Source organism: Paenibacillus sp. FSL R5-192, from assembly GCF_000517845.1.
Classification (GTDB): Bacteria; Bacillota; Bacilli; order Paenibacillales; family Paenibacillaceae; genus Paenibacillus; species Paenibacillus amylolyticus.
Map to the genome: position 1 here is coordinate 1 of NZ_ASPR01000021.1, position 57,671 is coordinate 57,671.

Below are 57,671 nucleotides of genomic sequence, written 5' to 3' on the forward strand. Positions count from 1 at the left end.
CTCAGCGGCGTGGGCCGCGGCGGGTAGCGCTGCCGCAAGGCGAGCCGCCGCTCGGGCGTTGCGCCCGCCGGGCTGCTTGTGGCCCAGCGCCCACAGCGCCAGGGCCGCCTCTGGCCCGCGCTGCGCATGCGCCGCCCAGGGCTGCAAAGCCGCCCGAGCTGCGGCGTCCTCGCCCAGCTGGGCCAGCGCAAGCCCGGCGGCCAGCGGCTGTGCCCGCAGCGGGCCAGCAAGCGCCGCCGTATGGCGCAGCAGCCACTCCGGCCGATGCGCGGCAAGCGCGGCCGGGATCAACGCTTGCCATGCCGCAGGTGGCAAGCTTACCCGAGCGGCTACGCTAGCGATGGCATGCGGCCGCCCTGTGGCTGCGGCCAGCAACAACAGCCGCTGCCATGCAGCCATGCTGCCGGGTTGCATGCTCAGCGCCGCCGTGTATGCGGTTTCTGCCTCTGCCCAACGGCCAGCCCGCTCATATGCCATGCCTTCCAGCGTCAGGCTACGATAGGTCCCAGCACCAGAGACTGATGTATACCTGCTGGCTGTGGAAGCAGCTGATTTAGCCTGTTTTAACCAATTCAAGGCCACGTCCTCTCTCCCTTGATCCAGTTCAAGTACAGCACCAAACTCCAACAAATCCGGAAAATCCTCATACACGGGCGCCCATGCTTTCACTACAGCAAGCGCCCGTTCCGGGCTGCCAATCTCTCGCCAGGCGTAAGCCGTTTTCAGCACCAGATCCGAGTGATATCCACACTCCGGCTTAAGCTGTGCCAATAATGGCTGTAACAAACGGAGTGCTTCATCATACTTCGCTTGCTGAAACCATTCTGCGGCCAGAGCATATAACAACTCCGGTTGATCGCCCTCCTGATTCAACGCGAAACGAATCAACTGCATGTTCCGTGCGCCTTTATTTTTGTCGGTAATCACCTGCTCCAGATATCCGTAATGAATGACTTCAAGTCCAGCATGAAGCACACCTTGCGGAGCCAGTGCCATGATGGAAGAAGCAATCTCTTCATGAATTCTGCCCTGAAAGGCAATTCGGGGATCATTTCGGAACAAACGACACACCGCATCTGTCACACGCTCTTCACCAGACATACCCAACAGACTCGTGACCTGTATCCAGTACCCCCATACGTTGTCCTTGCTTGCCGCTAACAACTGCACGAGTTCAGTCTTCATCTGAGGGGTCTGTACCCATACCTCATCCGCATCAAGCACCAGAATCCACGGTTTCGTAGCAGCGGTCAGCGACAGATTACGGGCTTCACTGAAATCTCCGTTCCATTCCGTTCGGATTACAACGGCACCATGAAGGCGGGCAATTTCAGTTGTATCATCTACCGATCCTGTGTCTACAACGATGATCTCATCCACAACATCCCTGACTGCATTCAAACACCGCTGGAGTGAACCGGCTTCATCCTTCACGATCATACACAAACTAATCCCTATACCCATATTCATCACCACCCCTCACCAACGGAGTTCAGCCCCACCCATTAGCCCGCTGAATTAAGTTTAACCCCCGGACCTGCCTGATCCCCTCTCAGCTCTCAAACCCGTCCGCTCCCGGTAACTCCAGCCGAATATGCTGAACGACAGGCCAACAACGGTGCCTCTGTCCATCTGTATGCTGAGCGAACACCTCCAGATGATGGTCCGCAGCACTGACCAATCCTTTCACCAGCCAGCTTGTTCCCGTCAGGGTATCCGAAGCCCCAGGGAACGACTCAATGTCACTCACCTTCCCGTTTTCCTTTTTCCCTTCCATCTCTTTCTCCTTCTCTCCCACTCGAACGCTCTGTTCCACCGATAACCCTTCTCCAGCCAATTGCTGTCGACACATCTGAATCAGGCTATGCAGCTCTTTCCATCTCCCTGACTGTACACATCCTTCCATCATCAGTCCAAGGGCCTGCCAGCCATCATACTCTGTTCCTGCAACCGTTCCGTCTATGCTGGAGTCCATGTCCTTCTTCTTTGTCGCTCTCAGACCAACCGTTCTCCCTGTCTGCACAGCAGGTTCCTCATTCGTTACTGCCCCAGCCTGCGAACTACGCTTTAACCACAAGGTCAATGGATCATCTCCGTTGGCTTTCTTCCCCTCGATCCACTCCAAACGTTCGAGCCATCGTGCAGACGAGATCGCGAGTAGCCCTTTTTTCCGCTGCACAGGTTCCAATTTCAGACGCGCCTTGTTCCATCTTCCCTGTTGGATTTGGAGCATCGCCTCCGCCACAGATAAACGCTCCCTCATCTCTGCGGAAGGTTGTGAGGATATAACCAATAACAATTGCAGAGCCGCATCATAACAACGAGATTGCTCCAGAATGCCCAATACTTTGTGTGTAGCCTCTTCCGAACTGAGTGCAAAACGCTCCCTCACCAGCGCTGGAATCTGATGTTCCTGCCCGGAGACTCGCATAATTCGGAATATCCGATAGAGCGGCGGTAACAGACTCGATTTGGCACGTACCGCTTCCACGTAAGCATCCACCGCACCCTCCAGATCCGCCCTTCCTTCCAGTAAACGCCCTAACGTATACCACGTCTGATAGGTGCCGATGCCTTCCTCCGTATGATATATGGGTGGAGGTGGTCCCATACGGACAGCTTCACGCAGCGAATATTCTGCCCGATCTGCATCACCCAAGGCGTCTGCACATACCCCGCGATGGTGCATCAGATCCGTGTACTCTGGAAAGAGTTCAAGCGCAGCATCGATGCGATCTAATGCCTCCTGCCAGCGATTCAGATGCTGGAGACAACGAACTTCATATTTGAACAGCAAATGCGCGTAACTGGTCACCGCAGGATCAATCCCCATCCGAGCCACACCAAACGTCTCCAATGCCCGCTCCGCTTCCCCCACACGCAGATACTCGACACCCAGATTATAATGATGGAACGGTTGATCCGGTTCTTCCTCCACTGCCTGTTGCAGCAGGCGAACATTACGGTTCACCTTATCTTTGCGCTCCACAATCGCCGTCTGATACCCATAATGATGGATGACCATGTCCGTCACATGAAAAGCCGCCTCTGGATTCCTACGGCAAATCGCCGCCGCAATCTGCTCATGAATCCGACCTTCGAACCGATGCTCCGGGGCATTACGGAAGAGACGTAAAACCGGATTCACGGTAACCCCCTGCTGACCCGTACCTGTATAGTTATGAATGTTTAAAAACAATCCGTCACATCCGCTGACCGACGTCCAGCTCCTGATCTGCTCCCGCGCAGCCCTATCGAGCGCCTCGTCCGCATCAAGAAATAGAATCCAGTCGCCGGAAGCGCGCTCCAGGCCAGCATTCCGTGCTGCGGCAAAATCTTCGCACCACTCAAACCCCACAACCAAAGCGCCATATTGCTGCGCAATCTCTGCGCTTCGGTCCGATGAACCGGTGTCCACCACAATAATTTCGTCCACCGCTCCCTGGACACTGGCAAGACAATGAGGCAGCAACTCTTCCTCATTCTTCACGATCATGCATAGGGAAATTCGTTCCGCTCGCAAGCTGATTCCTCCTTTCCTTTGCATGGAAAAGCGTACGCCACGGCATACCCTCGGTCGTTCGCAGCCTTTGTTCCAGTGCATTATGTTGTGCAACGAGTACACCTGAAGAAGGAGATCGAACCAATTCCTGCCGAATCGCCTCCATTGCCAATCGCATGTAACATACAGCTGCTCCAACTCGGGCCTGCCACATATCAGGCTCCCGCTCCAGAGCCTGCTCGAACAGAGACAGCGCTTGATCGTTGTGGCCTTTTGCATACAGCGTTTCACCCAGCCAGAATAACCCTTCGGCATCCAGCTCACTCTCGGTCATGCACTGAATCAGGATGTTCGCGGCTACCATGGTATACCCGTGACGATACAGCAGACTTGCAAACTTTCGCCTTCGAGTTAAAGTCGTTCCCCAATGATCACACATCATCATGGCCCGCAACTCATGCAGTTGCTCAGCAAGTGTGAGCTGTCCTGTCTTTACGGCTTGCTGCACAACCTTCTCTGCTACCATTTCTGCCTGCGGACCCCATTGAATAAGCTTCTGTTCTTGTGAAGCAGGTTCCATGCTTCGCGGCTCTTTCGATAGCTGATCCAGCAGTCGATCCATGACCTTCCAAACGTTCTTTTCTTGTGGAAGCGTAGTTGCGAGGAACGCCTCGGATAATCTTAATCCGTTGGCCCAACAAGCCAGTCCCCAATCCATTCTGTGCTCAGCCAGCAGATTGACTTCATGCACACACCCCACGCTCCAGTGTTCTTCTGCCAGTTGCAGCGCTTCGGAAACCCTATTCGCACACAACATCCAATGTATTTGATCCGCTACATGGATACGAACAGTACACGCATCTGTATCCAGCATTTTCAATGCCTGTTCATATGCTCCACAGCCTGTTAGAACATGAATCATTTGCACCAGATGATCCTCATTTGTCACTGCATATGAATGGGGCATTTCACCACGAATCAAATCACCGTGATCTGACTCTCCGATTCCTCTGCTTCTGGAAAGTAATGTTTCTGCTATGTTCTCATCCGTTTCACCGGATTGTTGCAGCACGTCTGCCAACCCGGCCCATGCCGGAGCATATGTGAACATGCTGTCCAGAGCCAGCCCGTACAGATGTGCAGACTCTTTATAGAATCCCCGTTTCTGTGCAAGTCTTGCCATCGCAGTATAGGCTCTGTAACTGTTAGAACCCGCTTCCGTTACATATGACGCGTCTAACGTGCTACCGCCATCACTGTGTCCAACACGGTCTATTCCCTCCCGACAGTCCGTTGCTCGAGCATACGATTGATATGCACGCTCCTCCAAACCTTGCAGCTCCAACGTCTCTCCATACAACAGGTGCAGATCAGCATAAGATGGATAACGCTGTCTTTCCACAGCCAGAATTGCATGCGCCTCGTCGTAACGTTCCGATCCCACAAGGGTCTTTGCATAATCTCTAACCAGTGTAGGTCGATATGGTGCGAGCAACTCTGTCAGGTGTAATGATTCACGGAACGCTTCAATTGCCTTTTCGACCTCACCAAGCTGGCAATACGTTACTCCCAGATTGTACAGGTGAAAAGACTGTTTCGGGTCATCCTGTAATTCACGCTCAATCAGCTTTAAATTACGTCTTGGCTTATGCTCTTGCGCAATCGTTGAAGCCAGATATCCATCATGAATCAGACATAGTGGAGCAAGCGGTTCAGTCTCGATCAATTGGCTTTGTTCATCGGTATAGGTCTCGCTCTTATTCATATCAGCAGCCTCTTCCTGGGTAAGCTCGCTTGGGCCGCTACGAACCAATTGCTCATGAATACGCCCCTTGTATCGATATCCCTGATGAGCACGGAACAGCCTCACTGGCTGAGAGATAACGCTCTCTTCTACCCCTTCGCCGTATCGATTCTCTATGGTAATACGTAATCTCAAAATGCTTTTATGGACTTTAGGTAAATAATTCAGCAGTTCTTCCAATCCGTGCGTAACGTACTCATCGGCATCCAAACACAGGACCCATTCCGTGCTCGCCAGAGGCAGACTGATATTTCGTGCATGGGCAAAGTCATCTTGCCAGCAGGCGTGCAACACCGTTGCTCCGTACGTTCTGGCGATCTCGGGTGTACGGTCAGATGAGCCGGTATCGGTGATAAAACATTCCGTGCTGATATGCTTCAAGCTGTCGAGACAGCGGGGCAGGTGATGTTCTTCATTTTGCACAATCATATGAATTCCAAGTAAACGGTTCTTCAAATCCAACCACCTCCAATACAAAAAAAGTACATGAAGTCCACCAAAGGAACTCCATGTACCTATATGACAAATAAATGGGTTATGTGCCTTGTCCATTGAAGAACACATCAATCGTGCTTGGTGCGCCGATTAGGCTGGAGCGGTAGGAAAGACGCGTGTATTTGAGAAAACGCTGCGGTACCAATACATCGACTGACCCGGACAAAATGCCCGTTACCGTCGTTACATCCGTGTACCAGTTCGTTCCGTTGGCGCTGATCTCAACAAGAGCATCTACCCGGTTTACACCCGGCCCCCGGTTATATACAAAGAAAGAATACGTGCCAAATACACTGGTCGTAACCGCCGGGAGCGCTGTGAAGGTGTTTGCGGTCGGGGTGCTTATGAGTTGGGACTCCTGAAAACTCTTCTGTGAAATCGACGTCACACTGCTAAGTGTTCCCGCGGTAATTGTAGCACCTAGCACGCTGGTGATTGTACCATTTAGCAGGTTTGTCAACGTCCCCGCAGTTACCGTTGCGCCAAGTACGCTTGTAATGGTTCCGTTCAATAAGTTTGTCAGTGTTCCTGCAGTAATCGTTGCTCCCAATACACTCGTGATCGTACCATTCAGCAAGTTCGTCAACGTCCCCGCTGTTACCGTTGCACCGAGTACACTGGTAATGGTTCCGTTCAATAAGTTCGTCAGGGTTCCAGCGGTAATCGTTGCTCCCAATACACTTGTGATTGTACCATTCAGCAAGTTCGTTAATGTTCCTGCGGTCACCGTGGCCCCGAGCACACTCGTAATCGTTCCGGCGGTAATCGTTGCTCCCAATACACTGGTGATCGTACCATTCAGCAAGTTCGTCAATGTTCCTGCGGTCACCGTGGCCCCAAGCACACTCGTGATCGTTCCCGCCGTAATCGTTGCTCCCAATACACTTGTAATCGTACCATTCAGTAAGTTCGTCAATGTTCCTGCTGTTACAGTTGCCCCGAGCACACTGGTGATCGTTCCCGCCGTGATCGTTGCTCCTAATACACTTGTGATCGTACCATTCAGCAAGTTCGTCAACGTTCCTGCGGTCACCGTGGCTCCAAGCACACTCGTGATTGTACCGTTCAACAAGTTTGTCAGTGTTCCTGCTGTTACGGTTGCCCCAAGTACACTTGTAATCGTTCCCGCCGTGATCGTTGCTCCTAATACACTTGTGATCGTACCATTCAGCAAATTCGTCAATGTACCTGCTGTTACTGTGGCTCCAAGCACACTGGTAATCGTACCTGCTGTGATCGTCGCTCCAAGTACACTCGTGATCGTTCCGTTCAGAATGTTGGTAATGGTTCCGGCGTTAATTGTAACCGTGGTCAGACCTGAGATGTTACTGATCGTTCCGTCCAAAATAATACCAACCACGTTCCCGCTTGTATCCGTTCTGACAGGCTGGGCTGTGCCTGTACTATCCTGACCAAAAATCAACGTTCTCAGATTATCCGGATTCGTATTAAACGTTGTAAAGTTAGGCATGTGTCTCGTCCTCCTCCCTGGTCAAATCTGTGAGATCATACTCCCTTATGGCATACGCTGCGCCTGAAAGTAAACATCGAGCCGGGTCGGCTGATCCGGTTCAACGGATCGAATTGCAAGCCGGGTATAGTGCAAAAATCGCAATGGTACCAGCGCTTTGGTCTGGCCTCCCGCGACCACCTCCTGGCTGTCCACAGCATAATCCACGGCATTGGGGCTGATCTGGATCTGTACAATAGCCGGATGTTTGCCCCGATTCACAACGCCATAGGTATACATGCTGAGTGATGAGGTGTCTTGTGCCGGGAGTGAATCCATGCTGCTACTGGTTTCGGCTCCGACATACGTATGCTCTGTAAAACAATGAATAGCACCAGGGAGTTTCGTACGTGAGGAAGCACCCTGCTTGAACCGGGGACGAGTAATCCGGGAACAAGGGGGTTTCAGCAATTTAGCGCGGCAGGAATGACGGGAGCGACGGCGACTGACATATTTAGTTGGTTGCTTCGTTCTCTTCTTGCTTTGCTTCGCTGTTCGACTCATCTCGATTTCCCCTTAAAAAATGTGCTTACGCATCGTATGCCCGGATTGGATATACGGGCACGGCAACCGCCGTTATTTCCAGATATACGGCTCAGTCCCCAATCCATTTGCTTCTTTTCACATACACTGCAAGTACAATGAAATGCGAATCAAGAGGCACCCTTCGTAATCAAAAGCGGACTTTTTGAACAACCTCTATAAGTTAATCTGGTCTATGGGAGGTGGATGAGATGACCAACTATAATGTATTCAACCAATCTAATCGTCCCCTGTTTACTCAACTGACCAATACCTTCTCAGCCCCGGGCATTGAAGCGTCACCAGACAGCGGTGCAGCTGCTGCAGGCAGTTTTTTTGCCCTGACGACCAACAATACCTTAATTCCTTCCAACCAGAGTCTTCTTCTACAGATCCTGAATGCGGCCGGCAGCGGCCGAACAATACGTATATCCAGCCTCACAGGAGGCACAACAGCGGCAGCTACTCTTGTTATCTATTCAGGAGGAACCGTGACTGCTGGTAGCACGCCAGTGCCCGTCAATACGTTACTTGGAAATACCAATGCCAGTGTAGTTACCACAAGACAAAATACCGGTACCCTGGGGGGAACCTTCACGAGCATTGCAAGTATTCCGCTCACTGCAGGAATGTATTCACTGGGTCTGAATGGCTCAATTATTGTTCCACCGGGACAAACATTATCCATTAGCGTAGGCACGGGGAATCAGACTGCAGCCATTAATCTGTTCTGGTGGGAATTCTGAGTTTGATCCTGATAAAAGGAGGTGCACACTGTGCCAAATAATAATGTATTCAACCCGTTAAGCCAGCCCGTCTATACGTCTAACACCAACACGTATATTTCTCCCGGCATTGTTGCACCTCCAGAGAATAATGCTGGCAGTACAGGCAATCTGTACAATGCAGGTTCCACCAACTCCACAACACTGGGGTTGCTGGGAGGAACGGTGATCGCCACCGTACAATTGGCCAATCCCGCAGGGAGTGGGAAAACCCTATACGTATCAAGGCTCTCCGGCGGAATCACGGTATCACTCAATCTATTATCTTCCTTCAGTGGTTCCATGAGTCTGAGCGCTAATGGAACACTGACATCGCCCACCACACTAACATCAGTAAACAGCAATCTTTCCAGCAGCAATACCAGCGTAGCCACGGTACGGTTCTCTGCTGCTACACCTTCAGGAGCGACGCCATTGATGGCTATGCCCCTTCAAGCAGGGCCGTTTCTGTCCAATGAATTTGGCCGTTACGTGGTTCCTCCGGGTCAAGCGATTAACCTCTCTGTCAGCGGATCACTTTCGGTTGGTGGGCTGATGGCCTCCACTGCTTATTTTGCTTGGTGGGAAGTATGATTCGTTCAACGATGTATAACAAAGGCAACGTGCAAACAGCCGCCTTCGGATGAGTACCGAAAGCGGCTGTTCTTTATATTGTAGATGGATGATTAAAAATGGTCCGGACAAGGCTGTCAGGCCGATTCCTGCGGAATGATCTCTTTTGCTTCAGACACGAGAGGCTGCTTCCCTTCCCACAAAATGCGCTGTAGAAGAATGCCGGCAAGACCAATTACCAGCGTAGCGAGACCGATATATTGAAAGGTGGGGCTCGGCCCTGCAACTCGAATGAGCGCTCCACCTGCAAGCGGAGCTACAACCAGTACAACACTGGATAACGAGTTTTGAATGCCAAAGACGCGCCCTACATAGGCAGGAGGGGTCTCCTTTTGCAACAAATAATTCAGTGTTACCATAAAGAGTCCATTACCCAGCCCAATGCAGAGGCCCCAGATAATGACCCAAATTTCAGGTGTTTGTGGGCCGATCCACCCCAGCGCAGCGATTCCGGCACCCACGAACAGATATCCTCCACCCAGTCCCCACCCATACCCAATTCTAGGCAAGCGATTTAACAACAAAATGATGACGACTGCCCCGGCTCCTGCCGACGACCCCAACCAGCCGAGCAGTGATTCATTACTTGGCTTGATCTCCCGAAACAGGGTCGTAAACTGATAATCAATCATGAGGATGGCCATGAGTCCAAAACAGCCGAACAGAATCGTACTCATTACGGTGCGACTGCTCTGTATAAAACGCCAGCCTTGCTTCCACTGGGAGAACAAAGATTCCGATCCATCTTTTTCACTAGCAGCACTCCCGTCTGATTCAAGGGACTCCGATTTCTCCACCAAACGCCGCAAGGGCCATAATACCGCACCTGACAACAGGCGGGTACAGGCATTAATAACAATACAGATTTGTGGTGAGAAAAAGGCCAAAATAACTGCACCCAGAAGTGGTCCCGCCACTTTAGAACACTGGCTCACAAAACCGTTTAGGGACGATGCCTGAAACAGATGCTCCTCTACCACCACCTGGCGGGTTAACGCCTGCTGAGCTGGAACGTGAAAAACTCCCATCATGGCCCGCAGGGCAAGAAGTGGCAGCAACCATGCCGGGCTTGGTGCGAATAAAATAGCAACGGTTAATCCCACGGTGATCACATCACACAGGATCATGATCTTTACTTTGTGCAGTCGATCAGCCAGGGCACCTGCAAAGGAGCCAAGCAGTATACCCGGGACAGCCATACATACAGGAATAAGTGCAATGATCAGTGGATCGGCGCCCCAGCGGTAGGCCACCATCACCTGGATGGCGAGTGCATCGAACCAATCTCCAAACGTAGCCAGAGAGTATGCGATAAACATGCGGACAAACCGGAGGTTGGTCCATAAGCTTTTGGAAGATTCCGCAGATGAGGCGGGTGATTCGGTGGATTCATTGGATGTGGGTTCATTTGAAATGACGGTCATACATGTACTTCCTCCCTTGATTACAGCCGCTTGTGGTCTGTATGTTCCTTGGCTGTAATCATAAAGGAGTTATATCAGAGGAAGATCAGAGGATGGGGAAGTAGGAGATAAAAAGTTACGTATTTCATCTACAATTTGTTGTCCATATGCGGGTACACCATAACTTTTGCCGATCTCTCCATACACTTGACGATATTTACTGCGAATTCTACCTTCAATTCGATGATGACCCAGGAATAGGAGAATCTGAAATGCCGCATTCAGATACAGCGGTGCATTCAGCGACATTTTCAATACATCCAGACCGTCATCCATTCTTAACTCTGCCTCACGAATCCGTCCCTGCCGAAGTAACCATAATCCTTCCATCACCTGAAAACGTCCGATCTCTCGCAGATAGGGTGCATCCTTCAATCCCGCTCGCAGGACTGCCATCTGAGCCTCAACAGCTTCGCCGTTGCCACCCCACAGTTCCACATACAACGCTGCAAGTGCTACAGGCAGTCTGAAATTCTTGAGCTCATCTGTGTCTATTACACGATATGTTTCTTCCAGCTGCTCTTTGGCACGTTGATATTGGCCCACCTCTACATAGACTTCAACGATGTTCAGAATACAGAGTTCGCGAAGCTGATCGGCAGACAATGCAGCTGAATTCAGCGCCTGTTCATACAACTGAATACTATCCGCTGGCTCGATCAGGGGGTGCACGAAAATCAGTAGCCAATATAGTCGCTCCTCAAAGGGAATTTCCTTTGTTGTAATCAGCCATTCCAGATCCCCCTGTATAAAACGGATATACAACTGATAATAAGGGGCAATCTGAATGCCAAGTGCCTCCTGTTGTTGAACCAGGGTCTGTATGGCGTTTCCCTGCCCAAACAAGTGATATTTACGAAGTAATCCGTGAATGACCTCCTGCATTTCTGGGTCCTGAGCAGATGGGCTAGCGGGTAGAGCGGACTTATTCTCATGCACAGCAAGTCGATATCCGTAGCCCCGTACTGTATCCAGACGGATCTCGTCCCAGCGTTTCAGCTTCTTGCGCAGGCGATAGATATGATCGTCCACAGTGCGTTCAACCGGATATTCAAGCGGCCATACCCGATCCAGCAATTGACTGCGGGTGAAGGCTTTCTCCTTGTTTTCATACAGAAAATGCAGCAGTGCAAATTCCTTGGCGAGCAGGCGAATGGACTCTGTACGCCGCGTGACCGTATATGTCCCTTCATCCAATTGCAAAGACATGCCTGGTTCCTCCTACTATGTATAATTCGCTGATCCGAAATCGTATAGATTCATTCCATTTTTTCAACGTGTTCAACATACCACAAAAACCCTTTGCGAGAACGCAAAAGGTTTTTATCGTCTAACTTATAGATGGCTTAGATTGTGGATTACGGTACGTATATCTGTTCTTCCAACAAGTGTTCCCTTGTCTTAACCCAGCACGACACGATCATCTGCCATTTTTTTGCCGCTAATCCGTTCGAATTCACCAAGCAACTCAGGGACAGTCAACGTACGCTTGCGCTCTTCGCTGACATCCAGAATAATTCGGCCTTTGTCCATCATGATCAGACGGTTACCCAGACGAATGGCCTGCTCCATATTGTGCGTCACCATCAATGTAGTCAGTCTCATCTCACGCACAAGTGTCTCCGTCAGTTCCGTTATCAGTTCGGCACGTGATGGGTCAAGGGCTGCCGTATGCTCATCCAATAGCAAAATTTGCGGCTGGGTAAAGGTCGCCATCAACAGGCTGAGTGCCTGGCGCTCCCCGCCAGACAAGAGACCCACTTTTGCATTCGGACGCTTCTCCAGTCCAATTCCCAGCTTCTCCAGTTGCGTGTTAAAAATCTCCCGTCTGGCACGGGTAACTCCGAAGCCTAGTCCGCGTCCTTTGCCACGTTTGTATGCCATCGCCATATTCTCTTCAATGGACATATGTGGTGCTGTTCCTGCCATCGGGTCCTGAAACACCCGGCCAATCCAGCTGCTGCGTTTATGCTCTGGCAGGTTTTTAATGGAGCGGTCATTGATCAGCACATCGCCCATATCCGGCTTCATCACACCCGAAATGATGTTCATCAGCGTGGATTTACCCGCTCCGTTACTGCCAATCACCGTCACAAAGTCTCCCGGATTCATCGTCAGATTCACACCAACCAGCGCGGTCTTCTCATCCGTTGTACCTGGGTTAAACAGCTTGGTTACTTGCGTAATCTCCAGCATGATCACATACCTCCCTTCGCCTGTTGACCCCCGGATCGCATCAACTCTTCCGTTCGTTTGCGAGCCAGACTACGCTGCTTCATGGAGCGTTGCATCGTTGGGAATACAAGAGCAATAATAACGATCACCGCGGTGATCAACTTCAGATCAGATGTATCAAACCATTCCACTTGAAGCGCAAGCGCGACCACAATCCGGTAAATGATTGAACCAACGATCGCTGCAAGTGTAGCCCAGAATACCGTTCTTGCTCCAAGAATGGCTTCACCGATAATGACGGAAGCCAGTCCAATAACGATCATACCGATGCCCATCGTGATGTCTGCAAAACCTGATTGCTGTGCAATGAATGCACCAGATAGTGCAACCAATCCATTGGATAAGCTGACACCTACAATGGTAGTCACATCCGTATTTGCACCAAAGCTGCGAATCATGCGTTTGTTATCACCTGTCGCGCGGAGTGCCAGTCCAACATCTGTTTTCATGAACAGATCGAGCATGATTTTAAACACCAGCACCACGATGATAATTAACACCATGACATGCTCACCTGAGAATGGATTATCCATACCCATAATGGATTTATTCGGTGCGCCAAGAATACGCATATTAATGGAGTAGAGCGCGATCATCATCAAAATCCCGGATAATAATCCGTTGATTTTGCCTTTGGTATGAAGCAGACCTGTACAAGCCCCAGCCACCATGCCGCCAGCCATTGCCGCCAAACAGGCAAGCCAAGGAGAGAAGTCATTGGAGATCATAACCGCCGCGATTGCGCCTCCTGTTGTAAAACTTCCGTCTACGGTAAGGTCAGGAAAATCGAGTATGCGGAACGTAATATAAACACCAAGTGCCATCAGTGCGTATAGAAGCCCCAGCTCGATCGCCCCTTCAATTGAATTCCAGCTTATACTCACACTACTTCCTCCCTGTCTATCGAAAAGAATGAGGCGAACCCGTTGCATGTTCGCCTCGCATTCATACTGCCGGATTAGACTCCGGTCAGATTATTGAATCAATCTCATAACTCATTATATTGATTCTATTGAATAATGTTGTTTTCCTGGTCTTTTACTTCCGCTTTCATCTCATCCGTAACCGTGATACCTTGGGCTTCAGCCGCTTTCAGGTTCAGGATCAGATCCAGTTTGTCCGGAACGGTGACTTTCATATCACCAGGTTTTGTACCATTTTTCAGAATGTCCGCGGCCATCTCACCCACCTGATATCCATGGTCATAATATTTGAAGCCAACGGTTGCGAAAGCTCCTTTTTCAACAGTATCCCGATCACTGGAGAAGAACGGAATTTTATTACTGTTTGCCGTTTGGATGATCGTATCAACCGCACTCACGACAGAATTATCCAGTGTAATGTAGAAGGCATCTACTTTGCCAACGAGGGAATCCGTAGCCTGTTTTACTTCAGATGTATTCGTAACTGGTGCTTTCACCAGCTTGATATTATGTGTTGCGAGCGCTTTTTCAGCGTTATCTGCCATAACCACCGCATTTGGTTCACCTTCGTTAATGACCAAGCCCACCGTTTTCACATCCGGCAGATTTTTAGCGATAAAGTCAGCCAATTGTACGATAGCCTCCGGATTCGTGTCGGATGCACCTGTAACATTGCCGCCCGGCTTATCCATATCGGTCACCAGTTTGGCACCCAACGGGTCTGTTACCGCTGCGAACAACAATGGCTTGTCCTTCACTTGTTGAGCCAGCGCCAGCGCAGATGGTGTTGCGATTCCGAGTACGAGATCATTTTTGGAATCACCCGAGATTTTCTGTGCAATGGACAGGTTGTTCGTCGAATCACCTTGCGCGTTATTGTAATCGATTTTGAGGTTCTTGTTCTCTTCAATGCCCGCTTCCTTCAGGGCTGCGATGAATCCTTCACGTGTAGCATCCAGAGATGGATGTTCAACAATCTGCGAGATGGCAATCTGGTATGATTTTTCCTCGCTGCCTCCACCTGTTGTAGTCCCTGATCCTTCGGATTCCGTACCTGTACCGCTGTTATTTCCGCAACCTGCCGCAACGATCATTGAAGCAACCATCATCAGTGACATCCAAAATTTCTTTTTCATGTGTGAGAACCCCTCTCCATCTTATAAAATGTGGTTACCCTTATCGAGATTCCATTGACACGATAGGGCGGGACAAAACAAACGCTTCAACGCATTGTTGCTTTGATCGACAAAAGCAGACAAATATAGACTTTTCTCATGCGACTGAAGTCCATGACCCGTGTTGGTGTTTTATTGTTCCCCTAATATTAAGGGGCGTCCCGATATCCGTCAATGGTTGAACCGCTTCCAATTTACTTTCATCGTATGGTTGTGATAGAAAACATTACATAAATAAAAAAAGCAACCCGCAAGTTATGCGAGTGGCTCGTCAAGAAGCTGTAATGTGCTTAGCGCTTCACGTTGACCAGCTGCACCAAGCCAACGTGTTAGCGCCAAGCAATAAAATCGCCCTTTCTCCAATGCTAACGAACCCGAGACATCTTATTGGGGTAATAATCACGATATGCAAATCCTAACGAACCTCACACTCGTTATTCATTCTAATATTAGAATTCGATACCGAGAATCGGCCAAATTAAGCAAAATAGCGCCTTTACGATTCGTTAAATTTTGAAAAGATCTTTGGAGAGGAAAATAGCGTCTACAGGGTTCGTTAGAGAAATTTCTTTCATACAGTTTCACGTAACGCAGGATATAAAAAAAGAGATGGCCTCGACGAAACTCGATACCATCTCTTCTTCTTTACACTTTGAATATCTTTTTTTCAACTCTCACCCAGTTAATTTCCCGACGCTTCGCGAATCTCATACTTGCACCTTTTACCGCCATCGGCGTAACATTCGGTACGCTCCACCTCAGCTTGAAGTAGCGAGCGAAACAGTTCCAGTTCACAGCGGCAAGCCTGCTTGTAGACACTCGCGACTTGCACAATCGGGCAGTTCATTTCCGTAATGACGTAGGTTCCATCTGCATCTCTAGACGCATCCGCCATATATCCGTTGGCATTCTGGATTCGAGCGAGTTCCTCCACCCGTCCAGCCAGATCCTGGCCCTCCATCTGTGGCAATCCGCTGCGAAGCAGCTTGTCCCGGCGACTCTCGAACAATGCATCTACCACACCGCTCCCGGCTGAGTCAGACAATTCTTCAAGCAGTTCCAGCGTAAGGGAGGAATATGATTTTGGAAAAAAGCTGTCCCCACGTACCGTCAATTGGTACACCGAGGACGGACGTCCGGCCGTAGCCCGGGCCTCCCGAACCTCAATCCAGCCGTCCTGCTCCAGTGCCGTCAGATGACGGCGAATGGCCATGCCGGTCAGACCCAGATCAGCTGTCATTTCCCTCGCGGTCAATGTACCTTGCTGCTTCAGCATGAACAAAATCCGTTCACGCGTCGTTCGTTCCTCTTCGCGCTTCACGATCAGCACCTGCTCTCCTGCTTATGCGTGTACCGGTGCTGCCTCCCGGCAGGCATCCGAGCAAAAGCGGTTATGCGTCTCTTCGCAATCCTCACAGCTTACATGCTGTAGGTTGCAGGTTGGACAATTAATATATCGGTCATGTGTCGTTCCACAGTGATAACAGCTGGCAATGACAATATCCTCTTCTGTCCGGTTAATCGGTACAGAGATCCGCTCGTCAAACACGTAACACTTACCATCGAACAGATGGCCTTGTACTTCCGGATCTTTACCGTACGTGACAATACCGCCGTCCAATTGAGCCACATCCTGAAATCCTTCATTGATCATGAACCCGGTCAGCTTCTCGCAGCGAATGCCGCCAGTGCAGTAGGTAATAATCGTTTTGTCCTTCATGTCACCCAGGTTCTCGCGGATCCACTCCGGAAACTCACGGAACGACTCCACATCTGGACGGATGGCCCCGCGGAAATGACCAATTTCGTATTCATAATCATTGCGACCATCGATAACGATAACGTCATCACGTTGTAGATGTTCATGGAACTCTTTCGGCGAAAGGCGTTTGCCGCTAGTCACATTTGGGTCAAGTTCATCTTCCACACGGAAGGTTACCAGCTCTGCTTTGTGACGAACAAAGATCTTTTTGAACGCATGCTCCTCGACATCATCAATCTTGAACACCATGTCGCTGAACAGCGGATTAGCCAGCATATCTTTCATGTACTGTTCCGTCTGTTCTGGCGTTCCGGATACCGTACCGTTAATGCCTTCGGATGCGATCAGAATACGGCCTTTCACACCAAGGTCCTTACAGTATTGCAGATGCTCTTGTGTAAACGTCTCGGGGTCTTCAATCTTCACGAACTTATAATATAAAAGCACGCGGTACGCGCTGTTACACATGTATATCACCTGTTCCTATTCCATGTTGTTATTGGCCGGATCATCCGGCAAGACGACTACGTTGCAACCTTACTTCTAAAAAAGAAAATAAACAGCCGCCCGAAACATCGTCTCGAACTGCTGCCTGACATTCGACTTTTATTCCTGCATTCTAGTTTATCGGAAGCGGAACAGCTTAGTCAATATAAATGTATAGAAAGGCATGAAAGATATGGAACATATCTTTCTGCACCATTCACCCTATTCCGAGATCGTAATGACCGAGGTTACAAAGTGATACGATTCATTCTCCAATACCGCCTGTGATAACAGGATTTTATTTCCTTTCGGGCTCCAGGCGAGTGGGTCAGAAGCGTTGTCCATATCGGCCGAGATCTGGAACTGTTCTGCCGACTCCGTGTTGGAGACAAATAGCCCTTTCTCATTATCATTCTCAGAATTGATGGTGTATGCAATCTTGGAATCATCACCCGACCAGCTTGTGCCGAAAATCTGTGTGCCTCTGGCAAGCGTGGCCTTCTCATTGCCTTCCAGATCGGTGAGCACCAGCGCCCGTTTGGTATCCGCTGTTCTTTTCACAATCGCAAGCCTTGTTCCATCATTAGATGGGATGACCCACTCCACACTTTTCAGCACCTGTTTTACTTCACCCGTCTTCGCATCGTATGCATTCAACTGGCCGTCCTCGCCCGTAATATAATAGAGCATATCGCCTGACACCTTGATACTCCGTACATTGAAATTACCTGTTTCCACTAGTATCTTTGTTGTACCGTCCACACTTGCCGAGATCAGATCACCCTTCATATTGGGGAAAACGACATGTTCATTATCCAGCCATGCGCCTTCTTGGATGAATCCATCCTCCTTGCCAGCAGGGGTTGTCTCCCCGTTATGCAGGTTCAGGAAGTAGCCTTTGCCCGTATTTTCCTCCGGTTCCCGGTAAAACAGATACTGACCATCCGGTGACACCAGCGGTGCACCCAGACTGGCTTCACTTTCCTTGAGCGGCGTGTCGGTGCCTTTCGTCAGATCATACATATATAAGTTGTGCGGGTATCTTTCCTGGCCTTCAACCATGACGGGTTTCAAGGACTTGTTCTCCTTGTCGGATACAATCCAATCATCACTAAGCCATGCAATTCCGCGCATATTCGGCAATTTATCAATCTTCTCCAGCTTGAAGCTCTGGTACACGGACGTGTTGGTATTATCTTTTACCGTAATATCCGTGCCCGTTTTCCCACCTTGTGCGTTGCCCCCCGGCTCCGTTATTCCCCCACATGCCGCTGTCGTTAACAGGGCAATGGCTCCGAACGTGCCCAAAGCTGCTTGTTTCCAATTCATGATGGTCCCCCCTGGTTTCTCTTGCTATAGACCAAGCATATACATCGCATACTTCCAAAGTTATTCAGACTTGTTTCGAACTTGTAAACTTGAATCAGCCAAAGGGAACATGAGCTGGAACGTCACACCTTCCCCATCTTCTGGATCACTCGACAGCAGGGTGATTGTACCGCCCTGTTTTTCAACAAACTGCTTCACGAGAGATAGCCCCAGTCCGGTTCCACCGGTTTTTCTGGCTCTGTCTTTGTTCACGGTGTAAAAGGGTTCAAAAATCTTCTCCCGCGCCTCTGCCGGAATTGGCGTACCCGAGTTATAGATGCGAATGATCGCTTGACGCTCCTGCATCCGCAGTTCACTCTTCACCCGGATCACACCATCCGGAACGTTATATTTGATGGCATTATCCAGCATGTTGATGAAAATATGCATAAGACTCTCCCGATCGCTGCGGATCACCGCCGGTTCAAGATCCAGTTCCATGTTCAGCGCAAACTTCTCCGCTTTCCCACGCATCCGGCCACAGGCATCCTCCAGCAGAGCGCTGACCTCTACATCTTCGGCCTGGTTCTCGAAGTCATACTTCTCCAGAGCAGATAAATGTAGTACTTTCTCGACCATCTCGTACAGCCGCTCCGTTTCTTTGCCAATGTTACTCGTGGCATCATCAAGCAGTTGCGGATCATCCTTATACATGTCGAGCAGCTCCACATAAGCTTTGATCGATGTCAGTGGTGTCTTGAATTCATGGCTAATGTTACCAATATATTGTTTCTGCTGCTGTTCCAGCGCCTGAAGTTTCTCAATCGCCAGTTGCAGCTTCTGCTGCTCCGCATGCATGGCTGTGATATTTTGCTGAATGGATGTACTCATATAATAAATGCCCTGCCCCAGCTCCCCCAACTCATCCTTGCGCTTTAAAGGAGACTCCGTAATGTAATTCCCTTCGCGAATGGAATCTGCGGACTTTTTCAGCCGAGTAATCGCAACGGCAAACCGATTGTAGAACAGATAACCTAATATGAAGCTCAGCGCAACAACGGTAATTCCTGCCCATATGAACAATTGAAGGATGCGAGTATAGAATTCATGGTAGCTTTGGACCGGATATTGCATCCATACGGCACCCATCTGTCCGTCCGGACCGTCCAGTGGTGCGGCATAGAGCAAGGTATCCCCTTGTTCATGATAGGCAATTTTATTTTGCAGTGCATAGTTGAGCGTATCCTGAACAATCGCACTCTCCCCAGAGCTGATCGATGAGCCGACTTGCTGGCCTTTCATATCATAAAGCGCTATCGGCAATCCGGTAGAGTTGGCCAGTTCCTGTGCAAGCCTGCGGCCGTTTTGTTGTAAAAAAACGTCCTGTTCAAGATGAACGGACTCCGTGTAGTAGGACTGTCGCACATTCAGATTCACCAGCCGTGTCTGCTGTGATAAAATACCTTCAATCTGTGACTGCTGATTGCGTTCAATACCGCGCAGGACCAGTGAACTAAGCACCACCACGGTAAGGATAAGTAATGCTGCCAGAAAAACACTGAACTTCAGCTTGATGCTGACTCTCATATGGCCCCGCCTGTTTCAGGTGCAGATGCTTTGTAGCCAATCCCGTATACGGTCTGTAATTTTTGCTGATCCGTATCTCCAATTTTTTTACGCAAACGCTGGATGTGAATGTCTACGGTTCGTGTACCACCCGCATATTCCATGCCCCACACTCGATCCAGCAGATCGTCTCGTGTGTACACACGTTCAGGATTGGACATGAGAATGGTCAGCAGGTCGAACTCTTTTGGTGTCAGATCCAGCTTCTCCTCATTCACGGTCACTGTGCGGTGAGCAACATGAATACGCAGTGTGCCATTCACGATGGCCTGATTCTTCGAATCGTCAGGTGGTGGACTGCTTTTCTCGACACGGCGCATGAGCGCTTTCACCCTTGCAAGCAGTTCACGGATCTCGAATGGTTTGGTCATGTAATCATCGGCGCCCATTTCCAGGCCAACGATTTTGTCCACGATATCATTTTTGACGGTCAGCAAAATAATGCCGATATCCTCGCGGTCCTCCAGCCTGCGGCATACGCCATATCCATCAAGCCTTGGCATCATGACGTCCAAAATCATGACCTGCGGATGAAACGATGCGACCTTGACCAAGGCCTCTTCGCCGTCACTCGCAGTATCTACTTCATATCCTTCGCGCCGCAGCGCGTAAGCAATGGCACTGACGATGCTTGATTCGTCATCTACCACGAGCACTTTTTTATTCATGGGATTCATCCTCTTTATCTATGTCATGAGTTAGTTTATGGGTCTATGTTAGCAAGGTCTTTGCGATTTAGCTATGGATGAGTTTGCAATTTGTATGAGAAGCTTTCATCCTCTCAGCTTGGACTTGGCTCTACTTTCTTTATACCCCAATGACGACAAAAAGAGCCAACCCGTGATTGGATCAGCCCTTAATCTATAGATTCCCGTTTCATGTTACTGTTTAGGCAATAACTTCTTAATTTCATCTTCAGAGAGTCCAGATGCTTTAACTATAGCTGAGAGATCTACGCCAAGTGTGAGTAACTCACGAGCCATTTCTCTCTTGCCTTCAGCCGCTCCTTCAGCTCGTGCGCCTTCAATCATTGATTTTTCGTCACTCAATGCTTTCATTCGAGCATCGTAGGCCATTCTGGTGGACGCATCCTGACTCAGAAATTCCAGCGTATCCATCGCCTTTTTCAACATCGGTTCATTCATGGCCAGCACCTCCCAGTTTGATGTATCTATTCCTTTAAGGAATAATAACCAATTCACGAGTCCGCCTTTTTCCATCGGAACAGAATACTCATCCAATTTGGTTAGTTCCATCACATGTATTTCGATATCATCCGTCAAACCAATACCTGTATGATCTTCTCGTAAATGAAAAACATTGTGATATCGCTCATTATCCAGACAGGAGTAGTTGAGTATATTAATAGTCACGCATTTTTTGAGTAGACTATAGTTTTCACCCTTTTTTATCTGATGAAAGTACATCTCACTCCAATAAAACAACGTCCTTTTCTCCATGTTATACGGGTTAAACAGCTGCATTTCAATGTTAATTAGTTTGCCTTCTAACGTCTTGGCTTTAATATCCAGAATGGATTGTTTATCCTCTGGACTATCCTTATCTGTATACGTGTTAACCACAGTGATCTCCGTAAGAGGAGATTCGCCGGTCTCTATAAACGTGCTGTTCAGAAAAGCTAACAAAACATCTTTGTTTTGCTCACTTCCAAAAATGCGTTTGAACACAAAATCTACTCGTGGATCGAGTAATTCCGTCACTCAGCATCAGCTCCATTCTCACCAGCATTATATCATAATTCCCATATAGCCTCAGCTTGATAATGGATCTGCACTTAAATTGCATTTACTCCTCAAATGACAGATTCAGCGGCTCGTCCGACATCTCGTACTCTGTCTCCATATGTGTCAGTGGTGTGTTCAGATCAACCTCCTCGAAGCGGAAGCTGTCGACCCACACTTTTCCTTTGCCGTTCAAAATAACCCCAAACGAAATGACCGCACTGCCCTCCGGTACATCAAGCACAATACTATACTGATTCCATGGCTGCGTACCCGTAATTGGCCGATCATGCATGTTATCAAATTGAAGTACATCATGCACGTTATTATCCACACGCATCCATAATCCGCAGAATGCATCCACATGCTCGGTCTTCACAAATCCCGATAACTTCATCCGCTTGCCCACATACTTGTCCGCTCTGAACTGTTGCATCATTGTTGCGAACTCGTTAGGCTCCATCGGCGTAACGGCCTTCAAATATCCTGAAGCTTTCCCCTGATGCACTTCAGCAGGATCAATACCCATCTCATAATTCTGCGGGTGACTTCCGGTTAACATCCAACCTGTAATTGTTGACGTCTGATTCATCTGTAATTCTCCTCCTCTGGTTCTTCCTTCGAATAATTTCAGATCAAACAATTTGCGAAAACGTCCTGGTGGCATGCCATATAATTTGCGGAATGCACGGGTGAAGGCTTCCTGACTCTCAAAACCACATGCCAGGGCGATGTCCAAAATGCCCGCATCCGTCGATCGGAGGGTGGTGGACGCCAGACTCATCCGACGGTTTCGGATATAATCCACCACGGTCATGCCCACCTCATTACGGAAAATCCGATGGTAGTGATATGGCGACAACAACGCCTCGGACGCCACTTCTTCCAGCCCAATCTGCTCATGCAGATGAGTCTCAATATAGAACAAACTTTGCTGAATCATTGCACGGTAACGGCTCAACTGAGGTAAAGCCCCCTTCCATATCCTTACTATACGTGAATGGTGTAACCGCCGTTTTGATCATTTTTGCTATCTTTATTTCTGTTTACCTCTGCCGGAGATGCAAAAAGAGCCAATCACGGATGGAATCCTTTCCGTAATTGACTCTTCTGGGAAACTGCCGCCCTGTGGCTACTCTAGAGCCACTTCATTGATCTACAACAGGTTCATTTATCTATTTGCTTTATCTATTTGCACAACATTCTTCGTCAGACAGCTGGTACCGGCTGTGCACCAACCTCTTCGTCATCATGCTCCACCAGTTCATGTTTCTCCCAAGCTCTACTCTTCCAGCGGAAGTACATAATGACCGCGCGGGTCCACTCATCCGCCGCAATGGCAAGCCATACACCAGCGAGCCCCAGATGAAGCTTGAATATGAGCAGATATCCCAGTGGCAGACTCATGCAGACCATGGAGATCAAACCCATGTATACCGGGAATTTTGCATCCCCTGCCGCACGCAAGGAACCAATGATCACTATATTGCAGGTACGTCCGGTTTCGAGCAAAAGACTGAGCAGAATCACTTGAGCCCCCAGCTTGATAATTTCCGGATTATCCGTAAAGATGCTCATCAGTGGCACACGGAAAAAAATGATGATTACATCAATGATAACCGTGGCCAGAAGGGCCCATTTTACACTGTCAAAAACACGTTTGTACGCATCGTCTTTACGCCGCGCACCCACAAGCCGACCTACAATGATCGATGTCCCCATACCAATTGCCATGCTGAACAAGTAGATATAGCTGGAGATGTTACCCGCATACTGCTTGGTTGCCATAGCTTCTGCGCCCAGATAGGTCACATACAGCGTGAACACGAGCTGGCAGGAATGATATACCATGGATTCCATCGCAGACGGAATGCCAATCCGCAGAATTTTGCCAATGAATTTCTTGGACAACTTAATGTAGTATTCAAAATCCACCCGTACCTCGCTCACACGATACAACAACCAGAAGAAGATCAGAAGGCAGATAAAACGGCTTCCCACCGTGGAGATCGCTGCCCCTTCCACCCCAAGCTTCGGCAGGCCGAAGTGTCCAAAGATCAATGCATAGTTACCAACAACGTGAATCACGTTCATGAATACAGCAACATACATCGTTTCTTTGGTGTAACCATGTGTACGAATCGTCGCAGCCAGCGCATTAATGAGCGCCTGGAGGAAGATACCGCCACCAACGATATTTATATACGAACGGGCAAAATCATAAATTTCGCCTTGAATGTTCAGGAGTGATAACAAATGTCCTCCGAACAGAAGGAAGATTCCGCTCAGGACCAGACCTACGATAAGATTCAGTGTGATCGCATTACCCGTAACTTGTGCTGCTTCACTTAACTTTTTGGATCCGATATATTGTGCGACTACAATCGCAGCACCATGTCCAATGACTTCCAATACAAGGATAGCGATAGAAATAATCTGATTGGCTGCTCCAACGCCGGAGACCGCATTATCGGACACCGAGCTGAGCATGAGCGTATCCACGCTCCCCATCAACATAAATAAGAAGAGTTCCAGGAAAATAGGCCATGTCAGTCGAATCAAATTCAGATCCTTGGCATCAGAACGAAGGGACTCTTTGGTTGAGGATATTGCTGTCATTTTCTCACCTTTCCCATGTGGGCTTTAATTCTTAGGGTATGTTAGCACAGGTGGTTTGAAAATGCAGCAGTTTTGCGAAAATAGTTGAAAATTTTTTGTAATTCCATAAATAGGTATTTTCACTGCTTTCATAAAGCCCCATTTCCGTAAGCTTATCAGAGGTTTCAGAAGACAAAAAAGGCCCCTCCCAACTCGCTTTTAAGCAAGTAATGGAAGGACCTTGGACCCTCAACCTTTTAACCTTTAACAGAACCCGCAGCAATGCCCTCCACAATTCGATTACTCAAGATGAGAAAAGCAATCAGGATTGGCATAATGCTAATCATCAGCGTTGCACCAATGGCTCCCCAATCCGTTGTGTATTGACCAATAAAGTTCTGTACCCCAACAGTCAGGGTTTTGTACGAATCTGTACTGATGAACGTATTAACAAAGATGAATTCATTCCAGTTATAGATCATGTTAATGATCGCCGTTGTGGAAATGACCGAAGACGTCATCGGCAGCACAATCCGAAAGAAAATCCGATGCACGGAGCAACCATCCATCACTGCGGCTTCTTCCACTTCCCGGGGGAGAGCGTAGTAGAATCCAAGTAGAATCATAATGGTAACTGGCATATTAAAGGCAATATAAGACAGGATGACTGACAAAGGATGATCTGTAAGATGAAGCTTCAGGAACAAGCTGAACAGCGGGATCAACGTGGAGTGTACAGGGATCATCAGACCCACCATAAATAGCCCCAGCACCAGCGAACGACCTTTCCAGCGCATACGTGTAATGGCAAAGGTCACCAGACTGGCGAACAGCACGGTGACCACCACCGAGACCACCGTAATCCATACACTGTTGAAGAAGTACAAGCTGATATTTCCCTCTGTCCATACCTTGACATAGTTTTCCCAACGCGGAGTAGCAGGAAGGGAAAAAGGCGCCATGTCGAATACTTCCTGATTATTTTTAAGCGAGAACAACAGCAGCCATACCAAGGGTAAAATTTGAAGCAAAGCTACCAGGGACAAGAGGAAATACAGCAGAATATATCCGAATCTCCTTAACCATGCCGAACCTCGGCTTGTCCCCGGGTAAGTTGGCAATCTAACGGCCGTATCCGTCTTCACCGGGATGGACCTCCTTTCATTTCACTAGGGCGTGTCTGGAAACTCCGAAGGTGGCAGATTTTGCCGAATTTTCGTTCCAAGCAAGGAAATTTTCCGCAGGCGTGCCGGGGCACGTCAAGGGAAAGTGACGCAGCAGGGGGCGAAAAGGCGGTAAAAGATGCACTTCAGCGAGTTTTCAGACACGAACTAGCGTCAGGAATACTGGATCGTATCTTTGGATGCTGTCGCTTTACGAAGCAGCCAGGTAACAAGCAGACAGATCAAGAGCAGGAAGAACCCTACAGCACTGCCGTAACCAAAGTCGAAGCTACGGAACGCCTGACGATACATATAGGAGGCCATCACTTCGCTGGAGCCATTTGGTCCGCCATCGGTCATCACGTAAATGAGGTCAAAATACTTGAGTGAGCCCACCACAGCCAGTACCACAGTCACCTTGATGACTTCTGTAATAAGGGGCAGCTTGATTCGAAAAGCGATCTGCCAAGGACTTGCCCCATCAATCCGGGCTGCTTCCACCAGAGATTCCGGAATATTTTTGAGGGCCGCATAATAGATCAAAATATAGAAGCCTGCATACTGCCATAGAATCGGTACGAACAGTGCATACAGCACTAGGGATGGCTCCGCCAGCCAGGCTGGCGGATTGCTGAAGCCGATCGCTTCCAGAAAGGTGTTCAGCACACCATTGCTGGGATGGTAGATCTTCAGCCATAACTGAGCGATCGCGACCGAAGACAGCAGCATCGGGATCAAATATATTTTGCGGAACAGATTGGCCCCCTTGATCTTGCCTGACAGCACCAAAGCGATCATCAGATAACCGATCAGACTCAGCGCAGAGAACAAAGCAAGCAAAAAGGTATGGTTCGCACTCTGCCAGAATGTTCCGTCTTGAAGAAGTCTGGCGTAATTATCCAATCCAATAAAGGTCATTGCACCGATCCCGTCCCATTGCATCAACCCATAATACCCGGTGAGCACGATCGGGATGTAAACCAAGACCAGCAGCAGAAGCAGTGCAGGAAGCACGTACAACGCAGCAACGAGACGGTTGGACATGACTTTGTCCATCACATTATCCTCCCTTCAAGCGTTCAAACGTGTGTACGTCAATTGCCTTTATCAATTGCAGCCTGATGATTCTTCACAAAGTCCTCCGGTGTTACCGCTTTGCCAAACAACGCCTGAATCATGTCGAGATGGGCCTGAGCGGCTGCCGGTTTCATCTGTACATCTGCAAAGAGTGTAAGGCTGCTGGCCTGATTCAATTCGTTGAGCAGGTCAATGTAAAGCTGTGGCAGCTGTACTGCAGCTGTATCTACTTTGGTAGCCGGGATGACGCCTGCTTCAGTTACAGAACTTTCACCCCATTTTTCCACAAAGTATTGCACAAACTTCTGCGCTTCTTCCTTCACTTTGGAGTTCTGGGCCACGAACAGTCCTACGCCTGGACCACCTACCCAGCTGTTAATATCGCTCTTGCCATCTTCCATTGTTGGGAATTTGAAAAATCCGATCTTGTCCTTAAATTCCTGCGGGATGTCCGGGTTAGTCGTGAAGTTTGGCAGTTCCCAGGTACCCATCAGGTACATGGCAGCTTTTTCGTTCATGAATTCGGATTTACCCTCATCGTTAGACAACCCGTTGAAACCTTTGTTGAAAGCATTCATATCCACCAGTTTTTGTACCTCGGCAGCAGCTTGAGTCAGCGCAGGATCATCAAACTTGCCAGAGCCATTGATCGCCTTTTCCAGTGCATCTCCACCTAACCGATTCGCCAGATACATATACCAGAGTGAGCCGGTCCAGCGGTCTTTATTGCCCAGTGCGATCGGAACCTCACCGTTCTCTGTCAATGTCTTCAGCACACTCAGGAATTCATCGTACGTTGCTGGCGGCTGCAAGTTATATTTTGCAAAAATAGCTTTGTTATAATAAATGGGGGAGATATTCAACTCGATTGGTAGCGCATATGTTTTGCCGTCTATGGCATAAGCTTCTGTTGTTCCGGCTATGAATTTCTCGCCCAGCGAGTCGCTCAGCAGATCATCGACCGGTGCGAACAGGTTCCCCTTTACATAAGGCTCCAGAAATCCAGCAGCCCAAGTTACACCCACATCGGGAAGTTCATTGGATGCCGACAGAATTTTCAATTTGTTCTTATATTGTTCATTCTCCAGCACTTCCTGCTTAATGGTTACATTCGGATGATCCGTTTGATACTGCTTGATGATATCGTTGACCAGTTTGTTTTGCTGTGCGGAACTGCCTGCTGGCCAGAGGTGCATAAATTTGAGGGTTACTTTCCCATCTGTGCCGTTGCTGCCTGTTTCACCCTCTTCATCCGAACTTGAACTGTTACATCCGGATAAAATTACGGCGAGAACCAGCGTCCATGACAGAAGAATGGCCATCGTCTTTTTGCTCATTATTCCAACCCCCTTGGTTTTATCGGTTAATGTAACCGCTTTAACCAAATTGTAGCACGCGCCTATCACACCTATAAGACCAGAACAATTTGGAAAAACTCCACTTTTTTGAGGTTATTTGTTATTTCGTTCAGATAGGGAATGCCGATATTTGCTTGGACTTAGCCCCTCAAGGCTTTTAAATACTGTGATAAAATACTTATCCGTCTGATAACCCACCTGTTCCGCAATCTCCGAGATTGGCATCGTTGTCTGCACAAGCAACTCCTTCGCGCGCTGAATGCGTTTGCGGGTAAGGTATTCACTAAAATTGATGCCGATCTGTTCCTTAAACAATACGCTGAAGTAACTGGAGTTTAGATGGAGTAGATCAGCGATTTCACGCATGGTCACATGTTCACCCAGATGAGCATCCACATAGGTCAAAGCTTCACTGATCTGGCTATTGAGCCTCTGTTCTCCGCGCTCCTTAACATCCAGCAGCTTCGGGTCAACCATTTCTTGCATCGTTTGAATACGTCGCTGTTGTTCGCTGAACTTTAGGGCTTTTTCGACGGTCTGCAGCAATTGTTCCTTATCAATCGGTTTCAACATATACTCCACAACACCCAACTTAATGGCCTGCTGGGCGTATTGAAAATCGGCATGTCCCGACATAATCAGGACAACAGGCTTGTTCGAAAAATGTTGAATGGCTTCAATCAGAGACAAGCCAGAGAATTCCGGCATGCGAACATCCGTTATTAACAGATCTGCTGGCTTTTTCTTGAGCCATTCCACAGCCTCGACGCCACTTTCTGCAGTCTGAATGTGATTTCTCCCTGCCGACCATCCTTCCAGTGTTTTGCGAATACCCTCTCTTGTACGCGGCTCATCATCCACGATAAGAATTGTTTTGTCATGAATCATATGCACCCTCCGTTCCCATGGGAATCTCAAAACAAATGACAGTTCCTTCCCCAACCTTACTTGTTATGGAAAGCTTACAACGTTCACCAAGTTGGCTGCCAAAGTAAAGCATCAGTCGCCGATGTACGTTGATTAGACCTACACCTGTCCCCTTCTTGGACACAGCCGGCCCGCCATGTAAAGTATGAATGACAGATTGAAGCCGTAATTCATCCATACCGGGACCATCATCCCGAACCTTAATGCGAACCAGATTTTTCTCGGTCAAAGCATCCACATGGATGCTTATTTTTCCCGGTCCCAGTTTACTTTCAATCCCATGAAGAATCGCATTTTCGACCAAGGGCTGTATAAGAAGTTTCGGTATTGCGACCTTACGCACCGTATCACTCAGCTGAATCTCCCATTGCATTCTCTCTCCCAACCGCATCTGCATAATTTGAAGATAACGCTCAGCGTGTTCCAGCTCGTCAGCAATCGTAACCCATTCATCCTGCTGCGAACTGGAGATGATGTAGCGAAATAATCGGGACATCGCCACAACCATACGTGCCATCTCCTCGTCTCCCTTCTCCTCAAGGGACCAATAGAAGGCTTCTAGGGTGTTGAATAGAAAATGGGGATTAATCTGAGACTGCAACGCCTTCAGCTCGGCCCGGGACTGCATGATTTCCTTCTCATGAACCACACGGGTCAATTCGTTCTGCCTGTAGACCATCTGGTTATACACGTCGTTGAGTTCGTTGATCTCCATCGTAGAGCTGACCATTAGATTAGGTCTCATTGCTCCTGGCTGTGCACTACGCATGGCCCGCATCAGGCGGATGAGCGGACGTGTAATCATCGTCGAAAGAAAGAAGGACATGATAAGGAATAGAACAACACCAATCATTCCCGAGACGAGCAGCGCCGTTCTCAGGATGGATACACCTTCCGTTGTCTCCCGCAGCGGGGTCAGGACAGCAAGTGTCCAGCCCGTTAACTCCGATTTTTGCCGGACGACGATATAGGATTCCTCCCCGTTCTGCACGACTGATCCGCTGTCCAATATGGCTTTGGGATCGAGATTAATCTCCAGATCAGAAGTCACCACTTCGCCTGCCCCATCCAAGAGCATGATAGAGTCCTGCGAACCATCTGCCCCATTCGAATCATTTAGTTGAAAAAAACTACGCTGCATCCGCACCACCACATAACCTCCATGTTCGAAAGAATGATCCAGCAGGTTAATCCGCCGAATAGCCAGAAGCACACCCGGATCTTCAGGGTCAGCGCCTGCCCATACCAGTCTGCCTTTTCCTTCATCCGCCAGGTTGATCCAGTTGCGCTCCACTCTGAGATCGAGGGATCGGTCATCCATCGGAAAGATGCGGTTATAACCCGTAGTGTATATCTCCATACTTTGTGCGCCATTAATGAAAGACTGATAACTGCCTGCAATCTGCAAGAGAGCTTGGCGCTGATTAAAGGTCGCCGGGTTGCCTTGTTTCTCATCGCTGAGCAGACGTTGCACATATGCATCATCCGCCACCTGGGCAGTCAGCGAATTCACTTGTGCAATGATTGCATCCAATCTTCCACTGGCTTGGACGGCGGTTTGGTGAATATGTTTCTCCGCATTGCTTTTCAGCAAAGCAGCTACCCGATCATAAGCTGATATGCCTGCGAGCAGCAGAACAACAAGCATCACCATAACAAAACCAATGAAGATCTGATTCCGAAGTGAGTTAAAATGTCCTTTTTTCCCGTGCAACTTCCCCATTCTCCTCTCTTTTTGGCATGTAAAAGAACCCACCACCTTACGCCCGTGCTCTTGAAGACTGGGTACAAACGATGCCGGATTATCTACGTATTCAGTTCTTCTATATAAAATGAACAAAAGAATATTTACACTAGCCACTACGATGACAGAATAACCTTCCAATCGCTGTTATCCCCAGATTTTTTGATTCCCTTTTTAAAGGGGAAAATCCGGTGATAAAGGCGAAGCATATGCTTCCGATGCAGCTTTCTTTCAGAAAGCTTTTAGCTCCGCTTTTTCAGGTTATTTCTGCCCTCTCCGTTCTCGTGTAAATGTTTAGTTCATTTATATAGTTAAAGCGCTTGCAGAAATGAACCTTACTCTTCTTCTCTCTTAGTCTTTGTTTACCGATTAAACTAACGACTAAAAAATAGCATAGTTTTACAGGTTAATCAATCCTCCCGAAGAGTTCCCAAACGTTAAATGACAAGGATCAAAAAAGAGAGGGGACTCTTACAGTCCACCTCTCTTTACTCATCTTCCCTTTACATATGTCCATTCCTTTTACATCTATCTTTTTCTTCCCTACACAACTTCAATTATTTCACGGACCCTTGGGTAACCCCGTTGATGATCCACTTCTGGGCAAACAGGTAGATGATAATCATCGGCAGCAACGCTAGCAAGTAGGATGCAAACGCAAGGTTAAATTCAGTATTGAACTGCCCTTGGAATACATACTGTACCAGCGGCAGCGTGTACTGTCCCGGATCACTGATAATAATGAGTGGCAGCAAGAAATCGTTGTACGTGGATAGGCATGTCAGAATACCAACCGTGGCACTGATTGGCGCCATGAGCGGGAAAATGATTTTCCAGAACGTGCCCCAAGTTGTCGCCCCATCCACAAACGCCGCTTCCTCCAGCGCTACCGGAATGGACCGGATGTATCCAACGTACACAAATACGTTAAATGCCAAACCATATACCGTGTGTAGCAGGATCAGACCTACCAGATTTGTCATCTCCAGCGATGCGGTCAGTTTAACAATCGGCAGCATGATGATCGGGAACGGAATGAACATCGCGCTAACGAAGTAATAATAGAGTCCTTTGAAAAACTTGCGTTTCTCCATATTCCTTGCAATCGCATAGGCTACCATCGAGTTACTGAGCAACGTCAAGAGCACAGTTGATGCGGTAACGATTGCACTGTTACGGAACGATTGGAAGAAGTTTGTCATGTCGATGGCCCTCGCAAAATTCTCCCAGTGAAGTGTCGTCGGAATGGCAAAGAGCGATTGGGCCATCTGTTCCGGATTTTTTAAAGCAATCGTAACGGTCATATACAATGGGAACAGGATAAACAAGGTACCCAGCACAACGAGCAGCATAACGAGCCAATTGATTCGTGTACGGCTTCTCATTACAGATCCATCTCCCTTCTTTGCAGGAACCGGATTTGCAGAATTGAAATCACCGCAATAACGATGAAGTAAATAACCGAGTTCGCAGATTGATATGCATATTCGCCGCCTTCAAATCCACCGGTGTAGATCAGATGGGAGATGGACTGCGTCGCCCGTCCGGGACCACCGTTGGTCAAGGCTACGATTTGGTCGAAGACCATAAGTGAATTTTTCATCGCCAGCACCATATTAATGGTGAAGAATGGGGCGATAAGCGGGAAAGTAATGCTCCAGAATTCACGCCATTTGCCTGCACCGTCGAGGTTGGAAGCCTCGTACAGTGTTGTTGGTATCGTTTGCAGACCAGCCAAATACAGAATTGTATTCAGGGCCACCGATTGCCATACTGCAACAATGACGATACCAATCCAAGCCAGACTCTCGCTGCCGAGAATGTTGGTGGATAGCGCATTGATGCCCAGATTTTGTCCCCAGATCGGGAATACGTTGGAGAACAGGTAGTTAAATATGTAACCTACGATCAGTACACTCAGAATATTGGGCAGGAAGTAAATGCCGCGGAAAAAGTTACGGAACTTAATCTTGGCATTCAGCCCGAGTGCAATGAGCAAGCTCAGAATATTGGTCAGGATCGTCACCACGATCGCAAATTTGAACGTAAACCAGTAGGCATTGCCTACATTGTCATCTTGGAACAAGTTGAAATAGTTTTTAAAACCAACAAAATCATATTCTTTCCCGAAACCGTTATAATTCGTAAATGAATAATAGATGCCCTGGAGGGCCGGCAGTGTCATAAATACAAAGAACAATACAACCGCCGGAACCGTCATCCAGTAATAAGGTGCGATACGCTTGTTCATACTCCATCCTCCTTCAGACAAGGCTTAGCGCCGATTAGCAACCTTGTCCCATTCTTTGTCGAGTGTATCTAGATAGTTGTCGATGTTTTGGTTCTGCAAAAAGGACTGTACGATGGAATTCAGCTGCACCGCAGCCGGAATATAGTGATCGGGAAAGTCAATAACTTTGCCCTGCTCGATATATGGCATCAATTCCTGTACGGCAGGATCATCCTGCTTCACGCCTTCTACCGCAGAGAACAGCGTCTGTTCGTCAATATATCTTCCGATATTTTCAGGCTCTAACAGGAACGCAATAAACGTCTCCGCCTGCTCGCGATTAGGCGTGTCCTCCGCAATGGTAAACAGGGAGTCAATCCCGTTCACCAGCTTGATCTCGCTTGCATCGTTGCCCGTAGGGAATGGGAAGAAACCGATGTCGACATTTGGATTCGCTTTGCGAATCTCCGAGATGGCCCAGGTTCCCTGGATGTACATAAAGGCTTCACCGTTAGCAAAAGCACGGTTACCGTCCGAATAAGCTTTACCAAAGTTATCGCTGTGACCGTATTTCATGAGTTCCAGTTGCTTCTCGGCTACCTCGTGGTACTTCTCTTTGAACGTCACTTTGTTATCTCGCCGCTCTTGGTAGAAATCAATACCGACCAGATTGGAGGCCAGTGCATTGAAGGGCAGGCTCGTCTGCCAGTCATCCTTGTATGTGAAATAAAATGGAATCTCACCTGCATCCTTAATCTTTTGGGAGGTCGCAATGAGTTCATCCCACGTCTTGGGCACGTCCAATCCCATTTCCTTAAACAGCGTTTTGTTGTACATGATGCCGTTTGCATTAGTCGCGTAAGGAATACCTGTCACTTCGTCCATACCTGTGAGATCCTTCAGCATTTGTATGTAGTTCGGATCAATCGTCTGGAGTAATGAGCTGTCCGTCAGATCGGTGAAAATATCACTCTGGGCCAGGATCGAATACGTATCCGTTGCCCCCATGGCCATAATATCCGGTATATCATTTTTGACGACACGCGTCTTCAGTACTGTCTCCGCATCGGGCGGATTCACCTGTGTCACTTGGATATCGTCATGCTTCGCATTAAACGTTTTAATTAATTCATCAAAGGTTGTTTTGGCTTCAGGCTTGTTCTGGAAAAATTCAATCTGCACTTTGCCATTCACGCTATCTCCACTGGTACAGGAAGATAAAAGTACAGCCATCATTCCACACAGCAACATTGTCCCGAGAGCCTTGGTAAGCGTTGTTCTCATGTTGTACCTCCCTCAGCTTAATATACGTAAAGATTTACCCATCCAAATGGTGAAATAACCATTTTGTTAATCCTTCCAAACCAACTTCAATCTGAATGGATAATATACGTCTTTATTATTTCTAAAACGGTTTCGATAAAAATGAATCAAGGCAGTTCTTCCCATGACCCGAATTGGGCATAACAAAAAGGACACTGGATAATATCCAATGTCCCTCATTTTTTCAGCTTATATTCAGCCACTGTAACGCTTTTATCCAACCTATTACGAACGTTCTGCTTTCGGCAAAGCATTACGTAAACGCTTGGCCCGATAACTCTGATATGCACGAATCAACATGCCGATGATGATCATGACCACACCGATGTTAATTGCGACATCAGCGAGATTCAAAATCCCGCGTCCTGACGGAAATACGAGGAAATCCGTTACCCGGGCATAGATAAATCGATCGATTGCATTTCCCAACGCCCCACCGACCATAAAACCCGCGCCAGCTTGCATCCAGAAACCGCGAATCTCACCTTTACTCCGGTAATACAGCATGCCTGCTATGAACAGAACAGCAATCACACCAAACAAACGCGCATTTCCCTGAAACATGCTGCCCGCCATTCCACTGTTCTCGTAATGCTGTAACTGCATGCCTGAGTTACCCAGTCTCATGACGTCGCCAACTTCCATATACATCCTCACTGCAATCTTGGTTCCCTGGTCCACCAAAGTCACCAGCAGTGCTACAAAATAAAACAGCATCGTGCTTCTCCTCCTGTCTACGTAGCAATAACTTATTTTAACTTTAAGAGTTATGTATATTAGGTTCCCTTCACTTTAACACAGCCGATGTACGGTCTCCAAATGAACGGTCTTTAACCACGCAAATAACGTCCACTAACATCGTTCAGACTGCATCCAGAAGGGACTACACCAATCCATGTCGAATGTAGACATCAATCATATACGTAAAGGGGATGCCTGTAATTTGAACCTGACCACGACAGAGAAATTAAAGGAAATGCAACAGGAAGAAAAGGACTTGGTATTTGACACATTTGATTCTGAAATGGCACTTAACCTTGGCCTGCATCTGGTTGAAGAAGCGAAGCGTCGTTCCCAAGCCGTGACCATCGACATCACCCTGGAGGGGCATCGTCTCTTTTTGCATGCGATGGAAGGCACTCATCCCGACAACGAAGACTGGATTCGACGCAAGAACAACGTGGTGAATCATTTCTCCTCCAGTTCTTGGCATACCGCCCTGCGGTTGAGAAGCGAAAACCAGACACTTGAGCAAGACTTCAATCTGCCTGCATCGGACTATGTTCTGGCTGGTGGTGCTTTCCCGCTGATTCTGGAAAATGAGGGACAGGTCGGCACCATTACAGTATCGGGTTTGCCTGATGAGGAAGACCATGATCTGGTCACGACAGGCATTCGCTCGTTTTTGTTGCAGCAGAGTTAGATTAAAATAGGCAATAAAAAATCCGTACCTGGGATAGGCACGGATTTTCTTCTTTTTCCTGCAGTTAAATTCTTGCGTTTTATTGGATCGCTGAGAGAACGTCCAGAAGCATAGATTTGAATTTGGGCCGATCAATGGCTTCGCAGACACGTACATTCGGCTCTTTGCCAAAACGTCCGTTGATATCAACCACACTGTATCCACGTGTCAGTTCTCCTGCCGCTTCCACATCCACATAATATTGACCCGACTTGGTCATGATGGATTCATCTGCCGCTACAGCCATCAACAATGTATCCGGATGAGTGGTGCCATTGAGTTTATGTACCGACTTGTTGAACTGCATAACCACTTTGTTGATTGCAGTGAAGAAATCGGCACCCGATGTACCCAGAGCCGCAATCTCTGCATGATCGTCATCGTCCATCACTGAATATTGCGTGCACATCTCCCAGCCAACCATCGTGATTGGAATGCCTGCATGCAGTACAATTTTCGCTGCTTCCGGGTCCACGTAGAAGTTATACTCCGCCGCCGGTGTGATATTGCCCAGTGCATTATTCGTTCCGCCCATGATGTACAGGTGAGCAATCTCCGGAATAATCGTAGGGTCTTTCTGGATCGCCATCGCAATATTGGTCAGCGGGGCAATCGCCAGAAGTTCAATTTCACCTGGATGTGCATGCACCTTCTCAATGATAAAATCAACCGCATGCCCGCTCTCGGGACGCTGATCTGCCTTCGGGAAATGTGCGCCGCCCATGCCATCATCGCCATGCACATCTTCCACTGTCCGGTGCTGAGCTTTACCGTAGGCCATTAGCGGACGCTCGCAACCTTTATACACAGGCACCTTGCCGCCATGTCCAGCAACCTGTACCGTGTACAGGGCATTTTCAACCTCCTGGTCGAATTGTACGTTACCGCCCGTAATGGTGATGCCTTCCACCTGAAAGTGATGCAATGCCGTCAGGATCGCAATCGTATCGTCTCCTGCTGTATCTGTATCGATGATGACTCTTCTCATGATGCCGCGCTCCTTCTTCCGTTTGATATTCATTTAGAACAAAAATACAACATTACACTTAATAACTCTGCGTACAGAACAATCTTAAGATCGCTGTTACCCTCAGATTTTTTGTATACCTTCTTTCAAAGGTAAAAATCCGATGATAAAGGCGAACGCTTCGCTTCTCCAGATTTTTTCTGTCCTCTTCGTTTTCGTGTAAACACTATATTCATTCTAAATTATCGTTTATCTCTAGGCCTATTTTACATCAAAAACGTACCGATGACGATGGAAACGCCGATGATAATCGAACGCAGCAGCTGGGCTACCGCCATATTACCTCGTGCAATTTCGTCACATACCCGCATCTTTGGAATCAGGAAATCAAATATAATATAGACCAGGCACAGCACAATAATTCCAAACGCCGACCACAGCAGCATATCCAACCACGAATGCGTCGAGAAAGATACCATGCCCACAATAATACACAGTCCCAGCAATTTGCTGCCCATGTACATGCCTGCCGCCTCGTTACCTTTGGCGATTTCCTCACTATCGTTATACCGGGTCAATTTGCTAAAAGCGAAATATCCACATACCAATACCACCAGCAGAATGCCTACACCCACCGCCACATTCACGAGGTTTAATCCCAAGTTTTCCATTCCTTCTCCTCCTCATCATTCATCCGTTCACGAACCGTAGCCGCGCAATAATAGGCCATATCTCCGGTTACTTTCTCCCCGACCCGTGGTAGTATCCCAGCCAAACGCCCACCGATAACAAACACCCCTGTAAGCAGATAACCGCTGTATGCTCCAGCTTCCGTCTCGATCACAACCTGTTCCATCGGAACCAGCTGCTGATAGATTTTGGGCTGATTTTCGTAATACGCTGTAATTTCTTCATCCTCGTCCGTTGCCCCAGATGCAAGATTGGATTCCAGCGCCTCGTTAAGAGAATGCTCCATATCCTGCTTTCCAAAGGCATTGTCCGTTCCTCCATCCAGCAAAAGAGTTCCTCTGCCTTCGCGCCCCCAATAGCTTTTGGCTACATATGATATGGCGTTCAGCTCGAAGGGCTCAGATGAAAAATAGGTGGGTAGCAGATATCGGGAAATCACGTCCATCTCTGCTTCATCAAAGAGGGTAAACCCGCAATATTCCGGGGTTTGCTCGTTACGCTCGTAAAGTGACCAGATTGCTGCCATGAAGCCTTTGCTCTGCATCAGCACATGCTGAACGGGATTCATCAGGCCCAATCTTCCCTCACGTACAAGTTCAAGCAGCGCAGCACCAATGTCCACCCCTGTCGTCTCATCCCGATCATCGATCAGATACTCTAGCGGATAAAGGCGATACAGCAAGTTAATCTCCCGCCCCCGATGGTAAAGCGCCTCTCCCGGAACAATCTCCAGTTCTTCCAGTGGAGCATAGAAGACTTCGTATCCGGCTTCCTGACAACGTTTCATCAGGTATTCCGTATTTGTTCGATCTTCGACATGTTCGCCAAAAGAAGTGAATGTCACCGGACCCTTTAATCCCTGCTCTGCATAGAATTCGAGCCATATCCTGAAACACTCCCGAATACGTGTATCCATCTCGGCAGATGGTGCAGTTAGCGTAGCATCCTCAGCAATATCGACCAGAATACCTTCCAATGCAGCAGCCTCCGGTATACCCGTTGGGGTGTCCGTATTATTTTCAATACACTTGGGCCCAGCTTCTCCAATAATCCAGTCCTGACGGGTAATGCCTCCAGTTACCAACTCCATACGTGCCGCCGGGATAAGCCCCGGATGGATACCCAACTGATGCTCTAAAAAAGAATCCGGCATATATTGCTGGATAAATCGCATCACTTTACAGTAAATGCCATCTACCGCCTCGGCTGCGGTATGCAGTTCCAGCACCTCCGAGGGAGAGTAGACCGTTAATGCTGGCACACAATATTGCTTCCCGTACATTCGATGATATGGAATCTGTTGTTCCGTTTCACCCTGAAATACCTCTTCGTGACTTAACGGCAGTTGAACCACTTGCCTCATCCGGTTATCCTCCCGAGCTGCGGAAGAAGCTACCGAAGCCGCTTGATTTGGACTTGGATTTGCTATAGGAGCTGTTACTGTCCTTATTGCTTCGATACGACGACCCACCGTAGTAATAGTGCCCACTGCTGGAATCATATTCACATCCGGTATCATACTCCGGGTCACATTCATCATTGTTGCTGCCACAACCGGATAACACGGCAGGAACCGCCAGCATCAGGGAGAAAGCAACCAGCTTTGCTTTTGACCCGGGTTTCGATGCTTGCCCCCGCTCTTGGTCACTCATCACAGATCCACCTCTTTCATATAAAACAACACTTTCTTGCGATCTGCATCCAGCACGGAATACAGGAACTCATACGTCTTGCCACTGCGAACCATGTAATGGTCCAGCAGTTGCTCGGCAAGCTCCATCGTATAGGTGGATGACGCTGTGAGCTCCAACTCCTGAAATGATCTTCCATTCCACAGCATATACTCTGCACTGTACATGGAGGACATTTTGCACATTGCCAGCGCAGCGTCCGCAATCGCCGCACCGTACACATCCGGCATCTGTTGCTCATACGCCGTTACATATACTGCATGTTCCCGCCCATCCTGGCATTCATTGGACAGATGCGCCCAGAGTTTGTTTTTCACCAAGGTGGCATCCACCAGTTTGCGCATGAACAGTTCATCTCGTGTGACTGAAGTCTGTTCCAGCACCCCTGTCTCCGCTTGTCGATCATCCGACCAACTCCGATACGTCAATGAATAATAGATACCGATAACCTCCCTTTTTGCGAGCTCTTAGGTGAGCCGTTTCAATTCATACAAACGTATTTAACGCATCAGAAGGAAAAAAGTTACACTAGTGAATCAATTTCATAGTACCTTTAGCTGCTTCAAATCAAGGCTAGACATAGATCGAAATGGTTTAATTTGTCTATGTCTAGTTACAAAACTCCATTTTTAGTGATTTATGAAATTGATTCTATTCACCATGACATGTAATAAAGAACATGTTGGCTACCTTCGTTCTCCGATTAACCCTGCAGGAAATAACATACTGTTTTCTACTTTTGGTACGCAATCCAGTTCAAAAAGGCCGGAGAAAATTCTCCGACCTCGTTTGTTCCATCTTATGCTCATGCCATTCGGACTTATAACTCAGCCCACTGTGCCAATACATCATTATATTCAGCGGACAATTGCTCGCGATCATTCCAGATTTGTTCCAGTTCAAGCGGATTGTTCTGCACCATCTCCAACTGTTGATCCAGCACCTGAATCTCTGCCTCAAGACGAGCCAACGTCTGTTCCAGCTTCTCCGCAGACGGTTTGTTGCCATTGCCACTTCTATGTTTCGATGCAGCTGCTGCCGAAGAGGCCATCGCCTTACCTGATTCAGTTGAAGCTTCATAATAACGACTTCCTTCGGTAGCCGCAACAGTGGAACCGTTCATTGTCGAGTTTGTTTCTGGTTTCTTTCCTGATCTGGCAGTCCCGCCGGGCGCAGACGTTAACCCTGACTTCATCTCTGACTTGGCGTTCCCACGAGAAGAAACGCCCACGCCTGCTGTAGCCTGAATTGTCGCCGCCGCACGAGCTTGCATATCAAGCTTCTTCTCACGATACGCCTCATAGTCTCCCAGATAAGCGGTCATCTGACCGTCCTCCAGTTCCCAGACACGGGAAGCGAGGCGATTGACGAAGTACCGATCATGCGAGATGGCAAGTACAGTTCCTTCAAAATCAACCAAGGACTCTTCCAGCGCTTCTCTGGATGCGATATCCAGATGGTTGGTTGGCTCATCGAGCAACAGTACATTGGGTTTACGTTGCACCAGAAGAGCTAGCCGCAGACGCGTCCATTCCCCTCCAGATAATTGCCCGACAGAGCGGAATACATCCGCTCCATAGAACAAATATCGTGCCAGAATTCCGCGAGCCTCTCCCTCTTCCACGCCTGCTTCTAGACGGAAGTATTCGAGTACATTCAGCTTTGGATTCGTAGGTTCCTCCTGTTGAGCCAGATACCCGACATCCACACGCGCCCCCCACTCCAGCTTACCCGCATTGGGCTGCTCGTCACCAAGCAACAGCTTGAACAGTGTCGTCTTGCCGGAGCCATTGCGGCCAATGAGTGCAATTTTATCTCCATATTCCAGCAGACCCGAGACCCCGTGCAGGATTTCACGCTCACCATAGCTCTTCTCGACCTGTTCCAATACCGCTACCCGTTTACCCGTTCGATCCGTAGGACGCACATCGAACTCGGCATTTCGGCGCTCCAGTACAGGACGCTTCACCTGTTCCATCCGCTCGATGGCTTTACGCATAGAAGCCGCCCGTCTGAAGAACTTTTCATTCCCACCAACTCGGCCCCACTCCTCTAACTGGCGGATCGTTTCCTTCATTTTTTTGATAACCTTCTGCTGCTCCTTGAACTCCTCGAATTGCTGCAACAGCCGTTGTTCCTTCACTTTCATATATTCCGTATAACCGCCAGCAGATGTTTCCGCTTCTCCATCCTCCAGCTCCAGTGTTCGATTCACGACCCGATCCAAAAAATAGCGATCATGCGAGATCAGGACAATGGTGCCGGGATATTCTCGTAAAAATCCTTCCAGCCACTCAACCCGCTCCAGATCAAGATGGTTTGTCGGCTCATCCAGCAACAACAGGTCGGGTCTTACGATTAGCTGTGAAGCCAGCACCACCCGAGTCTGCTCCCCACCAGACAGGGAACCAAAGCGCCAACCATAGTGTGCCTTGGCGATATCCAAACCGTCCGCCACCTGATCGATCCGGGCATCCATTTCATATCCACCCTCACGCTCGAACTGGTCTTGCAGTGCCGCGTAGCGTTTCAGCAGGCGCTCCAATTGATTAGGGTCTGCTGCACATGCCGGATCGGACATCTGCTGCTCCATTTCCTTCATTTGCGTGCGACATATCATAAGCTCCTTGAATCCAAGACTCAGTACATCCAGTACGGTATGGTCATCCAATCCTTCTGGAACCTGAGCCACATATCCCATTCGTGTATCTTTCTTGATCATCAATTGCCCTTCATCCGGCTTGTTCAGTCTTGCCATCAGGCGCATAAGTGTGGTCTTGCCGCTTCCGTTGCGGCCAATCAGGGCGACCTTGTCACCTTCCATAATTTCAAACGTAATGCCGTCCAGCACCAGATGTGCTCCGTGGTATTGAGTCAGTTGTTGCGCGCTAATCATTATCATAATAAGGTTCCTCCTATGGTATGGAAGATCCTGACCGCAACACAAAAAGAGCCGCAGGAGGTTAGCTCCGCGGCCCTTCAGAATTCAAGCAATATCGCTTATCGTCCGAAAGAGGTCAAGGCAGGCATCTTCTCGCAAATGTTAACTTCCGTATATTCAAAATTGGACAGACTTCTCCCGTTGGTCAGAAAAGTATGAACAATGCCAGCCATAGCAATCGGCAGCTGGCTAATACGGTTGTTAAGCATCTCGTGATTCACCTGTCTTCACCTCCCTTGTCATAATTAATGTCAATATATCACAGACGGATGCGTTCCTGCAACCATCCCATCGCCCAATTCAATCATACTGTACAGTAGCCACTGTTCTAATTAGTGCCTGCCCCGTCGCCGGAGCACCACATCCCTGATCGCTACCGTAATGAGTGTTAACATTCCCGCGGTACCCAGTGATGCGCCGAGCAGGGCATATCCGATGCCGTTCCACCCGCCAATATCGATGCTGATCATGATTACAACGGCACCGCCGAGCAAGGCCACACATGGCAATATATATTGAACCCACGTCATTCGCCGTCCTTGCAACCGGTAGATAAACCATTCAATCAGCAGTAGCACCGCCCACATTCCCAATGTCCACAAGATCAGTACTTCCATAAGGTTCCCCTCCTGTTGCTGGATGGATTAAGCCCTTTGTTACAGACCTTACGTTACTTCAACCAATCCGAGAAAAAGTGTCGGTACCCTTCTTTCATCTTCGTGCGCGAAAAGGCACCAAACGCATACTCCCGGTTGTCTTCTGACACACTGCGCGGCGCAGCCGCAGCCATGTTCACCAGTTCAAACCAGTTATCCTCATTGCCTGCAAAGGCATGCGTGGATCGAATGTGACCGTAGCAGGCATGCTCCGGCTTCACGACCATTTTGCCCATCGCCATCGCTTCCGTCAGCGGCATCGCAAACGTATCAAAGGCCGAACAGTTCCAATACACCTTGGATGAGTTCATCAACGTAAATATCTCATCCTGCGTGAGCGCAAACTTCAGCTTCACGTTGGAAGGAATGTCGTACTTCTTCATGGTTTCCTTATAGCGTACACCGCCAAACACCATATATACTTCCTTGTCCGGGTTCTGCCGAGCGTATTCCAAAACTAGATCCGGGCGACGGTTCGCCTCATCCCGACCGATCCAGAGCACCCGATTATGCACAACCTGGCTCGGATCATAGTGCCGGTTCGCCAGCTCTTCGCTAAAGCCAATCGGAATAACGTTCACGTCATGTACACCGAAATTGCGACCCAGTTCTGTTTTTAAAAACTCCGTCTGTACAATTGCTTTATCCACCATCGTATAAAATGGCTTCATCATCTCATATCCCGTTAGCGCGGGATCGGGGAAACTGTGCGGGAACAATACGCTTTTCGGTAAGAACATCTTCAAAAATGTAAACCCGGATACGGTGTAGATGACATGCTCTATATTTTGACTATGAATCTGATCCAGCACGATATCGTAGTTCACCAGGTCACCTTTCTCATGCTCATAACCCGGCAACCAGTCGTATCCACTGACATGACGCTCCGGCGAGATGAACACGATATCAACACCCAACTCCAGACCAATCTGCTTCAGCCGATCCGCAAATACGCGTGGCCCCTGAGCTTCCGTGAATTGAATTTTACGCATAACAAGTCCGACTTTACGCAAGCTTCTCACCCCTCATTTCTATTCCTCACCCAAGTGCTTCATGCACTGTTCCAGCGTTGCTGCCGTCTCATACCACTGGTTACGCAACTGTTCCTTCGGCCACACACATTCCTCACTTCTCAGGTCACCGTCAATCAAACGCAGCATCCAGAGTGAGAATACAATAGCATAAGCGTCGTACCATTCTGCAAAAGAAACCCGTTCAATCTGCACGCCGAGGCTCCCAAGTTTGTCCAAATAAACATCCATGACCCGCTCTCGCAATACAGGCGTAACCGTTCTGGGAAACAGCGGATGCGAGAGATCAACTAGGTGATATATATCCCACAGTGGCGTATTCAGATGGGCATGCTCCCAGTCCAAGATGACCAGTCTGCCGTCCACCTCCGCCATGTTACCTGGATGCAGGTCTCCGTGACACAAAACGATTGGAAGTTCTTCCTCTGCCGTGAGGATCAACCTTGAGATCTTGTCCCAATCGGATGCGGATAGCTGCATATCCAATCTGGATAACAGTTCATCGGTAGATTGCCTATGCATTTGCAACTCATCCAACATTGTGCGAATGGACGGTTTCTGGCCCACGCGAGGCAGTTCGCTCCAATTCGTAACAGGCAATGCATGCCATGCTGCCATATGTGCCGCTGCGCCGAGCATCGTCGCTTCTTGCGAATCATGCACCAGTTGCCCCAGATCCTCGTAGATCATCCAGCTCTGTGCTGGAGCAATGGTAAGATCCGACGCTGCAATGAGTTGCGGATAGATTGGTGATAAGCCAGACATCACACGCTCGTACATCCATCGTTCCCGTCCATGCTGTACAGGATTCGTCAACGGTTTGAAAATATAACTTTCACCGGTAGGAACAGTGAATCGCTCCACATATCGTCCGTTCATTCCTTTATACAACTGTTCACGGCTTGTTATATATTGATCATTCAGCATTCCTTCGGGCGTCACCCAGCTGTATGCATCCAACTCTTCGTTCACACTTCCCACCATCCATTTCGTTCTCCCTGCTACTCCGATGTTGATTTCTATTCATCATACGTTGCCGCTCACAAGCCTGCAAGCTTTGGTCGTAAGCGCTTATTCAGTGTCTCAATTCAGAGTTTCATAATTGCTTATTGCATTTTGGTTAGTAATCACTTACTATACAATCATGAAGAACAAATCTCATGTGGATAGCAAAAAGAAAGATATCCTACAAGCGGCGATGCGCTTGTTCGCAACCAAAGGCGTTGACGGCATATCCGTCAAAGAGATCGGTGACGCCGCCGGAGTAACCGATGCGGCGATCTACAAACATTTTAAAAACAAAGATGCCGTTGCCCTGGAAGCCTTCACCCAATACTGTGTCGACTATACTGCACTAATTGATGGGTATGTTCGACAGGAAGGTCCCGTGTTGGAACGCTTCAAGCAACTGGTTACCGAGGTTCTCCATCTGCATGATGAAGATCCCTACGGGCTACTGCTGATTTCACAGAATCATGAAATATTCATTGAAGCCGGAAGTAGCGAGGATTACCGTCAGCCATTGGATGCGTTAATGGATCTGATCGATCAGGGAATGATGCGAGGTGAACTGCCTCAGCAGGATTCACGGCTCACAGCCGTGCTGGTGATCGGTGCAATTACACGTATGGCGGTCTCCAGTATGCAAGGTGAACTACCGGAGCTGTTGGTACCTTATACGGGGGAAACGGTTCACAGACTTGCATCGATGTTAGGGCAGGTACCCCAGGAGTAACAATGGAGATGGGATGAAGCTAGAAATGGGGATTAGCGGAGCGTAGGGAAAACGACGTGAGCAACTACTTTGTTTCCGAAGGAAACAACCTTCGTAAACATCCGCTTATTTCGGCTGAATCCCATATTCGATGCAGATGATGCCGCTAGGCATGATTTGTAATCAAATACGGACTTGTTGAATAACTTCTAAAGAGAATCGTCAGCATACCATTAGGATTTACAGATGGATTACCGGGTCATACGTGACCTTTTCTTTTTGCACATGAGGTTAGTGTTCATTAACTAAAATAGTCAGGACGTGTCATCTTCCATGAAAAAAATATTAATTATTCAAGGCAATCCCGTCTCCCCCAGTTACAACGGCGCACTAGCCGAAGCTTACCGTAAAGGTGCGGTGCAGGCGGGTGCCGACGTCCGCATGATCACCCTGAACGAGTTGGCGTTCAACATGAATCTGGAGGGAGGATATCGTAATAAACTTCCACTTGAACCAGATTTGCTACAAGCTCAAGAAGCGATTAAGTGGGCTGAGCATCTTGTATGGGTATTCCCAATCTGGTGGGGAGGACCGCCTGCCCTGTTGAAAGGTTTCGTTGACCGAATCTTCATGCCTGGTTACGCCTTCAAGTATCAAAAAGGAAAACCTTTCCCGGATCAACTGCTCAAAGGCCGCACCGCTCGCATGATCACCACGATGGATGGTCCGAGCTGGTACTTCAAATGGTTCCAAGGTGAGCCTGCACATAAAATGATGAAAATCTCCACATTTGCACTGACTGGCATCAAACCTGTGCGGATAACACCTGTAGATCAAGTTGGTAAAAAGTCAGATGAACAGAGAAAGAATTGGTTGGATAAGATCGAGCAGCTTGGGCGGAAGATGGGGTAAAAGATTTCTGCAAGAAAGCCTCATGGGAAGTATATACTTCTCTCCAGATTTTCACGTTGTAAGTTAAATCAAAAATCTGTGGATACGCGCAATTTGAAGGTAGTCCTGTAATCTGCAAGTGGCACAATTGTAATCTTAGTTTAACTTATATCAGAAAGCAGAAGTGTGCCTATTCCCAGTTACAAAAAAGGGTTGTCCCCTACGTCTTGTTCAAGACGTAGGGGACAACCCTTTTAGTATTCATTATGATCTAACGAACCGTAAACACGTTATTAGCGCCATTTCCGATAAGTCTGAGGTTTAACGAATCGTAGACGCGTTATTTCCTCGATCTGTGTATCATTTAATGATTTTAAACTAGTTTGCACCGGAATAACTTCACTGAGGTTCGTTACATTTTGCATTCCACGCTAAATCGCCATTTAACACTGACTCGGTTCGTTAGCGACCTGCACTTAGAGAGACAAATCTGCACTACAGGTCAGCTTGATACGCCAATCGCCCGCCTTTGGAAAGTCGACTTCGCATCAGTAATGCAATGGAAACAACCATGTAAGCAACCCAATGAACAGCCATCTACAAATACAAACAACGTATTACCTTAACGAAATACGACCTGATGGATGCTCAGGCAAAATAGCTGTAACCAACTGCTGCACAGCCGGATGATCCGACTGCATTACCGAATCCCCGGCATCACCGCTATATACCAGCTTTCCCTGATCCATCACGGCAATGCGGTCACAGATCGTCATGGCAGCTCGAATGTCATGTGTGATAAAAAGGTAAGACAACCCGTAGGATGCTCTTAACTCTCCCAGTAAGGATAGGATTTGCGTCTGGTGCACCATATCCAGGCTGCTGATTGATTCGTCCAGTACGATTAACTTTGGCTTGAGCGCAATGGCTCGTGCGATGTTAACTCGCTGTAATTGCCCACCGCTGAACTGGTGCGGAAGCTTGCTCCCATCCTCAGGTGTAAGCCCAACCTGCTCAAGCAGTTGTCCGACCACACGAAGTTGTTCTTTTGCCGAAAATCGCTCGTAATTATCCAGTGGCTCACCGATGATCTGCGCGGCAGTCATGAGTGGATTCACAGCCGAATAACAGTCCTGGAACACGACCTGCAGATCGCGCCGTAATCCCTTAAGCACGGGTTTGCTAGATCGATAGATATCCTGACCCTGAAATAAAACCTGACCCTGGCTGGGCTTCTCCAGACCAAGAATGATTTTACCCAAGGTACTTTTACCTGCCCCGCTCGTACCCAGGAGCCCCAGACACACACCCTTTTCGATCGTAAGTGAGATATCTGCCAGCACAGGAGGACGCGCTCCCGAACGATCCAGCCAGTTGCGTTTGCCATAGCTATGGCTTACTTCACGTACCTGAAGCATCAGGTCACCCTCCTCTTTTGTACTTGGCAGAAGCAATCTCCGAAGAAGCTGAAATTACACATCACCATGTTCATTCCACCCCTACGCCTACCCACTCAAAACACAGTGTATTCCCGCTCTACACATACACTCACTGAACAATTCAACTCATCTGTCATTCGCTATCGTCCTAAATACATACTGGGTCTGGCATTTAACAACATCCGTGTATACTCATGCTGCGGGTGATCGAACAGTTGGTACACATCCGCCTGCTCCACAATTCGCCCCTTCTGCATGACCGCGACTTCATCCGCCATTTGCGAGATCACGCCCAGATCGTGGGAGATGAGCAAGATGGATGTGCCATACTCCGTACGTAGCCGATCCAATTCCTGAAGCACCTTGAACTGATTCACGACATCCAGTGCCGTCGTTGGTTCATCAGCAATAACCAAAGCCGGTCGCAGGCACATCGATATGGCGATCATCACACGCTGCAACATACCGCCACTCAGTTGGAAGGGATATCGCTTCATCAGTTTAGCTGGTTCGGGTAAGTTCATATCTGCCAAGGCAGCAATCGCCTGTTCTCTCGCTTGTCCCTTGGGCATTCCCGTATGCGTACGCAAGGTTTCAATAAATTGAGATCCAATCGTATATACGGGTGTAAAAGCATTCATCGGATTCTGCATAATAAATCCGATTTCCTTGCCGCGGATGCGCCGCATCTCCTCACCTGACAACGAGCCAAGCTCCCGTCCATTCAGGTGGATGCTGCCCGACACTTCCATCCTGCGCGGATCAAGCAGATGGAGCAACGCGTTACATGTAACGGTCTTACCGCTGCCACTCTCACCGACGAGACCGAAGACACGACCTTTTTTTAATTCAAAATCAATGGGCTCCAGTAACGGGACTGAACCCTCCGCTGTTCTTAGATTCACTTGCAGACCACGAACTTCGAGTACCTTCGCTGCATCATCCATCGTTACGTTCACCCCTCATATGCCTTCGATTCCGAACCACTACCTTTTTGCAATGCCATAACGCTCGGATAACGCTTCTCCCAAAATGTTGAACGTAATGACTACGAGCAGAATCAATGCCCCCGGGTAGATCATCAACTCCGGATGACTGCGAATATAACCCGTTCCTTCATGAATCATGGCGCCCCATTCTGCATTCGGTGGTTGAATACCGAGTCCCAGGAAGGACAGAGCAGATATATCCATAATCGCCCACCCCATCTCCAGCGTACCCATCACAACGATCGGACGCTGCACGTTGGGGATGATATGTCTGCGGATAATCGTCCACGAAGAGGAGCCACTAATCCGCGCCGCCGCGATGAAGTTCCGTTCTTTCAGACTAACGACCATGTTCCGGCAGATACGTGCATAATACACCCACTGTACCATCATGAGTGCTAGAAGCACCTGCATCAAACCTGGACCAAAGATCCCTACAATACCGAGCACCAGCACCAGATTCGGAAACGCCATAATGCCTTCACACAAGCGCATCAGCAGACTGTCCACCCAGCCACCAAGGTAACCGGAGATTGAACCTACAATGACACCAATGAGCAAAGATGACAGGAAGATCAGGGTAGCAAATCCAAGCGACACTCTCGCTCCATACATCAGCCTAGTGAGATTGTCACGTCCCAGATGATCCGTTCCGAGCCAATGCTCAAGCGATGGACTCGCCAGCTTCTGCAACAGATTCACCTTCACCGGGTCATGAGGAGCAATCCATGGGGCTAATAACGCGATCACGAAGAAAAGCAATATGATCACCGAGCATATCTGGATAGCTCTCTGCCCTTTAAATACCGCACGCCATTTGTTTATCAATGTTCTGCCCGTCCTTTCGCTGAAATCCGTGGGTCCATAACGAGCTGCACCAGATCAACGAGCAGATTGCATACGATGAACAGGCAGGCCGCCAGGAAGACATAACATTGAATCACGGGAATATCCCGGTTAAATATCGCATCGACAAAATAACGCCCGAACCCAGGCCAGGAAAACACCTGCTCTACAATAATGGTACCTGTGAGCAGCTTGCCCATACTCATCCCCATCCCCGTAATGAGGGGCGATATGGCGATTTTCAGCACATGCTTGAGCATAATCACTCTTTCGCGAATCCCGCGTGTTCTTGCGTACTGTACATATGTCTCCTGCAATTGCTCCAGTACACTGGAACGCAACAATCGGGTGTAGACCGCAATAAGAATCAAGGAGAGTGTAATCGTAGGCAGAACCAGATTCTCCCACGATCCACGCCCCTCCACAGGTAGCCAGTCCAGCTTCACCGAGAAAAAGAAGATCAGCAAGTAACCGAGCCAGAATTGCGGAATAGATGCTCCAAAATAGGAAATCGCACGGCTGACCATGTCAATCCAGCTATTCTTATACACCGCGGCCAGTATTCCCAATGGAATACTCACCAAAGCGGATAACAGCATACTCCAGAAGGCTAGTTCAGCCGTAGCAGGAAGCCTTAGTTTCACTTCATCCCATACGGGTTTGTTGGTGAGATATGAGGTGCCGAAGTCGAGCTTGGCAATCTTCTGAATCGTATGCACATATTGGGTTAACATAGGCTGATCCAGACCGAACTCATGCCGCTTTTGCGCAAGCAGCTCCGGTGTGGGATAGATATGAGCAGCTGTCAGATAAGCCTCGGCCGGATCAACTGGTGATATATGAATAAGCGCAAAGGTAACAAGTGTAGCGATAAAAACGATAGGAATGATCGCGATCATTCGTTTCCCGATATAACTGATCAACAAACTTCCTCCCTTTTATCAAGCTACATGGATCATTATTGGTTGCCCAATTCAATGCCTACAAACGGATTCTCATCACGGTTTGCCGGGAAAATAAAGTTGGAAATTTTCTTCTGATATACCGCCGTTTTCTTAACATACGAGATGGGGACAATCGCCGATTGTTCCTGGAGTGTTGTCAGGATAGAGCCATACAGCTCCTGACGTTTCGTCTCATCTGTTGATGATAGTGCGGCATGTACCTGCTCGTCCAGTTCCTTTTTCATCGGCAAGGCACTGAGCGTCTCAGAGATACCAAATCCAGGGCTCGCTACAACGTTAATGAAGGAATGTGGATCATACGGAGCACCATAGTTGTACCAGAAATACAGGTCAAAATCATTGGCTTTCAAACGTTTGATCTGTACCGTCAGTTCTAGCCCAGTGAGGTTTACCTTAACCCCAAGCTCGCTCCATTCCGCCTGAATGGTCTCAGCCATCGCTTTCTGAATCGGGTCCGTCTTGTCAAAAATCATTTCGAATTCAAGCTGTTGTCCGTCTTTCTCACGAACGCTACCATTCGCAGGCATCTTCCAACCCGCTTCATCCAATAAAGCTTTGGATTGTTCCACGTTATATTCGATCGGTTTCAGGTCAACATTGGTGTATGGGTAGTTTTTGGATAGTGCCGTATCTGCCGGTTCTTCCAGACCCAGAGTGATGCCTTCCACCATCGCTTTTTTGTTAAATCCTTGCTGGAGCGCCATCCGCACTCTGAGATCAGACAGCTTCGGATTGGAGGAATTCAGCAGCAGATCTCGCGTACCTACCGGATCAGACAGCTGACTCACATATTTATCGTTGTCACGAAGCTGTTGGAACGCATCCAGACTGATCATACCTTCACCATAGATCAGGTCGAGATCACCTTTTTCAAAAGCAAGCACGCGGGTTTCTGCATCAGGGATGATCTTAACCGTAATCTGATCCACCTTCGGTGCGGTTCCCCAATAATTCGGGTTGCGTTTGAAAACAGCATATTCGTCCTGCTTGTAATCAGCCAGCATCCACGGGCCCGTTCCAACTGGCTCTTTGATGCCTTGGGATGTATCTCCGTCATCCGGGAATCCGGCTTCACCCAGGAAGCGGAAAGGACGAACCACAGACAAATCCTGAAGAACAGGATAGTACGGCTCTGTGAGTGTCATACGGAACGTGTGGTCGTCCACAACCTCTGTCTTGTCGAGCACACCTACAATGCCCAGCCAGCTATGTGTAGCTTTATTTTTCATCACAGCGTCAAAATTCTTTTCCACAATCTCAGCATTAAATGGCGTACCATCTGAGAATTTCACACCTTGGCGAAGCTTAAATGTATATACTTTGCCGTCATCGGAGATGGTCCATGATTCTGCCAGCGCAGGTTCCAGTTTTCCGTCCTTCTGGTAACTGATCAGTGGCTCATAGAGCATGGATTGGGCAAATAATTGCGAAGGATTGTACGTGTGCGGATTCATTGTACCGATATCACGTGGCCATGACATCGTAATCGACTTCGTAGATGTTTGATCCGAAGCAGCAGATGAGGATTCATCTCCACTTCCTGTATTGCTGCAACCCACAATAACGAATAACAACAAGAGCATAGTTGCCAACGTGAGGGCCGAAGATTTGCGATGTTGTACAGACATGAATGTTGAACCCCTTTTCTCTATTTTATGATAATGATTATCATATTCATCCATTAAGAATAGGCAGGAGCCCTCCTTTTGTCAACAAAATTCGACATGGTATGTGTTGTTACTAAAATAGCCAAAAAACCTTTCCTATGGGAGGAAAGGCTTCTTGACATGAATGTGAATTACAACTAAAAAAATAAGCTCCACCATAATCTGTTATTCATTGCTCACAGCATGGAAATCACGAAAGTACATATGGAGATATATCACTGAAATCCATCTTCACATACGCCTTCTTGTTTCTCATTTTAAACGTCTACAGCGATGCCCTCATAGAACCGACGAATCACCTGCTCCGCTGGCTTGCCGTAAACACCATATCCATCATCGGTCAGCGCCTCCTTCTCCGCATGCAGATGTGCGCTCCAATCCCATAGACCGAATCCGCGTACCCAGTCACGCTGACTAACATGCCGGAACATGGTCTCATAGAAATGCTCTTGTTCCTCCGCGCTCACTTCGCCTTCCAGTCCCCAATCGTTCGGTACCTGGGCTGATCCACTGCGGCTGGGACAACCTGCTTCCGCAAAGAAAAAGGGTTTGCCATAGGGAGCAATCACCTGTTCAATACGATCCAGTTGCGCCTCCCAATCTCCGATGGGATAATACCCACTGGAAGAGATGACATCCACCGCATCCCACCATTTCACATGATCTTCCTGATATTTATCCGTGTTGTATGACACCAGTCCTGTGTACTCTTCACGCACACCGGCGATCACCTCGCGCCACTCTTCATCCCGACGCTCGGATTGCACCATCTCACAACCTACAATGAACATCTCACACTTTTCCTGCTCTGCAATCGCTGCATAATGCTTCTGAAATGCTGTGTAACTGCGGAACCAATCCTTCCACTTCGGCTCACAAGGCACATCGATATCAAAAAAGTTAATGTGTGCACGCCATGTGCCATCGGTACAGTTAACGGTTGGTTTCAGAATGACACGCAGCCCGAGTGTACGGGCATAACGAATCATGTCCACCAGTTCATCATCCTCTACCAGATGTGTACCTCGATACTTGACCTCTACCGCCTGCGGATGATCCTGATGTGCCGCCAGTGCAAAAATAACATGAGAACTGCCTGTACGTTCTGCCATCAGGCGCAAAGATTCTTTGGCTTCCGGCTTACGGAAGTCACCCTTGCCACTCATCCAGCCAAATGTAAATCCCTTGATATAATCCATATGCATTACAGCTTGCCCTCTTCATGATCTCCGGCGATGACTTCATCCGTCTCGATCACATAGTTCACGATCTCTTCGATGGTCGTGTACGCCACGCCCACATACGTATCGGCAGCGCCATAATAGATGGCGATACGTCCGGTATCGGCATCATGCAGTGTTGCACACGGGAAAATGACGTTATCAACGAAGCCTTGTTCTTCGTACCATTTTTCCGGTGTCAGTACAAAGTTGGAGGAACGATATTTCACTTTGGACGGTTCATCCAGATCCAGAATTACCGCACCCATGCTATATACCAATCCGTTACAGGTCCCAGTGACGCCATGGTAGAACATCAGCCAGCCTTCGGACGTTTCGATCGGAGCAGGCCCGCCGCCAATTTTGACCGATTGCCACCAGCCTTGGCCACCTTTGCTCATCACATGACGGTGCTTGCCCCAGTACACAAGATCCGGGCTTTCGCTCAGGAAAATGTCTCCGAATGGCGTATGTCCACTGTCACTTGGTCTGGACAACATCACATAGTTGTCGTTGATTTTGCGCGGGAACAACACGCCATTCCGGTTGAACGGCAGCATTGGATTTTCGAGGCGGACAAATGTTTTGAAGTCATCCGTTTTGGCCAGACCCAGTGCTGCGCCGTAGAAGTCTGTACACCAGATGATGTAATACGTGTCCTCGACTTTGACCAAACGTGGATCGTACGCATAGTTCGGCATAAACGGATCGCCATTTTCATCTACAAATGCAATGCGTTCCTCTTCAATTGTCCACTCCAGACCATCTTCGCTTGCGCCCATGTGAAGGTGTGGACGTCCATTAACGGTTTCGGCGCGGAATACCCCAATGAATTTTCCTTCATACGGTACAACGGCACTGTTAAAAATGCGGGCAACACCTTTGACCGGGTTACGCGGAACCACCGGGTTGGCCGAATGTCTCCATACCGGGCCTTCCGTTCCCTCCGGTTTGTTCTCCCAAGGCATATTCGGCAAAGCATCCCCAACAATGTGTACGTTTTTCGTTTCAGCAACTGACATTTTTCATTCTCCCTTCGGTTAGGCTTTATGAAATGAATACTTAAAATTGCACTAGACCACTTTGATGACAGAACAACCTTCCGATCGCCGTTATCCCCAGATTTTTTTGATCCCCTTATAAAAGGGAAAATCCGGTTATAGCGTATGCTTACGGAGCGAGCTTTCTTTCAGAAAGCTTTTAGCGTCCCCTCCGTTTCTCCAGCTTTTTTCTGTCCTCTTCGTTCCTGTGTATTCTCATATGCATTTCATATAGCCTTTCGTTTTTTTATTTAACTGAGCCTTGCGCGAAGCCATTGTAGATGTACTTCTGTAACAGCAGGAAGATGATCATCGTTGGAATAATGGCGATCATGATGCCGGCGCTGATGACCTCCCACTGCGATCCGAACGGTCCCTTGAATTTGAACAAGGCGGTGGATATGACCTGTAGATCGGTCTTTGGCATGTAGAGGAACGGTGTGTAGAAGTCATTATAGATGTTCACACCCTTCACGATAATGACCGTTACAATGGCCGGTTTCAGCAGTGGCAGAATGATTTTCCAGTAGATCGTGAAGTACGACGCGCCGTCCAGCATGGCGGATTCATCCAGTGCACTTGAGATGGAGCCCAGGAACTGTAGGAAGATATAAACCGCGATGATATCTGTACCCAGGTACATCACGATGGCCGCCCAGCGTGTGTTAAACAGGTCGAGCGCGTTGATGATCTGGAATGTGGCGACCTGCGTTGTAACACTTGGAATCAGGGTAGCGAGCAGGAATGCCGCGACCATAATTTTCTTGCCTTTGAATTTGAACCGATCCAGCACATACGCGATCATGGAACCCGTTAAGGTCGCTCCTATAATAGAGATGATCAGGATAATAATTGTATTTTTGAAACCAACCAGCATGTTGCCATCCACAAAAGCCTTCGCATAGTTCGCGAAGTTCAGCCAGTTGGCTGGCGGGGCAAGCGGGCTGCTGGTAGCGTACTCCGCATTGGTTTTGAGAGATGCAAACAGGATGACCACGATGGGTAACAGTGCGATAAACGCCGCAATAACCAGGGAAGCATATTTAACCACGCTTGCAAGGGTGTATTTGAGTTGTGTCACGTTTATTCCTCCCCTTTCATGGTGACTCGCTGCACAAGCGTAACGAGAATAACGATCATGAGCAGCACCACAGCCATGGCGGATGCCAGTCCCAGCTTGCCGTATTTAAACGCCAAATGAACCGTCTGGATTACAAATGTCATACTGCCGTTGGAACCATCGGTCATGATATATGGAATATCGAACGCACTAATTGCGCCGCTAATCGCCAAGATCAGGTTGAGTTGCAGGATGCGCGTAATACTCGGCAGGATGATGTGGCGGAATTGCTGCCAGCGATTGGCGCCATCAATATCGGATGCTTCATACACATCCTTTGGAATGGAGGAGATTGCACCCAGGAAAATGATAAAGTTGAAGCCCATGTATCTCCATACCGATGCACCTGCGAGTGACACGTTGATAATATTCGGATTACCGAGCCAGAGCTGCGTGTATTGTCCCAGCCCTACAGCATGCATGAGCATATCGAGTGTACCGTCCGGTTTGAAGAAAAAGAGGAAGATAAAACCGATGGCTACCCCATTCAGCAAATAAGGGAAAAACAGTATGCCTTTGAAAAAGTTTTTGCCTCGAACCTTGAAACTCAGAATGGTGGCAAAGTAAAGCGCCAAGCCCATCTGTAAGAACGTAGCCACGAAGTAATACAAGCTGACAATAAATACTTTGAAGTATTCGGGATCACTGAATATGCGCGTGTAGTTCTCAAACCCAACATAATCAAACCTTTTACTGTATCCGTTCCAATCGGTGAAACTGTATTTGAACATGTTGATGACAGGTAAGTATGCAAACGTGAACAGCAACGCCAGCGGAATAATTGAGAAGGCACAGATGATAAATATGCGTTGCGCTGAGTAGCCCCAATTCGAAAGTTTTAAGTACTTCATGCTCTCCACACCTCCAAGCGGTTCTCCCGCCTATATATCGAAAGACTCCCGTCCAATGGAATTCCTGCGGAATAACTGCCGGGGAAGAGCATGGGTACCATGCTTTCAAATACCACATATTCCATACTCCATTCATAAATGGCTTCCTATATCCCCGCAGTCCATTCATCACCTGATCCACTTACGTTAATCCAATTATTTTGTGAGTTCTGCTCTTGCTTTGACCCACTTGTCGTTCAGATCTTTCATGATGTCGTCATACGATTCCTTGCGGTTCCCAATACCTGCTTCGATAATGCGTTTCTTGAAATCAGGCTGCCAGAGACCGATTTCGCCTTCGTTATCAATCTTGTCGACCAGACCTTCCTGACCTTCTTTGGCAGGTGTAAGCGTGGAGAATTTAACGTCTTTATATTGATCCAAAATGGGTGGTAATTCAGCATTCTTGTCTGCATCCATACCGCCACCCTGTTCAACCGCGTAGTTTGATTTCGCCAGGAACCAGTCAATCCAAGCTTTGGCAGCAGGTTTGTTCTCACTGTTCACGTTCATGCCGATGTTATAGTCCGCGGAGAGCGGAACCACAACCTCACTTGCATTCGTAGGGAAAGGAAGGAATCCAATGTCGTCCGGTGTATCCGTCATCCCTTGAATCTGCGTGATGGCCCAAGAGCCCAGTGCCATCGTGGCAATTTTGCCTTTGGCGAGATCCGCTTTGGAGCTTTCCCAGTCGGTTGTTGTTGGATCTTTCTCGATTAGACCGTTCTTGGCTGCATCATAGAGCACTTTATATAGTTCATAGTGCGGCTGACCAGGCACAAAGTTCTCATCTGTATTCGGTTGGTCCACGTTAACGTAATCCACACTGCCTGCAACGGTTGGCAGATCCGATTCCCATTGGGTGAGAGCCCAGCCAGATGCATAGTTGGTGTAGAGCGGAACCGCATCTGTATTGTCTTTGACCAATTGGAGCGCAACCTGGAATTGCTCCGGTGTTTTTGGCAATTCGGTAACGCCTGCGTCTTTGAAGACCTGTTTGTTATAAATGATTCCGGAGAAAGTGATCACGGTAGGGATACCGTAGACCTGACCATCCACCATGCGTTCTTCAATAGCGGTGT

Annotated in this window: 53 protein-coding genes (1 of these 53 running past the window's edge); 5 read left to right on the plus strand and 48 right to left on the minus strand. The window is 48.4% G+C overall.

The annotated features are described in order from the left end of the window. The 5 genes from C161_RS31565 to C161_RS16815 form a co-directional block, all read right to left on the minus strand. A partial coding sequence (locus C161_RS31565; RefSeq protein WP_156946126.1) for a glycosyltransferase family 2 protein occupies positions 1-1,470 on the minus strand: 1,470 nt, incomplete at its 3' end. 82 nt (positions 1,471-1,552) lie between these two features. Next, positions 1,553-3,523, minus strand: a complete 1,971-nt coding sequence (locus C161_RS31570; RefSeq protein WP_162163201.1) for a tetratricopeptide repeat-containing glycosyltransferase family 2 protein — start codon at positions 3,521-3,523, stop codon at positions 1,553-1,555. Beyond that, on the minus strand, positions 3,480-5,762 hold the full coding sequence (locus C161_RS31575) for a glycosyltransferase (RefSeq protein WP_051449781.1): 2,283 nt from the start codon (positions 5,760-5,762) through the stop codon (positions 3,480-3,482). The genes C161_RS31570 and C161_RS31575 overlap by 44 nt, the downstream gene beginning before the upstream one ends. Before the next feature lie 79 nt (positions 5,763-5,841). Continuing rightward, entirely contained in the window at positions 5,842-7,272 is a 1,431-nt protein-coding gene (locus tag C161_RS31985) for a DUF6385 domain-containing protein (RefSeq protein ID WP_235193843.1), read from the minus strand. 45 nt (positions 7,273-7,317) lie between these two features. Continuing rightward, positions 7,318-7,815 carry a DUF6385 domain-containing protein gene (locus tag C161_RS16815; protein ID WP_036606672.1) on the minus strand — a complete coding sequence of 166 codons (498 nt, stop codon included), beginning with the start codon at positions 7,813-7,815 and terminating at the stop codon, positions 7,318-7,320. A gap of 230 nt (positions 7,816-8,045) precedes the next feature. Between C161_RS16815 and C161_RS16820 the strand changes: the two genes are divergently transcribed. Next, positions 8,046-8,579 (plus strand): hypothetical protein, encoded by a 534-nt coding sequence (locus C161_RS16820; protein WP_036671587.1) that lies wholly within the window; start codon positions 8,046-8,048, stop codon positions 8,577-8,579. Positions 8,580-8,609: 30 nt separating this feature from the next. Further along, a complete protein-coding gene (locus tag C161_RS16825; protein WP_036671589.1) occupies positions 8,610-9,191 on the plus strand; it encodes a hypothetical protein in 582 nt (193 codons plus the stop codon). Between the two features lie 116 nt (positions 9,192-9,307). On the opposite strand, the gene C161_RS16830 is transcribed toward C161_RS16825, so the two are convergent. From C161_RS16830 to lspA, 23 genes are all read right to left on the minus strand, one after another. Continuing rightward, a complete protein-coding gene (locus C161_RS16830; RefSeq protein ID WP_084650284.1) occupies positions 9,308-10,654 on the minus strand; it encodes an MFS transporter in 1,347 nt (448 codons plus the stop codon). Between the two features lie 69 nt (positions 10,655-10,723). Further along, entirely contained in the window at positions 10,724-11,902 is a 1,179-nt protein-coding gene (locus tag C161_RS16835; protein WP_051449782.1) for a winged helix-turn-helix domain-containing protein, read from the minus strand. A 192-nt stretch (positions 11,903-12,094) separates the two neighbouring features. Next, positions 12,095-12,889, minus strand: coding sequence for an ABC transporter ATP-binding protein (locus C161_RS16840; protein ID WP_036606660.1), 795 nt, complete (start codon positions 12,887-12,889; stop codon positions 12,095-12,097). Positions 12,890-12,891: 2 nt separating this feature from the next. Beyond that, complete coding sequence (locus C161_RS16845; protein ID WP_047841071.1) at positions 12,892-13,752, minus strand: ABC transporter permease; 861 nt, start codon at positions 13,750-13,752, stop codon at positions 12,892-12,894. A 185-nt stretch (positions 13,753-13,937) separates the two neighbouring features. Further along, complete coding sequence (locus C161_RS16850) at positions 13,938-14,987, minus strand: ABC transporter substrate-binding protein (protein ID WP_036671590.1); 1,050 nt, start codon at positions 14,985-14,987, stop codon at positions 13,938-13,940. Positions 14,988-15,708: 721 nt separating this feature from the next. Beyond that, positions 15,709-16,356 (minus strand): helix-turn-helix transcriptional regulator, encoded by a 648-nt coding sequence (locus tag C161_RS16855; RefSeq protein ID WP_083677519.1) that lies wholly within the window; start codon positions 16,354-16,356, stop codon positions 15,709-15,711. Positions 16,357-16,368: 12 nt separating this feature from the next. Then, positions 16,369-17,256 carry an oxygen-dependent tRNA uridine(34) hydroxylase TrhO gene (trhO, locus tag C161_RS16860; protein WP_036606654.1) on the minus strand — a complete coding sequence of 296 codons (888 nt, stop codon included), beginning with the start codon at positions 17,254-17,256 and terminating at the stop codon, positions 16,369-16,371. Between the two features lie 240 nt (positions 17,257-17,496). After that, on the minus strand, positions 17,497-18,603 hold the full coding sequence (locus tag C161_RS16865) for a hypothetical protein (RefSeq protein WP_051449783.1): 1,107 nt from the start codon (positions 18,601-18,603) through the stop codon (positions 17,497-17,499). A 60-nt stretch (positions 18,604-18,663) separates the two neighbouring features. Continuing rightward, positions 18,664-20,169 (minus strand): sensor histidine kinase, encoded by a 1,506-nt coding sequence (locus C161_RS16870; protein ID WP_036671591.1) that lies wholly within the window; start codon positions 20,167-20,169, stop codon positions 18,664-18,666. Beyond that, positions 20,166-20,876, minus strand: coding sequence for a response regulator transcription factor (locus tag C161_RS16875; RefSeq protein ID WP_036671592.1), 711 nt, complete (start codon positions 20,874-20,876; stop codon positions 20,166-20,168). The genes C161_RS16870 and C161_RS16875 overlap by 4 nt, the downstream gene beginning before the upstream one ends. 213 nt (positions 20,877-21,089) lie before the next feature. Further along, positions 21,090-21,929, minus strand: coding sequence for an Rpn family recombination-promoting nuclease/putative transposase (locus C161_RS16880; protein WP_036671594.1), 840 nt, complete (start codon positions 21,927-21,929; stop codon positions 21,090-21,092). A gap of 85 nt (positions 21,930-22,014) precedes the next feature. Next, positions 22,015-22,911 carry a helix-turn-helix transcriptional regulator gene (locus C161_RS16885; protein WP_084650287.1) on the minus strand — a complete coding sequence of 299 codons (897 nt, stop codon included), beginning with the start codon at positions 22,909-22,911 and terminating at the stop codon, positions 22,015-22,017. Positions 22,912-23,159: 248 nt separating this feature from the next. Continuing rightward, on the minus strand, positions 23,160-24,569 hold the full coding sequence (locus C161_RS16890; RefSeq protein ID WP_036671595.1) for an MATE family efflux transporter: 1,410 nt from the start codon (positions 24,567-24,569) through the stop codon (positions 23,160-23,162). Positions 24,570-24,600: 31 nt separating this feature from the next. Continuing rightward, positions 24,601-24,744 carry a hypothetical protein gene (locus C161_RS32390; RefSeq protein WP_156946128.1) on the minus strand — a complete coding sequence of 48 codons (144 nt, stop codon included), beginning with the start codon at positions 24,742-24,744 and terminating at the stop codon, positions 24,601-24,603. Positions 24,745-24,805: 61 nt separating this feature from the next. Continuing rightward, positions 24,806-25,669, minus strand: a complete 864-nt coding sequence (locus tag C161_RS16895; RefSeq protein ID WP_036671684.1) for a carbohydrate ABC transporter permease — start codon at positions 25,667-25,669, stop codon at positions 24,806-24,808. A 216-nt stretch (positions 25,670-25,885) separates the two neighbouring features. Beyond that, the gene (locus C161_RS16900) at positions 25,886-26,767 is read right to left on the minus strand and encodes a carbohydrate ABC transporter permease (protein WP_036606643.1); all 882 of its coding nucleotides are present in this window, start codon (positions 26,765-26,767) and stop codon (positions 25,886-25,888) included. A 38-nt stretch (positions 26,768-26,805) separates the two neighbouring features. After that, the gene (locus C161_RS16905; protein ID WP_036671596.1) at positions 26,806-28,125 is read right to left on the minus strand and encodes an extracellular solute-binding protein; all 1,320 of its coding nucleotides are present in this window, start codon (positions 28,123-28,125) and stop codon (positions 26,806-26,808) included. A gap of 114 nt (positions 28,126-28,239) precedes the next feature. Then, a complete protein-coding gene (locus C161_RS16910) occupies positions 28,240-29,034 on the minus strand; it encodes a response regulator transcription factor (protein WP_036671597.1) in 795 nt (264 codons plus the stop codon). Then, the gene (locus C161_RS16915; protein ID WP_084650290.1) at positions 29,024-30,787 is read right to left on the minus strand and encodes a cache domain-containing sensor histidine kinase; all 1,764 of its coding nucleotides are present in this window, start codon (positions 30,785-30,787) and stop codon (positions 29,024-29,026) included. Before C161_RS16915 ends, C161_RS16910 begins: the two co-directional genes overlap by 11 nt. Before the next feature lie 587 nt (positions 30,788-31,374). Next, positions 31,375-32,202 (minus strand): carbohydrate ABC transporter permease, encoded by an 828-nt coding sequence (locus C161_RS16920; protein ID WP_036671599.1) that lies wholly within the window; start codon positions 32,200-32,202, stop codon positions 31,375-31,377. Then, entirely contained in the window at positions 32,202-33,068 is an 867-nt protein-coding gene (locus tag C161_RS16925; RefSeq protein ID WP_036606633.1) for a carbohydrate ABC transporter permease, read from the minus strand. The genes C161_RS16920 and C161_RS16925 overlap by 1 nt, the downstream gene beginning before the upstream one ends. A gap of 24 nt (positions 33,069-33,092) precedes the next feature. After that, entirely contained in the window at positions 33,093-34,283 is a 1,191-nt protein-coding gene (locus tag C161_RS16930; protein ID WP_442789433.1) for an ABC transporter substrate-binding protein, read from the minus strand. Positions 34,284-34,595: 312 nt separating this feature from the next. Then, positions 34,596-35,087, minus strand: coding sequence for a signal peptidase II (gene lspA / locus C161_RS16935; protein ID WP_036606631.1), 492 nt, complete (start codon positions 35,085-35,087; stop codon positions 34,596-34,598). A 178-nt stretch (positions 35,088-35,265) separates the two neighbouring features. Here lspA and C161_RS16940 point away from each other — a divergent pair, with 178 nt between their 5' ends. Then, positions 35,266-35,793, plus strand: coding sequence for a heme-degrading domain-containing protein (locus C161_RS16940; RefSeq protein WP_083669956.1), 528 nt, complete (start codon positions 35,266-35,268; stop codon positions 35,791-35,793). Between the two features lie 79 nt (positions 35,794-35,872). Here C161_RS16940 and C161_RS16945 read toward each other — a convergent pair whose 3' ends face one another. The 10 genes from C161_RS16945 to C161_RS16985 all read right to left on the minus strand — a co-directional run bounded on the left by C161_RS16945 (position 35,873) and on the right by C161_RS16985 (position 44,792). After that, positions 35,873-36,820, minus strand: a complete 948-nt coding sequence (locus C161_RS16945) for a nucleoside hydrolase (RefSeq protein WP_036671600.1) — start codon at positions 36,818-36,820, stop codon at positions 35,873-35,875. A gap of 245 nt (positions 36,821-37,065) precedes the next feature. Beyond that, positions 37,066-37,470, minus strand: coding sequence for a DUF350 domain-containing protein (locus C161_RS16950; protein WP_017691702.1), 405 nt, complete (start codon positions 37,468-37,470; stop codon positions 37,066-37,068). Continuing rightward, positions 37,452-38,852, minus strand: coding sequence for a glutathionylspermidine synthase family protein (locus C161_RS16955; RefSeq protein WP_036671601.1), 1,401 nt, complete (start codon positions 38,850-38,852; stop codon positions 37,452-37,454). The genes C161_RS16950 and C161_RS16955 overlap by 19 nt, the downstream gene beginning before the upstream one ends. A 4-nt stretch (positions 38,853-38,856) precedes the next feature. Beyond that, entirely contained in the window at positions 38,857-39,141 is a 285-nt protein-coding gene (locus C161_RS16960; protein WP_036671603.1) for a hypothetical protein, read from the minus strand. Continuing rightward, the gene (locus tag C161_RS31990) at positions 39,141-39,608 is read right to left on the minus strand and encodes a hypothetical protein (protein WP_084650295.1); all 468 of its coding nucleotides are present in this window, start codon (positions 39,606-39,608) and stop codon (positions 39,141-39,143) included. The genes C161_RS16960 and C161_RS31990 overlap by 1 nt, the downstream gene beginning before the upstream one ends. A 392-nt stretch (positions 39,609-40,000) precedes the next feature. Then, complete coding sequence (abc-f, locus tag C161_RS16970) at positions 40,001-42,082, minus strand: ribosomal protection-like ABC-F family protein (RefSeq protein ID WP_036671604.1); 2,082 nt, start codon at positions 42,080-42,082, stop codon at positions 40,001-40,003. Positions 42,083-42,180: 98 nt separating this feature from the next. Further along, positions 42,181-42,342, minus strand: a complete 162-nt coding sequence (locus tag C161_RS32800; protein ID WP_017691697.1) for a hypothetical protein — start codon at positions 42,340-42,342, stop codon at positions 42,181-42,183. 111 nt (positions 42,343-42,453) lie between these two features. Then, positions 42,454-42,738 (minus strand): hypothetical protein, encoded by a 285-nt coding sequence (locus C161_RS16975; protein WP_036671605.1) that lies wholly within the window; start codon positions 42,736-42,738, stop codon positions 42,454-42,456. Between the two features lie 53 nt (positions 42,739-42,791). Further along, entirely contained in the window at positions 42,792-43,790 is a 999-nt protein-coding gene (locus C161_RS16980) for a glycosyltransferase (RefSeq protein WP_036671606.1), read from the minus strand. An 18-nt stretch (positions 43,791-43,808) separates the two neighbouring features. Further along, positions 43,809-44,792 carry a phosphotransferase gene (locus tag C161_RS16985; protein WP_051449784.1) on the minus strand — a complete coding sequence of 328 codons (984 nt, stop codon included), beginning with the start codon at positions 44,790-44,792 and terminating at the stop codon, positions 43,809-43,811. Positions 44,793-44,952: 160 nt separating this feature from the next. On the opposite strand from C161_RS16985, the gene C161_RS16990 reads away from it, so the two are divergent. Both C161_RS16990 and C161_RS16995 read left to right on the plus strand, forming a co-directional pair. Continuing rightward, entirely contained in the window at positions 44,953-45,543 is a 591-nt protein-coding gene (locus C161_RS16990; RefSeq protein WP_036671691.1) for a TetR/AcrR family transcriptional regulator, read from the plus strand. Between the two features lie 312 nt (positions 45,544-45,855). Continuing rightward, positions 45,856-46,434 (plus strand): NAD(P)H-dependent oxidoreductase, encoded by a 579-nt coding sequence (locus C161_RS16995; RefSeq protein ID WP_036671608.1) that lies wholly within the window; start codon positions 45,856-45,858, stop codon positions 46,432-46,434. A 596-nt stretch (positions 46,435-47,030) separates the two neighbouring features. On the opposite strand, the gene nikE is transcribed toward C161_RS16995, so the two are convergent. The 10 genes from nikE to C161_RS17045 all read right to left on the minus strand — a co-directional run. Further along, a complete protein-coding gene (gene nikE / locus C161_RS17000) occupies positions 47,031-47,831 on the minus strand; it encodes a nickel import ATP-binding protein NikE (protein ID WP_036671609.1) in 801 nt (266 codons plus the stop codon). A 161-nt stretch (positions 47,832-47,992) separates the two neighbouring features. Next, complete coding sequence (locus tag C161_RS17005) at positions 47,993-48,799, minus strand: ABC transporter ATP-binding protein (RefSeq protein ID WP_036671610.1); 807 nt, start codon at positions 48,797-48,799, stop codon at positions 47,993-47,995. Between the two features lie 39 nt (positions 48,800-48,838). Next, positions 48,839-49,669: a nickel ABC transporter permease subunit NikC gene (gene nikC / locus C161_RS17010; RefSeq protein ID WP_036671611.1), complete on the minus strand. Its 831-nt coding sequence runs from the start codon at positions 49,667-49,669 to the stop codon at positions 48,839-48,841. Next, positions 49,666-50,610 carry a nickel ABC transporter permease subunit NikB gene (gene nikB / locus C161_RS17015; protein ID WP_036671612.1) on the minus strand — a complete coding sequence of 315 codons (945 nt, stop codon included), beginning with the start codon at positions 50,608-50,610 and terminating at the stop codon, positions 49,666-49,668. Before nikB ends, nikC begins: the two co-directional genes overlap by 4 nt. 35 nt (positions 50,611-50,645) lie before the next feature. Continuing rightward, the gene (nikA, locus tag C161_RS17020) at positions 50,646-52,280 is read right to left on the minus strand and encodes a nickel ABC transporter substrate-binding protein (protein WP_036671693.1); all 1,635 of its coding nucleotides are present in this window, start codon (positions 52,278-52,280) and stop codon (positions 50,646-50,648) included. 296 nt (positions 52,281-52,576) lie between these two features. Further along, positions 52,577-53,518, minus strand: coding sequence for a glycoside hydrolase family 113 (locus tag C161_RS17025; protein WP_036671694.1), 942 nt, complete (start codon positions 53,516-53,518; stop codon positions 52,577-52,579). 5 nt (positions 53,519-53,523) lie between these two features. Further along, positions 53,524-54,561, minus strand: coding sequence for a glycoside hydrolase family 130 protein (locus C161_RS17030; protein WP_036671614.1), 1,038 nt, complete (start codon positions 54,559-54,561; stop codon positions 53,524-53,526). A 265-nt stretch (positions 54,562-54,826) separates the two neighbouring features. Beyond that, complete coding sequence (locus C161_RS17035) at positions 54,827-55,660, minus strand: carbohydrate ABC transporter permease (protein ID WP_036671615.1); 834 nt, start codon at positions 55,658-55,660, stop codon at positions 54,827-54,829. 2 nt (positions 55,661-55,662) lie between these two features. After that, on the minus strand, positions 55,663-56,550 hold the full coding sequence (locus C161_RS17040) for a carbohydrate ABC transporter permease (RefSeq protein ID WP_036606603.1): 888 nt from the start codon (positions 56,548-56,550) through the stop codon (positions 55,663-55,665). 195 nt (positions 56,551-56,745) lie between these two features. Further along, on the minus strand, positions 56,746-57,671 hold the 3' portion of the coding sequence (locus C161_RS17045) for an ABC transporter substrate-binding protein (RefSeq protein WP_036671616.1). The gene runs 388 nt beyond the window's last position; the window shows 926 of its 1,314 coding nt (coding positions 389-1,314); its start codon lies off the right edge, out of view; its stop codon occupies positions 56,746-56,748.

What these genes read in the sequence shown, in the direction of transcription:
- C161_RS17025 (WP_036671694.1), bottom strand. Translation starts at nt 53,518, where the DNA reads ATGGATTATATCAAGGGATTTACATTTGGCTGGATGAGTGGCAAGGGT.
- C161_RS16975 (WP_036671605.1), bottom strand. Translation starts at nt 42,738, where the DNA reads ATGGAAGTACTGATCTTGTGGACATTGGGAATGTGGGCGGTGCTACTG.
- C161_RS16950 (WP_017691702.1), bottom strand. Translation starts at nt 37,470, where the DNA reads ATGGAAAACTTGGGATTAAACCTCGTGAATGTGGCGGTGGGTGTAGGC.
- C161_RS16865 (WP_051449783.1), bottom strand. Translation starts at nt 18,603, where the DNA reads ATGAATTGGAAACAAGCAGCTTTGGGCACGTTCGGAGCCATTGCCCTG.
- nikE (WP_036671609.1), bottom strand. Translation starts at nt 47,831, where the DNA reads ATGCTTCAGGTACGTGAAGTAAGCCATAGCTATGGCAAACGCAACTGG.
- C161_RS16900 (WP_036606643.1), bottom strand. Translation starts at nt 26,767, where the DNA reads ATGGACAAAGTCATGTCCAACCGTCTCGTTGCTGCGTTGTACGTGCTT.
- C161_RS16930 (WP_442789433.1), bottom strand. Translation starts at nt 34,283, where the DNA reads ATGATGGCTGTACTTTTATCTTCCTGTACCAGTGGAGATAGCGTGAAT.
- C161_RS16815 (WP_036606672.1), bottom strand. Translation starts at nt 7,815, where the DNA reads ATGAGTCGAACAGCGAAGCAAAGCAAGAAGAGAACGAAGCAACCAACT.
- C161_RS17005 (WP_036671610.1), bottom strand. Translation starts at nt 48,799, where the DNA reads ATGGATGATGCAGCGAAGGTACTCGAAGTTCGTGGTCTGCAAGTGAAT.
- C161_RS17030 (WP_036671614.1), bottom strand. Translation starts at nt 54,561, where the DNA reads ATGTCAGTTGCTGAAACGAAAAACGTACACATTGTTGGGGATGCTTTG.
- nikA (WP_036671693.1), bottom strand. Translation starts at nt 52,280, where the DNA reads ATGTCTGTACAACATCGCAAATCTTCGGCCCTCACGTTGGCAACTATG.
- C161_RS16990 (WP_036671691.1), top strand. Translation starts at nt 44,953, where the DNA reads ATGAAGAACAAATCTCATGTGGATAGCAAAAAGAAAGATATCCTACAA.
- C161_RS16985 (WP_051449784.1), bottom strand. Translation starts at nt 44,792, where the DNA reads ATGGTGGGAAGTGTGAACGAAGAGTTGGATGCATACAGCTGGGTGACG.
- C161_RS31985 (WP_235193843.1), bottom strand. Translation starts at nt 7,272, where the DNA reads ATGCCTAACTTTACAACGTTTAATACGAATCCGGATAATCTGAGAACG.
- C161_RS16995 (WP_036671608.1), top strand. Translation starts at nt 45,856, where the DNA reads ATGAAAAAAATATTAATTATTCAAGGCAATCCCGTCTCCCCCAGTTAC.
- C161_RS16905 (WP_036671596.1), bottom strand. Translation starts at nt 28,125, where the DNA reads ATGAGCAAAAAGACGATGGCCATTCTTCTGTCATGGACGCTGGTTCTC.
- C161_RS16820 (WP_036671587.1), top strand. Translation starts at nt 8,046, where the DNA reads ATGACCAACTATAATGTATTCAACCAATCTAATCGTCCCCTGTTTACT.
- C161_RS16835 (WP_051449782.1), bottom strand. Translation starts at nt 11,902, where the DNA reads ATGTCTTTGCAATTGGATGAAGGGACATATACGGTCACGCGGCGTACA.
- C161_RS16870 (WP_036671591.1), bottom strand. Translation starts at nt 20,169, where the DNA reads ATGAGAGTCAGCATCAAGCTGAAGTTCAGTGTTTTTCTGGCAGCATTA.
- C161_RS17040 (WP_036606603.1), bottom strand. Translation starts at nt 56,550, where the DNA reads ATGAAGTACTTAAAACTTTCGAATTGGGGCTACTCAGCGCAACGCATA.
- C161_RS16910 (WP_036671597.1), bottom strand. Translation starts at nt 29,034, where the DNA reads ATGATTCATGACAAAACAATTCTTATCGTGGATGATGAGCCGCGTACA.
- C161_RS16830 (WP_084650284.1), bottom strand. Translation starts at nt 10,654, where the DNA reads ATGACCGTCATTTCAAATGAACCCACATCCAATGAATCCACCGAATCA.
- C161_RS16920 (WP_036671599.1), bottom strand. Translation starts at nt 32,202, where the DNA reads ATGAGAAGCCGTACACGAATCAATTGGCTCGTTATGCTGCTCGTTGTG.
- C161_RS16845 (WP_047841071.1), bottom strand. Translation starts at nt 13,752, where the DNA reads ATGGCACTTGGTGTTTATATTACGTTCCGCATACTCGATTTTCCTGAC.
- lspA (WP_036606631.1), bottom strand. Translation starts at nt 35,087, where the DNA reads ATGCTGTTTTATTTTGTAGCACTGCTGGTGACTTTGGTGGACCAGGGA.
- C161_RS16840 (WP_036606660.1), bottom strand. Translation starts at nt 12,889, where the DNA reads ATGCTGGAGATTACGCAAGTAACCAAGCTGTTTAACCCAGGTACAACG.
- abc-f (WP_036671604.1), bottom strand. Translation starts at nt 42,082, where the DNA reads ATGATAATGATTAGCGCGCAACAACTGACTCAATACCACGGAGCACAT.
- C161_RS16945 (WP_036671600.1), bottom strand. Translation starts at nt 36,820, where the DNA reads ATGAGAAGAGTCATCATCGATACAGATACAGCAGGAGACGATACGATT.
- trhO (WP_036606654.1), bottom strand. Translation starts at nt 17,256, where the DNA reads ATGTGTAACAGCGCGTACCGCGTGCTTTTATATTATAAGTTCGTGAAG.
- C161_RS16875 (WP_036671592.1), bottom strand. Translation starts at nt 20,876, where the DNA reads ATGAATAAAAAAGTGCTCGTGGTAGATGACGAATCAAGCATCGTCAGT.
- C161_RS16890 (WP_036671595.1), bottom strand. Translation starts at nt 24,569, where the DNA reads ATGACAGCAATATCCTCAACCAAAGAGTCCCTTCGTTCTGATGCCAAG.
- C161_RS16940 (WP_083669956.1), top strand. Translation starts at nt 35,266, where the DNA reads ATGTCGAATGTAGACATCAATCATATACGTAAAGGGGATGCCTGTAAT.
- C161_RS16960 (WP_036671603.1), bottom strand. Translation starts at nt 39,141, where the DNA reads ATGAGTGACCAAGAGCGGGGGCAAGCATCGAAACCCGGGTCAAAAGCA.
- C161_RS16850 (WP_036671590.1), bottom strand. Translation starts at nt 14,987, where the DNA reads ATGAAAAAGAAATTTTGGATGTCACTGATGATGGTTGCTTCAATGATC.
- C161_RS16955 (WP_036671601.1), bottom strand. Translation starts at nt 38,852, where the DNA reads ATGAGGCAAGTGGTTCAACTGCCGTTAAGTCACGAAGAGGTATTTCAG.
- C161_RS16925 (WP_036606633.1), bottom strand. Translation starts at nt 33,068, where the DNA reads ATGAACAAGCGTATCGCACCTTATTACTGGATGACGGTTCCGGCGGTT.